Annotated in this window: 52 protein-coding genes (2 of these 52 only partly in view); 29 read left to right on the top strand and 23 right to left on the bottom strand. The window is 71.8% G+C overall.

The features are described from left to right. From NBW76_RS15935 to NBW76_RS15925, 3 genes are all read left to right on the top strand, one after another. A protein-coding gene (locus NBW76_RS15935; protein ID WP_235492868.1) for an ATP-binding protein crosses the window boundary here: on the top strand, positions 1 to 145 show its final stretch. It extends 1,193 nt beyond the left edge of the window; 145 of the gene's 1,338 nt are visible here — the last part of the coding sequence; the start codon falls outside the window, past its left edge; it ends in the stop codon at positions 143 to 145. After that, positions 142 to 828, top strand: coding sequence for a response regulator transcription factor (locus NBW76_RS15930; protein WP_055969405.1), 687 nt, complete (start codon positions 142 to 144; stop codon positions 826 to 828). Before NBW76_RS15935 ends, NBW76_RS15930 begins: the two co-directional genes overlap by 4 nt. A gap of 963 nt (positions 829 to 1,791) precedes the next feature. Then, on the top strand, positions 1,792 to 3,501 hold the full coding sequence (locus NBW76_RS15925) for a sodium:proton antiporter (protein WP_055969402.1): 1,710 nt from the start codon (positions 1,792 to 1,794) through the stop codon (positions 3,499 to 3,501). 6 nt (positions 3,502 to 3,507) lie between these two features. On the opposite strand, the gene NBW76_RS15920 is transcribed toward NBW76_RS15925, so the two are convergent. Continuing rightward, a complete protein-coding gene (locus NBW76_RS15920; protein WP_055969398.1) occupies positions 3,508 to 4,317 on the bottom strand; it encodes an ABC transporter permease in 810 nt (269 codons plus the stop codon). After that, positions 4,314 to 5,243, bottom strand: a complete 930-nt coding sequence (locus tag NBW76_RS15915; protein WP_200932645.1) for an ABC transporter ATP-binding protein — start codon at positions 5,241 to 5,243, stop codon at positions 4,314 to 4,316. Before NBW76_RS15915 ends, NBW76_RS15920 begins: the two co-directional genes overlap by 4 nt. A gap of 162 nt (positions 5,244 to 5,405) precedes the next feature. Here NBW76_RS15915 and zwf point away from each other — a divergent pair, with 162 nt between their 5' ends. Further along, positions 5,406 to 6,839 carry a glucose-6-phosphate dehydrogenase gene (gene zwf / locus NBW76_RS15910; protein ID WP_055969392.1) on the top strand — a complete coding sequence of 478 codons (1,434 nt, stop codon included), beginning with the start codon at positions 5,406 to 5,408 and terminating at the stop codon, positions 6,837 to 6,839. A 35-nt stretch (positions 6,840 to 6,874) separates the two neighbouring features. Here zwf and NBW76_RS15905 read toward each other — a convergent pair whose 3' ends face one another. The 3 genes from NBW76_RS15905 to NBW76_RS15895 are packed head-to-tail and all read right to left on the bottom strand — an operon-like array spanning position 6,875 to position 8,489. After that, positions 6,875 to 7,318, bottom strand: coding sequence for a GNAT family N-acetyltransferase (locus NBW76_RS15905; protein ID WP_056552647.1), 444 nt, complete (start codon positions 7,316 to 7,318; stop codon positions 6,875 to 6,877). Next, positions 7,315 to 7,671 carry a GntR family transcriptional regulator gene (locus NBW76_RS15900; RefSeq protein ID WP_082480526.1) on the bottom strand — a complete coding sequence of 119 codons (357 nt, stop codon included), beginning with the start codon at positions 7,669 to 7,671 and terminating at the stop codon, positions 7,315 to 7,317. The genes NBW76_RS15905 and NBW76_RS15900 overlap by 4 nt, the downstream gene beginning before the upstream one ends. Further along, positions 7,668 to 8,489 carry a hypothetical protein gene (locus NBW76_RS15895; RefSeq protein ID WP_056552644.1) on the bottom strand — a complete coding sequence of 274 codons (822 nt, stop codon included), beginning with the start codon at positions 8,487 to 8,489 and terminating at the stop codon, positions 7,668 to 7,670. Before NBW76_RS15895 ends, NBW76_RS15900 begins: the two co-directional genes overlap by 4 nt. 165 nt (positions 8,490 to 8,654) lie before the next feature. Between NBW76_RS15895 and pcrA the strand changes: the two genes are divergently transcribed. Further along, a complete protein-coding gene (gene pcrA / locus NBW76_RS15890) occupies positions 8,655 to 11,030 on the top strand; it encodes a DNA helicase PcrA (protein WP_082480525.1) in 2,376 nt (791 codons plus the stop codon). A gap of 381 nt (positions 11,031 to 11,411) precedes the next feature. Here pcrA and NBW76_RS15885 read toward each other — a convergent pair whose 3' ends face one another. After that, positions 11,412 to 12,194, bottom strand: a complete 783-nt coding sequence (locus NBW76_RS15885; protein WP_055969383.1) for a M23 family metallopeptidase — start codon at positions 12,192 to 12,194, stop codon at positions 11,412 to 11,414. Between the two features lie 142 nt (positions 12,195 to 12,336). On the opposite strand from NBW76_RS15885, the gene NBW76_RS15880 reads away from it, so the two are divergent. The 3 genes from NBW76_RS15880 (at position 12,337) to sucD (ending at position 14,872) form a co-directional block, all read left to right on the top strand. Next, positions 12,337 to 12,660, top strand: a complete 324-nt coding sequence (locus NBW76_RS15880; protein WP_056552641.1) for a hypothetical protein — start codon at positions 12,337 to 12,339, stop codon at positions 12,658 to 12,660. A gap of 141 nt (positions 12,661 to 12,801) precedes the next feature. Beyond that, positions 12,802 to 13,968, top strand: coding sequence for an ADP-forming succinate--CoA ligase subunit beta (gene sucC, locus NBW76_RS15875; RefSeq protein WP_055969377.1), 1,167 nt, complete (start codon positions 12,802 to 12,804; stop codon positions 13,966 to 13,968). A gap of 10 nt (positions 13,969 to 13,978) precedes the next feature. Beyond that, complete coding sequence (gene sucD / locus NBW76_RS15870; protein WP_055969374.1) at positions 13,979 to 14,872, top strand: succinate--CoA ligase subunit alpha; 894 nt, start codon at positions 13,979 to 13,981, stop codon at positions 14,870 to 14,872. 208 nt (positions 14,873 to 15,080) lie between these two features. On the opposite strand, the gene NBW76_RS15865 is transcribed toward sucD, so the two are convergent. Next, positions 15,081 to 16,901 carry a sigma-70 family RNA polymerase sigma factor gene (locus NBW76_RS15865; RefSeq protein WP_055969372.1) on the bottom strand — a complete coding sequence of 607 codons (1,821 nt, stop codon included), beginning with the start codon at positions 16,899 to 16,901 and terminating at the stop codon, positions 15,081 to 15,083. 70 nt (positions 16,902 to 16,971) lie between these two features. On the opposite strand from NBW76_RS15865, the gene NBW76_RS15860 reads away from it, so the two are divergent. From NBW76_RS15860 to purH, 3 genes are read left to right on the top strand one after another with little or no spacing between them, the layout of a single operon-like run. Further along, positions 16,972 to 18,198: a DUF6350 family protein gene (locus NBW76_RS15860; protein WP_055969369.1), complete on the top strand. Its 1,227-nt coding sequence runs from the start codon at positions 16,972 to 16,974 to the stop codon at positions 18,196 to 18,198. Further along, positions 18,104 to 18,739, top strand: coding sequence for a phosphoribosylglycinamide formyltransferase (gene purN, locus NBW76_RS15855; protein WP_056552638.1), 636 nt, complete (start codon positions 18,104 to 18,106; stop codon positions 18,737 to 18,739). The genes NBW76_RS15860 and purN overlap by 95 nt, the downstream gene beginning before the upstream one ends. Next, positions 18,736 to 20,307: a bifunctional phosphoribosylaminoimidazolecarboxamide formyltransferase/IMP cyclohydrolase gene (gene purH, locus NBW76_RS15850; protein ID WP_055969365.1), complete on the top strand. Its 1,572-nt coding sequence runs from the start codon at positions 18,736 to 18,738 to the stop codon at positions 20,305 to 20,307. Before purN ends, purH begins: the two co-directional genes overlap by 4 nt. Positions 20,308 to 20,325: 18 nt before the next feature. Here the strand turns inward: purH and NBW76_RS15845 are convergent, their stop codons facing one another. Both NBW76_RS15845 and NBW76_RS15840 read right to left on the bottom strand, forming a co-directional pair. Continuing rightward, on the bottom strand, positions 20,326 to 20,946 hold the full coding sequence (locus NBW76_RS15845) for a TetR/AcrR family transcriptional regulator (RefSeq protein WP_055969360.1): 621 nt from the start codon (positions 20,944 to 20,946) through the stop codon (positions 20,326 to 20,328). A 91-nt stretch (positions 20,947 to 21,037) separates the two neighbouring features. Next, positions 21,038 to 21,691, bottom strand: coding sequence for a TetR/AcrR family transcriptional regulator (locus NBW76_RS15840; RefSeq protein WP_055969358.1), 654 nt, complete (start codon positions 21,689 to 21,691; stop codon positions 21,038 to 21,040). Positions 21,692 to 21,850: 159 nt separating this feature from the next. On the opposite strand from NBW76_RS15840, the gene NBW76_RS15835 reads away from it, so the two are divergent. Together NBW76_RS15835 and NBW76_RS15830 are read left to right on the top strand one after the other, a co-directional pair. Continuing rightward, positions 21,851 to 22,714: a bifunctional methylenetetrahydrofolate dehydrogenase/methenyltetrahydrofolate cyclohydrolase gene (locus NBW76_RS15835; protein WP_055970272.1), complete on the top strand. Its 864-nt coding sequence runs from the start codon at positions 21,851 to 21,853 to the stop codon at positions 22,712 to 22,714. Positions 22,715 to 22,721: 7 nt separating this feature from the next. Then, positions 22,722 to 23,006, top strand: coding sequence for a DUF3017 domain-containing protein (locus NBW76_RS15830; protein WP_055969355.1), 285 nt, complete (start codon positions 22,722 to 22,724; stop codon positions 23,004 to 23,006). Between the two features lie 145 nt (positions 23,007 to 23,151). Here NBW76_RS15830 and NBW76_RS15825 read toward each other — a convergent pair whose 3' ends face one another. The 3 genes from NBW76_RS15825 to NBW76_RS15815 form a co-directional block, all read right to left on the bottom strand. After that, complete coding sequence (locus tag NBW76_RS15825) at positions 23,152 to 24,138, bottom strand: malate dehydrogenase (RefSeq protein WP_056552633.1); 987 nt, start codon at positions 24,136 to 24,138, stop codon at positions 23,152 to 23,154. 148 nt (positions 24,139 to 24,286) lie between these two features. Next, the gene (locus NBW76_RS15820; protein WP_055969350.1) at positions 24,287 to 25,885 is read right to left on the bottom strand and encodes a catalase; all 1,599 of its coding nucleotides are present in this window, start codon (positions 25,883 to 25,885) and stop codon (positions 24,287 to 24,289) included. 66 nt (positions 25,886 to 25,951) lie between these two features. Next, positions 25,952 to 27,598: a LuxR family transcriptional regulator gene (locus tag NBW76_RS15815; RefSeq protein WP_162239197.1), complete on the bottom strand. Its 1,647-nt coding sequence runs from the start codon at positions 27,596 to 27,598 to the stop codon at positions 25,952 to 25,954. Positions 27,599 to 27,721: 123 nt separating this feature from the next. Between NBW76_RS15815 and NBW76_RS15810 the strand changes: the two genes are divergently transcribed. The 3 genes from NBW76_RS15810 to NBW76_RS15800 all read left to right on the top strand — a co-directional run bounded on the left by NBW76_RS15810 (position 27,722) and on the right by NBW76_RS15800 (position 32,154). Continuing rightward, complete coding sequence (locus NBW76_RS15810; protein ID WP_056552625.1) at positions 27,722 to 28,279, top strand: hypothetical protein; 558 nt, start codon at positions 27,722 to 27,724, stop codon at positions 28,277 to 28,279. 114 nt (positions 28,280 to 28,393) lie between these two features. Then, positions 28,394 to 30,610, top strand: a complete 2,217-nt coding sequence (locus NBW76_RS15805) for an NADP-dependent isocitrate dehydrogenase (protein ID WP_055969343.1) — start codon at positions 28,394 to 28,396, stop codon at positions 30,608 to 30,610. Positions 30,611 to 30,912: 302 nt separating this feature from the next. Next, positions 30,913 to 32,154 (top strand): MFS transporter, encoded by a 1,242-nt coding sequence (locus NBW76_RS15800; protein WP_055969340.1) that lies wholly within the window; start codon positions 30,913 to 30,915, stop codon positions 32,152 to 32,154. On the opposite strand, the gene NBW76_RS15795 is transcribed toward NBW76_RS15800, so the two are convergent. Continuing rightward, a complete protein-coding gene (locus NBW76_RS15795) occupies positions 32,151 to 32,708 on the bottom strand; it encodes a TetR/AcrR family transcriptional regulator (RefSeq protein WP_056552622.1) in 558 nt (185 codons plus the stop codon). The two genes, NBW76_RS15800 and NBW76_RS15795, sit on opposite strands and share 4 nt — an antisense overlap. A gap of 77 nt (positions 32,709 to 32,785) precedes the next feature. Here NBW76_RS15795 and NBW76_RS15790 point away from each other — a divergent pair, with 77 nt between their 5' ends. Next, positions 32,786 to 33,913 carry an MFS transporter gene (locus NBW76_RS15790; RefSeq protein WP_055969333.1) on the top strand — a complete coding sequence of 376 codons (1,128 nt, stop codon included), beginning with the start codon at positions 32,786 to 32,788 and terminating at the stop codon, positions 33,911 to 33,913. Here the strand turns inward: NBW76_RS15790 and NBW76_RS15785 are convergent. Genes NBW76_RS15785 through NBW76_RS15770 form a run of 4 tightly spaced genes read right to left on the bottom strand, consistent with a single transcriptional unit; the run spans position 33,910 to position 37,660 of the window. Further along, positions 33,910 to 34,866, bottom strand: a complete 957-nt coding sequence (locus tag NBW76_RS15785; RefSeq protein WP_055969330.1) for a sulfate/molybdate ABC transporter ATP-binding protein — start codon at positions 34,864 to 34,866, stop codon at positions 33,910 to 33,912. The genes NBW76_RS15790 and NBW76_RS15785 overlap by 4 nt on opposite strands. 36 nt (positions 34,867 to 34,902) lie before the next feature. Further along, entirely contained in the window at positions 34,903 to 35,733 is an 831-nt protein-coding gene (locus NBW76_RS15780) for a sulfate ABC transporter permease (RefSeq protein WP_055969327.1), read from the bottom strand. Further along, a complete protein-coding gene (gene cysT, locus NBW76_RS15775) occupies positions 35,726 to 36,574 on the bottom strand; it encodes a sulfate ABC transporter permease subunit CysT (protein ID WP_055969324.1) in 849 nt (282 codons plus the stop codon). The genes NBW76_RS15780 and cysT overlap by 8 nt, the downstream gene beginning before the upstream one ends. Positions 36,575 to 36,577: 3 nt before the next feature. Then, complete coding sequence (locus NBW76_RS15770) at positions 36,578 to 37,660, bottom strand: sulfate ABC transporter substrate-binding protein (RefSeq protein ID WP_056552619.1); 1,083 nt, start codon at positions 37,658 to 37,660, stop codon at positions 36,578 to 36,580. A gap of 352 nt (positions 37,661 to 38,012) precedes the next feature. Between NBW76_RS15770 and NBW76_RS15765 the strand changes: the two genes are divergently transcribed. Beyond that, positions 38,013 to 38,900: a hypothetical protein gene (locus NBW76_RS15765; protein ID WP_056552615.1), complete on the top strand. Its 888-nt coding sequence runs from the start codon at positions 38,013 to 38,015 to the stop codon at positions 38,898 to 38,900. A gap of 16 nt (positions 38,901 to 38,916) precedes the next feature. On the opposite strand, the gene purU is transcribed toward NBW76_RS15765, so the two are convergent. Genes purU through galK form a run of 5 tightly spaced genes read right to left on the bottom strand, consistent with a single transcriptional unit; the run spans position 38,917 to position 44,555 of the window. Next, the gene (gene purU, locus NBW76_RS15760) at positions 38,917 to 39,783 is read right to left on the bottom strand and encodes a formyltetrahydrofolate deformylase (RefSeq protein WP_156364673.1); all 867 of its coding nucleotides are present in this window, start codon (positions 39,781 to 39,783) and stop codon (positions 38,917 to 38,919) included. A gap of 10 nt (positions 39,784 to 39,793) precedes the next feature. Next, positions 39,794 to 41,329, bottom strand: a complete 1,536-nt coding sequence (locus NBW76_RS15755) for a DHA2 family efflux MFS transporter permease subunit (RefSeq protein ID WP_056552611.1) — start codon at positions 41,327 to 41,329, stop codon at positions 39,794 to 39,796. 54 nt (positions 41,330 to 41,383) lie between these two features. Then, complete coding sequence (locus tag NBW76_RS15750; protein WP_056552608.1) at positions 41,384 to 42,526, bottom strand: GNAT family N-acetyltransferase; 1,143 nt, start codon at positions 42,524 to 42,526, stop codon at positions 41,384 to 41,386. A gap of 13 nt (positions 42,527 to 42,539) precedes the next feature. Continuing rightward, the gene (locus tag NBW76_RS15745; protein WP_055969308.1) at positions 42,540 to 43,385 is read right to left on the bottom strand and encodes a prephenate dehydratase; all 846 of its coding nucleotides are present in this window, start codon (positions 43,383 to 43,385) and stop codon (positions 42,540 to 42,542) included. 48 nt (positions 43,386 to 43,433) lie between these two features. Next, positions 43,434 to 44,555: a galactokinase gene (gene galK / locus NBW76_RS15740; RefSeq protein WP_056552605.1), complete on the bottom strand. Its 1,122-nt coding sequence runs from the start codon at positions 44,553 to 44,555 to the stop codon at positions 43,434 to 43,436. A gap of 43 nt (positions 44,556 to 44,598) precedes the next feature. On the opposite strand from galK, the gene trpS reads away from it, so the two are divergent. Beyond that, a complete protein-coding gene (gene trpS / locus NBW76_RS15735) occupies positions 44,599 to 45,621 on the top strand; it encodes a tryptophan--tRNA ligase (RefSeq protein WP_156364671.1) in 1,023 nt (340 codons plus the stop codon). Then, positions 45,614 to 46,162 carry a 2'-5' RNA ligase family protein gene (locus NBW76_RS15730; protein ID WP_055969301.1) on the top strand — a complete coding sequence of 183 codons (549 nt, stop codon included), beginning with the start codon at positions 45,614 to 45,616 and terminating at the stop codon, positions 46,160 to 46,162. The genes trpS and NBW76_RS15730 overlap by 8 nt, the downstream gene beginning before the upstream one ends. A 24-nt stretch (positions 46,163 to 46,186) precedes the next feature. On the opposite strand, the gene NBW76_RS15725 is transcribed toward NBW76_RS15730, so the two are convergent. Further along, positions 46,187 to 47,080, bottom strand: a complete 894-nt coding sequence (locus NBW76_RS15725; RefSeq protein WP_055969299.1) for a LysR family transcriptional regulator — start codon at positions 47,078 to 47,080, stop codon at positions 46,187 to 46,189. A gap of 92 nt (positions 47,081 to 47,172) precedes the next feature. Between NBW76_RS15725 and NBW76_RS15720 the strand changes: the two genes are divergently transcribed. From NBW76_RS15720 to NBW76_RS15680, 9 genes are all read left to right on the top strand, one after another. Continuing rightward, positions 47,173 to 47,889, top strand: coding sequence for a succinate dehydrogenase cytochrome b subunit (locus tag NBW76_RS15720; protein ID WP_055969297.1), 717 nt, complete (start codon positions 47,173 to 47,175; stop codon positions 47,887 to 47,889). Further along, on the top strand, positions 47,889 to 49,865 hold the full coding sequence (locus NBW76_RS15715) for a fumarate reductase/succinate dehydrogenase flavoprotein subunit (RefSeq protein ID WP_055969294.1): 1,977 nt from the start codon (positions 47,889 to 47,891) through the stop codon (positions 49,863 to 49,865). Before NBW76_RS15720 ends, NBW76_RS15715 begins: the two co-directional genes overlap by 1 nt. Before the next feature lie 13 nt (positions 49,866 to 49,878). Continuing rightward, on the top strand, positions 49,879 to 50,625 hold the full coding sequence (locus tag NBW76_RS15710) for a succinate dehydrogenase/fumarate reductase iron-sulfur subunit (protein ID WP_056552602.1): 747 nt from the start codon (positions 49,879 to 49,881) through the stop codon (positions 50,623 to 50,625). Positions 50,626 to 51,514: 889 nt separating this feature from the next. Beyond that, the gene (locus NBW76_RS15705) at positions 51,515 to 51,925 is read left to right on the top strand and encodes a MarR family winged helix-turn-helix transcriptional regulator (protein WP_055969289.1); all 411 of its coding nucleotides are present in this window, start codon (positions 51,515 to 51,517) and stop codon (positions 51,923 to 51,925) included. 16 nt (positions 51,926 to 51,941) lie between these two features. Continuing rightward, entirely contained in the window at positions 51,942 to 53,324 is a 1,383-nt protein-coding gene (locus NBW76_RS15700; protein WP_082481288.1) for an MFS transporter, read from the top strand. Next, positions 53,224 to 53,643 (top strand): SRPBCC family protein, encoded by a 420-nt coding sequence (locus NBW76_RS15695; RefSeq protein WP_235492890.1) that lies wholly within the window; start codon positions 53,224 to 53,226, stop codon positions 53,641 to 53,643. The genes NBW76_RS15700 and NBW76_RS15695 overlap by 101 nt, the downstream gene beginning before the upstream one ends. 68 nt (positions 53,644 to 53,711) lie before the next feature. After that, the gene (locus NBW76_RS15690) at positions 53,712 to 54,875 is read left to right on the top strand and encodes an amidohydrolase (RefSeq protein ID WP_055969282.1); all 1,164 of its coding nucleotides are present in this window, start codon (positions 53,712 to 53,714) and stop codon (positions 54,873 to 54,875) included. Between the two features lie 128 nt (positions 54,876 to 55,003). Next, positions 55,004 to 56,056, top strand: a complete 1,053-nt coding sequence (locus NBW76_RS15685; protein ID WP_055969280.1) for a BMP family protein — start codon at positions 55,004 to 55,006, stop codon at positions 56,054 to 56,056. A gap of 131 nt (positions 56,057 to 56,187) precedes the next feature. Further along, positions 56,188 to 56,444, top strand: partial view of an ABC transporter ATP-binding protein gene (locus NBW76_RS15680; RefSeq protein WP_055969276.1) — the start only. It continues 1,309 nt past the right edge of the window; the window shows 257 of its 1,566 coding nt (coding positions 1–257); the start codon lies at positions 56,188 to 56,190; its stop codon lies off the right edge, out of view.

The raw sequence follows: 56,444 nt of genomic DNA, 5'->3' as shown, positions 1-56,444 counted from the left end.
GGTGCGCAGCACGCCGGGGGAGGGCACGGAGGTGGCGCTCACCCTCGCCCGACGCGCGGCGCCCGCTGCGGGCGAGACCTCTTCGGTGCGACCCGATCCGGCACCCCGCGACCCTGCTCGACCCGAGGCCGAGGAGGCCCCATGACCGACGACCGTCCCCCGACCGGCCGGCCCGGAGGCAGCGCGCCCCTGCGCGTGCTCATCGTCGACGACCACGCCATGTTCCGCACCGGGGTGCGCGCCGAGCTCGAGAAGGACCCCCGGCTCCAGGTGGTGGGCGAGGCCGAGGACGTCGACACCGCCGTCCCCGCCGTCCTGGAGCTGCGTCCCGACGTGGTCCTGCTCGACGTGCACATGCCCGGGGGCGGGGGAGCCGAGGTGATCCGGCGGGTCGACCGCACCGCACCGGACGTGCGGTTCCTGGCGCTGTCGGTCAGCGACGCCGCCGAGGACGTCATCGGCGTGATCCGCGCCGGCGCGCGCGGCTACGTCACGAAGAACATCTCCGGCAGCGAGCTCGTCGACGCCCTCCACCGCGTCGCCTCGGGCGACGCCGTGTTCAGCCCTCGCCTCGCCGGCTTCGTGCTCGACGCCTTCGCGGGGACGATCGAGGTGGCGCAGGTCGACGAGGACCTCGACCGACTGACCGAGCGCGAGCGCGAGGTCATGCGGCTCATCGCCCGCGGCTACGCCTACAAGGAGGTCGCGAAGGAGCTGTTCATCTCCGTCAAGACCGTCGAGACGCACGTCTCGAGCGTGCTGCGCAAGCTGCAGCTCTCGAGCCGGCACGAGCTCACCAAGTGGGCGAGCGACCGGCGTCTGATCTGAGGTCCGACGGCTGAGGCATGAGGCCAGGCGGACCGGGCCGCCTGGGCCGCCTGGGCCGGCCGGGCCGCCTGGCCTCGGCCGTCCTCCTTCGAGTGGGGGTCGGTCGTCGGTGCGTCGCTTCGGCCGGGTCCCCGCTCGCTGCTGCGTCGCTGTGGCTGGGTCTTCGCTTGCTGCTGCGTCGCTGTGGCTGGGTCTTCGCTTGCTGCTGCGTCGCTGTGGCTGGGTCTTCGCTTGCTGCTGCGTCGCTGTGGCTGGGTCTTCGCTTGCTGCTGCGTCGCTGTGGCTGGGTCTTCGCTTGCTGCTGCGTCGCTGTGGCTGCGAGTGGACCTGCGCTCCGAAAGGGCCTCGACCGGCGGACGGGTCCGGGCTCGGGTGGGCTCTCGGAGCGTGGCTCGGGGTGGCGCAAGATTCTGCGTTCGTGCGTGAGGGGGCGAAGGATGCTGCATTCGTGGTCGGATCCCGTCGTGAACGCAGCATCGTTCGGGCTTCTGCACGCGAAGGCAGAATCTTGCGTCCGCGGGGGCCCCAGGTGCGTGAGGTGGGCAGGGATTCTTCCTTTGCGCGTGACGGTCCACGAGAAGGGAGAATCACTGCCCTCCGGGGCGTCATTTCGTCGCCACGGTTCTTCCTTCGCGAGGCACGGTCCACACGAAGGAAGAATCGTGCGTGAATCCCGCACAGATGAAGAATCGTGGCCGCGCCCCCGCAGACCCAGTCGACCCGAGACCCACCGCCCCGGTCGAGGCCCTTTCGGAGACCGACCCGACTCGGGGTCACAGCGACGCAGCAGCAGGGGAACCCAGCCGCGGCCCGCGCATCCAACCGAGCCGAGACCCACCGCCCCGGTCGAGGCCCTTTCGGGGAGCAGGTCGACTCGCAGTCACAGCGACGCAGCAGCAGGTGAAGCCCCATCGGCAGCGACGAGCGAACGCCGCCGGGGAACCGGCGTGGACACTGGTCCCCATGGATCTACTGCTCCTCACCGTGATCGGCGTGCTGGTCATCGTCGCTGCGACCTCGCTCGCCGGACGTCTGGGGGTCGCGGCGCCGCTGATCCTCGTCCTCGTGGGTGTCGCGATCTCCTACGTCCCGGGGGTGCCCCGGTTCGAGATCGCACCGGAGGTGATCCTGGCGGGGGTGTTGCCACCGCTGCTCTACGCGGCGTCGGTGAACATGCCGACGGTGGACTTCCGTCGCGACTTCAAGGCGATCAGCGGCCTGTCGGTGGTGCTCGTGCTCGCGTCCGCCACCACGCTCGGCTGGCTGCTGCCGCTCGTGGTGCCGGGGCTCGGCTTCGCCGAGGCATTCGCCCTCGGAGCCATCGTGAGCCCGACCGACGCCGTCGCGACGTCGATCGTGCGTCGCACCGGGGTGGCGCCCCGCCTCGTCACGGTGCTCGACGGCGAGAGCATGCTCAACGACGCCACCGCGCTCGTGCTGCTGCGGACTGCGGTCGCCGCCACGGGGGCCTCGGTGTCGATCTGGCAGGTCGGGCTCGACTTCGTGCAGGCGGTCGTCGTGGCCGTGCTCGTCGGCGCCCTGGTCGCGGCGGTCAGCCTGCTCGTGCGCTCGCTCGTGGAGGACGCGACCGTCGCCACGTCGATCTCGTTCGTCGTCCCCTTCCTGGCCTATGCGCCGGCCGAGCACCTGGGCGGGTCCGGTCTCGTGGCCGTGGTCGTGGCCGGGCTGGCGATCGGGGCCCGCGGCCTGGTGGAGCTGCGGGCGGAGGACCGGATCGCGGAGGAGGTCAACTGGCGGACCATCGCCTTCCTGCTGGAGGGTGCGGTGTTCCTCGTGATGGGCCTGGAGCTGCGGCCCCTCATCGCCGACTTCGAGGCCTCGGGCCAGCCGTGGAGCCGGCTCGCGACGGTGACGGCCATCGCGTTGGCCGTGCTGTGGGTGGGGCGCTCGCTCTACGTCGGGCTCCTGCTCCTCGGGCTGCGTCGTGACCGGAAGGCGTCGGCACGTCATGCCCCACGCCTGGCCACCTTTCGTGAGTACCTGGCGTCCGACGACGCCCAACGGCACTCCCAGCGACGTCGCGAGAGGGCGCTCCAGGCGATCGCCCGTCGCGAGGCCGACCTCACCTTCTACGAGGAGCAGCGGCTGGGCCGTCGCGACGGTGTGGTCCTCGTGTGGGCCGGCATGCGCGGGTGCATCACGCTCGCCGCCGCCCAGACACTCCCGCCCGACACGGTGCAGCGCAGCCTGCTCGTGCTCGCTGCGTTCTGCGTGGCCGGGCTCTCGCTGCTCGTGCAGGGTGGCACGTTGTCGTGGGTGGTCCGACGTCTCGGCGCCGAGTCCGACCGCACGGAGCAGCGCCGCGGGCAGCTCCGGGCGCTCCTCGACGCGCTGGGGGAGGTGGCCGACGCCCGCTGCACGGAGGTGCGGGAGACCGGCCTGGACGGCCGGTCGATCGATCCCGAGGCGGTGGAGCAGGTGCGCCGCCGCCGCACCCCCGCTGCGGAGTGGGAGTGGGCCGGCGACGACGGGCCCGAGCGCGACCGGCGTCTCGACGACTTCGCCCGGCTGAGGCGTGTGGTGCTGGACGACCAGCGCGAGGCGTTGCTCGACCTGCGTGCCGAGGGCCGGTACGACTCGCAGGTGCTCGACAGCGTCCTGTCCCGGCTCGACGTCGCCGAGATCGCCGCGGTCCGCCGGCCGCATCCCTGACGGACGTCAGGAGATCTCGGCACGCATCACGAGCCACAGTCCCGCGAGGGTCGGCAGGAGCAGCCACACCGTCCCGGTGACCCCCAGCTGGGCCCACTCGGTGGCCGAGAGCCCGCCCTCGTAGAGCGCGCCGTGCGCCCAGCCGAAGTCGACCCAGCCCACGACGTCGCGGTACCAGTCCTGCGTCGCGTAGAGCAGCTGGCTGAGGGTCGGCAGGAGACCCCAGAACACGAAGTACGCCACGAGCGCCACGGCCGAGCTGCGGGTGACGACGCCGAGCATGAACCCGACGAACATGCCGAGCACCTGCGCGAGCACCAGCGTGCCGACCTGGCCGACGGTCAGGTCGATCACCGGCTCGGTGCCACGCAGCGCGGGTCCGAGGTAGGCCCCGCCGAGCGCCACCACGAGCGCCAGTGCCATGGCGCCGACGCCGATGATCGTCGTGACGACGGCCTTCGCCGCGATGGTCCGGCCCCGACGTGGGACGAGGGTGAAGGTGGTGAGCCCGCTGCGCTGGGACCACTCACCGGTCACGAGCAGGATCGAGACCACGGGCAGCAGCACCGCCATGGGCGTGCCGACGGCCGAGCCGAACGTCTCGAAGGTCAGGGCGTCGTCGGGTGCCCACAGCATGACGGCGGCCGTGGCGAGCACCGCGACGATGCCGATGCTCGCCAGCAGCCACGTCCCGGCCCGGGTGTCGAACGTCTTGCGCATCTCGACCCCGACGACGCGACCGAACGGGATCGGCTCGGGCACGGCGCGCGAGCCAGGTCGAGCGGGAGCGGTGGCGGGGTGGGTGGCGGTGCTCATGCTGCGGCTCCTGCCGGTGTCGTGGTGCCGCGGCTGGGCGTGGCCTCGCGCTGCGTCCCGGCGGTCAGCTCGAGGAACATCTCCTCGAGGCCGGCGCCGTCGGCGGCGCGCAGCTCGGTCAGGTGGATCGACGCCGTGACGGCGACGTGGCCGACGGCTGCGGGGTCGGCGTCCACGCGCAGCCCGTCGCCGACGTCGGTGGTGCGGTGGCCCGCCGCGGCGAGTGCCCCACGCAGGGCGAGGAGGTCGGGGCTGCGCACGACGGTGCCGGCCGAGGCCAGCAGCTCGGCCTTCGTGCCCTGGGCCACGATGCGGCCCTGCCCGATGACGACGAGGTCGTCGGCGACCACCTCGATCTCGTGCAGGAGGTGCGACGACAGCAGCACGGTGGCGCCGTCGTCGGCGTAGCGACGCAGCACGTCGCGCATCCACCGGATGCCGGCGGGGTCCAGCCCGTTGGCCGGCTCGTCGAGCACGAGGACCTCGGGCCGACCGAGCAGGGCCGTCGCCAGGCCGAGGCGCTGGCGCATGCCGAGGGAGTAGTGACGCACGCGGCGCGCCGACTCGGCCTCCGACAGCGAGACGAGGTCGAGCATCTCGTCGACGCGTCGGGGCGACAGTCCCATGGTGCGGGCCGCGAGGGTGAGGATCTCGCGACCGGTGCGGCCGGCGTGCTGGGCTGAGGCGTCGAGCAGGACCCCGACCTCCAGGCCGGGGTTCGGCAGGTCGACGTAGCGACGTCCGCACACCTCGGTGCTGCCGGACGTCGCAGGGGTGAGCCCGGTCAGCACGCGCAACGTGGTCGACTTGCCGGCGCCGTTCGGGCCGAGGAAGCCGGTCACGCGCCCCGGGCGGGCGGTGAAGGTGACGTCGTCGACGGCGGTGAACCGCCCGTACGACTTGGTGAGGGAGTCGATCGTGATCATGGCGGCCAGCCTTGTCCTGCAGGACGTCCTGGGGCATCGGGGAGCACGCTGGTCGCGACCCTGGGGGCACCCCGGGTCGACCCTGGCGCTCCGTTGGGTCGCTCGGTGCGGCGATCGAGCGACGTTCACCCGTCCGCAACGAACCGGGTCTAGCCTCGGACCATGAGTGACCCGCACCTGATCGTGCTGTTCGGCGCGACCGGCGACCTGGCCCGACGCAAGCTCCTCCCCGGGCTGCTGCACCTGCTGCGCTCGAGGCTGGTCGCGGACTCGCGCATCATCGCGGTGTCCATGGACGACCTCGACGACGACGGCTTCCGGGCGTTCGCGCAGCAGGCCTGCCAGGAGTTCGGACGTCCCGTCCCGGACGCGGAGTGGGACGACTTCGCCCCCAAGCTGCACTACGTCAACGTGTCCGAGGGCCCCGAGCGGCTGGCCGAGATGGCGGCGTCCCTCGAGGCGGAGCTGGGTGGTGAGCCGCGGCGCCTGCACTACCTGAGCGTGCCGCCGAAGGCCGCGATCGACGTCGTGCAGACGCTGGCGCATGCACGCCTGGTGGACCGCTCGCGGATCATCATGGAGAAGCCGTTCGGCACCGACCTCGCCTCGGCCCGCTCGCTCAACGCGCGGATCCACGAGGTCTTCGACGAGCAGCAGATCTTCCGCATCGACCACTTCCTGGGCAAGGAGGCGGCCCTCAACATCCTCGCGTTCCGGTTCGCGAACGGCCTGTTCGAGCCGATCTGGAACCGCACGTTCATCGACCACGTCCAGATCGACGTTCCCGAGACGCTGTCGCTCAAGGGCCGCTCGGGCTTCTACGAGGGCACGGGCGCGTTCAAGGACATGGTCGTGACGCACCTGTTCCAGATCCTCGCGTTCATGGCGATGGAGCCGCCGACGTCGCTCGACTCCGACTCCATCAGCGAGGAGAAGAACAAGGTCTTCCGGTCGATGCTGCCGCTGCGGCCGTCCGACGTCGTGCGGGGCCAGTACCAGGGCTACCGCGAGGAGCCCGGGGTGCAGCACGACTCCGAGACGGAGACCTTCGTGGCGCTCCGCGCGCAGATCGACAACTGGCGCTGGGCCGGGGTGCCGTTCTACCTGCGGACCGGCAAGCAGATGGCCGAGGGGGCGCGCATCATCTCGATCGCCTTCCGGGAGCCGCCGAAGTCGATGTTCCCCGCCGGCTCGGGCGTGGGGCTGTCGGGTCCGGACCACCTGACCTTCGACCTCGCCGACTCCTCGCGCATGTCGTTGTCGTTCTACGGCAAGCGACCCGGGCCGGGCATGCGTCTGGACAAGCTGTCCATGCAGTTCGCCATGCAGGACACGGCCCGCGCCGACGAGGTGCTCGAGGCCTACGAGCGGCTCATCCTCGACGCGATGAAGGGGGAGCGGACCCTGTTCACCACCGCGGAGGGCATCGAGCGGCTGTGGGAGATCTCCCAGCCGCTGCTCGACGACCCGCCGCCGGTGCGCCCGTACCCGCCGGGAACCTGGGGTCCGAACTCGGTGCACCAGCTGATCGCCCCGCGTGCCTGGCGGCTGCCGTTCGAGCGGACGTGGCGCAACCCCAACGAGTTCGCCCAGTAGCCCAGCAGCTCGGGCGCCGGACCACCCGAGCGGGGTCAGGGCGCGTCGCGCACCAGGTGCACGACCGGGAACGGGCGGCCGAAGGCGTCGGTGGTGTGGGTGCGCAGACGCCTGAAGCCGTGTGCGGTGTAGAAGCCGAGGCCGTGGGTGTTGCCCGCATAGACCTCCACGCTGGTGGGGCGCACGTGGTCGAGCAGCAGGGTGCCGATGCCGGTGCCGTGCACGGCGGGCTCGACGTAGAGGAGCTCCAGGTGCGGCCCCCGCACGCCGGCGAGTCCGAGCGGGCGCCCGGTGTCGTCCTCGGCCACCCAGACGTCCATGGACGGCAGCAGGGCGTCGCGCAGGTACGGGTGGGCCTCGGCGAAGTCGTCGTCGGACATGAACCCGTGGCTGGTCCGAGCCGCCCGCTCCCAGAGGTCGGTCAGCTCGTCGAGGTCGCGCTCCCCGGCGAGCCGGACGGACACGGGGTCGGCGTTCATCGGCCCCACGCGTCCTCGACGAGCCGCAGCGCCTGGTCGCGGGAGAGTCCTGCCCGGCGGGCGTCGGCGGCGTAGCGGGTGGCCGAGGCGCGGGTGTCCTCGTCCACGGCGACCGCGGCGGCGACGAAGGTGCCGCGTCGGCCGTGGGTCTCGATCACGCCGTCGGCCTCGAGCTCGCGGTAGGCGCGGGCCACGGTGTTGACCGCGAGCCCCAGGTCGGCGGCCAGCTGGCGGACGGTCGGCAGCTTGTGCCCGGGCGGCAGGGAGCCGTCGGCCGCGCCCGCGGCCACCTGCCGACGCACCTGCTCGAACGGGGGCTCGGCCGTGGCCGGGTCCACCACGAGGGCGATCACGCGGCCACCGCCTGTCGGTTGGTCCGCCGGACGGCGACGAGCCCGCCGACGAGGACGACCACGAGTGCGCCGAGGACGAGGGCCGTCGTGCGCAGCGCCCCCGGACCGGCGGCGATCGCGGGGGCGAGCAGAGCCGTGAGCGTCAGGACGCCGCCGCTGGCGAGCAGGTTCTCGGTGAACCGGTCGATGCTCACGGCGCCGGCGACGGTCGCGACGGCCAGGGTCTGGTCGTCCTCCGCGACGAGCGCCTGCCGCACCATGCGGGCTCGGACGCCGATGCAGACGACCATCACGACGAGGGCCCCGCTCGCGGCGGCCACGGCGCCGTTCCCGCCGTCGACGCCGTCGACGAGGGTGGCCACGGCGAGCGCGAACCCGGCGACGGCCGCGACGACGAGGGCCAGCTCGCCGATCCGTTCAGCGGTGCTGCCGTGAGCCGTGCGCGGCACGAGCGACGCGGCTCGGCGGCCGCGGGGTGACGGGGTCCGGCGCACGACGTTGACGGCCTCGGAGGCGACGGCGCACACGACGGTCGAGGTCAGGACGATCGCGACGTCGGCGAGGCCGTCGGGCCCGGAGGTGTCGCCCGTCCCGGCCCCCGCCACGAGCGGCACGATGCCGAGGAGAGTCCCGATGCCGGCACCCACGGCCCCGACCTGGAGTCGGTGGGTCAGCTCGGCGACCAGGGCGTCGCAGTCGACGTCGACCCGGGTGCGCCGTGCCCAGACGGCGGCGTGGGCCACTGCCTGGCGCGGTGCCGTGCAGTACAGCACGACGGCGAGTGCGAGCAGGACGATGACGAGGGTGGTGGTGCTCATGGTCGGTCCCCGATCCGGTTCGACGACGGTTTGTCTCAACCTTTGTATCGCATTGTAGTGACACAATCAAGTCTGCGGGCGAGCCGGGGCGGGCCGCCTCGGTGGCAGGCGAGCCGGAGGTGGCGGGATCGGGGTGTCAGGCCTCCCGTCTAGGCTGGACCGGTCATGACGCTGCCGTTCCCCGTGCCCCAAGGTGCCCGCCCCCCGTCTCCCTCCGACGGCACCGGAGGTGGTGCCGGCAGCGGGCGGTCCGGGCGGCGCGCGGCGCGCTCGGAGACGCTGCTCGAGGGACTGAACGACGCCCAGCGGGCTGCCGTGTCCCACGCTCCCGGTCCGGTGCTCGTGGTGGCCGGTGCCGGGTCCGGCAAGACCCGCGTCCTCACCCGACGCATCGCCTGGCTGATCGCCGCACGCGGCGCCCATCCGGGCTCGATCCTGGCCATCACCTTCACCAACAAGGCCGCCGCCGAGATGCGCGAGCGCGTGGCCGAGCTGGTGGGCGGGCCGTCGCGAGCCATGTGGGTGAGCACGTTCCACTCCTCGTGCGTGCGCATCCTGCGGCGCGAGGCCAACCGCTTCGGCTACACGTCGACGTTCAGCATCTACGACGCAGCCGACTCCCGACGCCTCATGACCATGGTCTGCCGCGACATGGGCCTGGACCCCAAGCGGGTGAACCCGCGCGCGGTCCTGCACTGGGTCTCCAACCTCAAGAACGACCTGGTCGACCACGAGTCCGCGGGTGGTCACGCCACCAACGGCACCGAGGAGCTCTACGCCGAGGCCTACGGGCTCTACCAGCAGCGGCTGCGCGCGGCCAACGCCATGGACTTCGACGACCTGATCATGCAGACCGTCCACCTGTTCCAGGCGTTCCCCGACGTCCGCGAGACCTACCGCCGCCGCTTCCGGCACGTGCTCGTCGACGAGTACCAGGACACCAACCACGCGCAGTACGCCCTCGTGCGCGAGCTGTGCGACCCCGAGACCGACCCGGACCTCGACCTCATGGTCGTGGGCGACTCCGACCAGTCCATCTACGCCTTCCGCGGTGCCAACATCCGCAACATCCTGGAGTTCGAGGAGGACTACCCGAACGCCTCCACCGTGCTGCTGGAGCAGAACTACCGCTCGACCCAGACCATCCTCAACGCCGCCAACGCCGTCATCAGCCGCAACGAGGGACGCAAGGACAAGAACCTGTGGTCGGCGGCCGGCGAGGGCGAGCGCATCGTCGGCTACGTCGGCGACGACGAGCGCGACGAGGCCCAGTTCATCGCCGACGAGGTCGACCGGCTGACCGATGCCGGCGACGCCAAGGCCTCCGACGTCGCCGTCTTCTACCGCACCAACGCGCAGTCGCGCGTGTTCGAGGAGGTCTTCATCCGCGTGGGCCTGCCGTACCGCGTCGTCGGCGGGGTGCGGTTCTACGAGCGCAAGGAGATCAAGGACGCGCTCGCCTACGTGCGCGCGCTGATCAACCCCCGCGACACGGTCTCGCTGCGACGCATCGTCAACGAGCCCAAGCGCGGCATCGGCGACGGCGCGCAGGCCGCGGTCGAGCGGTTCGCCGCACGCGAGCAGATCTCGTTCTGGGACGGTCTGCAGCGCGCGAAGGAGGCCGGTGACCTGGCCTCGCGCTCGCTCAACGCCGTCACCACCTTCGCCGAGACCATGGCCGAGCTGCGCGAGCTGGCCCTGTCGGGCGAACCCGCCGACGTCGTGCTCGAGGCCGCGCTCACCCGCACCGGCTACCTGACCGCGCTCGAGTCGAGCAAGGACCCGCAGGACGAGACCCGCGTCGAGAACCTGGCCGAGCTGGTGGCCGTCGCGCGCGAGTTCGTCGTGAACGCCTCGACGGTCACCGACGAGGAGACCGGCCGCGAGGACGGCGACCTGACGCGCGGGTCGCTGGAGGCGTTCCTCGAGCAGGTCGCGCTCGTGGCCGACGCCGACGCCGTGCCCGACGAGGGTGACGGGGTGGTCACCCTGATGACCCTGCACACCGCCAAGGGCCTGGAGTTCCCCGTGGTGTTCCTGACCGGGCTCGAGGACGGCGTCTTCCCGCACCTTCGGGCCCTCGGCGACGCCTCCGAGCTGCAGGAGGAGCGACGTCTCGCCTACGTCGGCATCACACGGGCCCGCGAGCGGCTCTACGTCACGCGCGCCATGAGCCGGGCGGCGTGGGGCGCCCCCTCGTACAACCCGGCGTCACGCTTCCTCGACGAGCTGCCCGGCCACCTGCTCGACTGGCGTCGTGAGGCGCAGTCGCCCACGGCCTGGACCCGAGCCGCGTCGTCCAGCGGTCGGTCCACGTCCAGCGCCCCGGCCTTCACGGCCAAGGCCGCGGCGGCCCGGTCGCAGCGCAAGCGCGACATCCCCTCGCTCGACCCGGGGGACCGCGTCACCCACGACAGCTTCGGCCTCGGCACCGTCGTGGCCCTCGACGGCCAGGGCGACAACGCCGTCGCGAGCGTCGACTTCGGCTCCCAGGGCGTCAAGCGCCTGCTCCTGCGCTACGCCCCCGTCGAGAAGCTCTGACCGATCGGCCCCGCCGTCCTGGCCGGGTCCGCATCGTCAGAGGTAGGTGTGGCACCTGACCGGCGGGTCAGAGGTAGGTGACGCACCGGATCCGGGTCGTTTGAGGTGCGAGACCTACCTCTGACGGCGTCGTCGGGTGCGTCACCTACCTCTGACGGCGTCGTCGGGTGCGTCACCTACCTCTGACGGCGTGGTTCGGTGCGAGACCTACCTCTGGCGGCGGGCTCGGGCGCGGCGCGTGAACCGCTCCGTCGGGGCCGCTCGAAGGCCGACCTCGCTCCGACGCGCGGAAGCGCAGCCGCAGGTCCACGCTCGGCACAACAGACAGGCCGACCGATCAACGCAGCGCGGCTCGAGACCGGCCGTTCGGACCCGGCAGGATCAGGGGGTGACGCCGTGCTCGCGGAGCGCAGCGTCGGGGTCGACGGGTCCGCCGCCGCCCGGGTGCACCTCGAGGTGCAGGTGCGGGCCGGTGACGTTGCCCGTGGAGCCGGTGTAGCCGATCGTCTGGCCGGCGCCGACCTTGTCGCCGACGTTGACGGAGACCCGGCTCTGGTGGCAGTACCAGATCTCGGTGCCGTCGTCGAGCGTGACGATGGTGCGGTTGCCGTAGGCACCCTCGTAGCCGGCCGACGTCACGGTGCCCGCGGCGACCGAGACGATCGTCGAGCCGGACGGCCCGGCGAAGTCGAGGCCGGTGTGGGTGCTCGACCACAGCGAGCTGGCCTGGCCGAAGCGCGCCGTGAGGCGGTAGCCGGTGACGGGCAGGACCCACTGGTTGGACTTGTACTCGTCGGCGACGTTCTGCGCCTTGTCGCGCAGCTCCTCGTCGACCTTGAGCTTCTGCGAGGCCTGCTGCTCCGTCTGGCGCTGGAGCGTCGCCTTGTCGATCTCGGGGGTGACGTCGACGTCCTGCGTGCCGGTGTAGCTGGCCGAGATCGTCTGGTAGCCCGACTGCAGCGCACCGCGGTCGGCCTGCGACGAGAAGGCGCCGGCTCCGATGCCTGCGACGACGAGGGCGAAGGCACCCGCTGCGGCGGGCGTCAGCCGGAAGCTCCGACGACGGCGCTGCGGGCGGCTGACGGCCCGACGTCCGCCGGGGAGCGTGTCGCGAGGGGTCTGCTGCCGTACGTCGAGGCGACGTTTGGGGGCAGACGAAGACACGCAGGAACCTCCGGGCGGCAGGGCGGGACCCGACGAGTCTAGAGGACGCATGGGTCTGGTCAAGGAGCAAAGGTCACGATCGAGGGCCGAACGCCGGGTTCCCCGCGTGGAAGGCAGGCCCCGTGTGAGCAGGTTCACGCGCATGGGCGACGATCTCGACGTGCAGTCCTCCCGCGTCGTGGTCGCGATCCTCGATCTCGACACCGCCCTCGACACCGCCCTCGACACCGCCCCCGACACCGCCTCCGACACCGCTCTGCGGAGCGCGCGGACGGCGAGCGCGGAGGGGCACGAGGTCGTGTACCTGGGCCGCAGCGACCCGCAGGCCACGGCGTGGGCGGTCAGGGCCGAGGACGCGGCCACCGCGCTGGTCGTGGCCGACGACGCGTCCGCGCAGCAGCTCCGCGAGGCGCTGGACGCGATGGGGCTCCACGAGGTGCAGGTCTCCCGCGTCGCGTCACGGTGATGGCTCACGGCGGGTCGGGAGCCGTTCGTGGCCGTGGCCCTGTGACGCACCCCATCGCCCGGACCGGCCGCGCAGAGGCTAGAGTCCCGAGAGGCTCTGACCTACCTCAGAGGACCTGGACAACCAAGGACGGTCATCACCGTGGATCTGATGGAATACCAGGCGAAGGAGCTCTTCGCCAAGCATGGCGTCGCGACGACGCTCGGCACGGTCGTGCAGACCGCCGACGAAGCCAAGGCAGCAGCTGAGCAGATGGGCGGCGTGACCGTCGTCAAGGCTCAGGTGAAGGCCGGCGGTCGCGGCAAGGCAGGCGGCGTCAAGCTCGCCAAGACGGCCGACGAGGCCTACGAGCACGCCTCCAACATCCTGGGCATGGAGATCAAGGGCCTCACGGTCAACCGCGTGCTCGTCACGCCGGCCACGCCCCCGGTCGAGGAGTACTACTTCTCGTTCCTGCTCGACCGCTCCAACCGCAGCTACCTGTGCATCGCGAGCGTCGAGGGTGGTGTGGAGATCGAGGAGGTCGCCAAGACCAACCCCGAGGCCGTGCGCCAGATCCCGATCGACGCCGACGCCGGTGTCGACGAGGCCAAGGCCCGCGAGATCGTGGCCGACGCGAAGTTCCCCGCCGAGCTCGCCGACCAGGCCGTGGCCATGGTCCAGTCGCTCTGGAAGGTCTTCGTCGAGGAGGACGCCACCCTCGTCGAGGTCAACCCGCTCGCCCGTCTCGACGGCGACAAGCTCGAGGCGCTCGACGGCAAGGTGTCGCTCGACGACAACGCCTCCGAGGTGCGCCACCCCGAGCACGAGGACTTCGTGATCCACGAGGAGGCCGACCCGCTCGAGGCGAAGGCCAAGGAGAAGGGCCTCAACTACGTCAAGCTCGACGGCGAGGTCGGCATCATCGGCAACGGCGCGGGACTCGTCATGAGCACCCTCGACGTGGTCGCCTACGCCGGCGAGAAGCACGGCGACGTGAAGCCGGCGAACTTCCTCGACATCGGTGGCGGAGCGTCGGCGCAGGTCATGGCCGACGGTCTCGACGTCATCCTCGGTGACCCGCAGGTCAAGAGCGTCTTCGTGAACGTCTTCGGCGGCATCACGTCGTGCGACGCCGTCGCGAACGGCATCAAGGGCGCGCTCGAGCTGCTCGGCGACGGCGCCACCAAGCCGCTCGTGGTCCGTCTCGACGGCAACAACGTCGACGAGGGCCGCGCGATCCTGGACGAGCTGAACCACCCGCTCGTGACGCAGGTGGACACCATGGACGGTGCGGCCGACAAGGCCGCCGAGCTGGCGAACGGCTGAAGGGGCTGACATGTCGATCTTCCTGACCAAGGACTCCAAGGTCATCGTCCAGGGCATCACCGGCGGCGAGGGCTCCAAGCACACCGCCCGCATGCTGGCGGCCGGCACGAACATCGTGGGCGGCGTCAACGCCCGCAAGGCCGGCACGACCGTCACCCACACCGACGCCTCCGGCGCCGAGGTGGAGCTGCCGGTCTTCGGCACCGTGGCCGAGGCCATCGAGAAGACGGGCGCCGACGTCAGCGTCGCGTTCGTCCCGCCCGCGTTCACCAAGGACGCCGTGATCGAGGCCATCGACGCCGAGATCGGGCTGCTCGTCATCATCACCGAGGGCGTCCCCGTCCAGGACTCCGCGGAGTTCTGGGCCTACGCCCAGGGCAAGAAGACGCGCATCATCGGCCCGAACTGCCCCGGCATCATCACGCCGGGCGAGGCGCTCGCCGGGATCACGCCCGCCAACATCGCGGGCAAGGGCCCCATCGGCCTGGTGTCGAAGTCGGGCACGCTGACCTACCAGATGATGTTCGAGCTGCGCGACTTCGGCTTCTCGACCGCCATCGGCATCGGCGGCGACCCGATCATCGGCACCACCCACATCGACGCCCTCGAGGCGTTCGAGGCCGACCCCGAGACGAAGGCGATCGTGATGATCGGCGAGATCGGTGGCGACGCGGAGGAGAAGGCGGCGGCCTACATCAAGGCCAACGTCACCAAGCCCGTCGTCGGCTACGTGGCCGGCTTCACCGCTCCCGAGGGCAAGACGATGGGCCACGCCGGCGCCATCGTGTCCGACGGCGCGGGCACGGCGCAGGGCAAGAAGGAGGCCCTCGAGGCCGCCGGGGTCAAGGTCGGCAAGACGCCGTCCGAGACCGCCGAGCTCATGCGCGAGATCCTCAACGGCTGACCTCACGTCTGCTGCACGAACGGGCCCCGACCGACAGGTCGGGGCCCGTTCTGCGTGCCCGCGGTGCTCCGCACCGAGCGGCCGTCGGGACCGCACGGTCGGCCCCCGCATGGTCGGCGCAGGAAGCCCGCCCCGGGACAGGTGGGACGAGAGCGGACGGCCCGGCTCAGGAGGCCCGGCTCAGGGGGCCCGGCTCAGGAGGTCGGGCTCAGGAGGTCGGGGCGTAGGTGAGGCGCTCACCGGCCCGCTTGACGAGGGCCTCCCAGGTCTTGCGGTCCACGTCGTAGTCGCCCACGGGCGTCATGGTCACCTGGGCGACGGCCTTGCCCCGCCGCACGATGCCCGTGCGGATGACGACGCGGTCGCCCTCGGAGACCTCGAGGCTGATCTTCCAGGACCGGCCGCTGAAGCCGGAGCCCTCGATCTTCTTCTCCTGGGTCACCTCCGCGGAGAGGTTCGCGTCGGGGCAGTCGTCGATGTCGTCGCGCACCTTGTCGACGAGCTTCTTCGCCGCGTCGTCGCTGGAGTACCGCCCGACCGTCTCGGTGATGCCGAACTCGGCGGGGACGCCGACGGCGTCGGGGATGACGAAGACGCGCGAGGCGGTGGACTCCAAGCCCTTGCGGCGGAAGTCGGCCTCGTCGCACTGGGTGGCTGCGGGGTTGGTCTCCGGTCGCAGCGGTCGGGTGCCCGACCACACCTTGTCGATGTCGGCGATCGGCGGCAGGTCGACGGTGCCCAGGAAGGCCACCGAGCTCGACGTGCGCGGCGGGATGGTCCGGACGACCTCGAAGTCGTCGGTGCAGCGTCCGCCGCTGTCACGGCAGACCTTCTCGACGGACGCGTTGAGCGCCGTCGCGAACGCCTGGATGTCCGGGCCCGAGGCTCCGGTGCGCTCGTGGACCAGCGTGCTGGTGACGCGGCCGGAGTGCGCGAGGCCGACGGTGAAGACCTTCTGCGGCGACCGGTGGGACCGCAGGCGCAGGATCTGGAAGTCGCCGAACGGGCGCTTAACCACGTAGGAGCCGACCAGCTGGACGCGTGGGTGGCTGCAGTCGGCGTACCAGCCCAGCGTGGTGTCGTAGGCCTTCTCCGCGGCGGCGGTGTCGCGCGAGACCTCGATCGACTCGGCGACCCGGTCATCGGCGTCGCCGCTGCCGGCGAACGTGCGCACGAAGACCCGCAGGGGATCGGAGTCGGCGAAGCGCTGCGGCGGGCACGTGGCGTACGGGGTCTCGTTCTTCGGGTCCTCGTCGGTTCCCGACGACGACCACCGCTGGTCGGGGTCGAGCCGGGCCACCTGGGCCGGGGACAGCAGGTTCTCGGCGGTGATCTTGCGTGCCTCGAGCACCAGGTCGGGGCGCTCCGCGCCGAGCTTCTCGCGGTACGGCAGGTCGCTCTGCGTGGCCAGGGCGTCGCCGTCGGTGGCCACCAGCCCGCCGGCGAGCACGGCGACGACGCTCGCCGCGACGAGCGCGACGGTGTTGCGGCGTCGACCTCGACGCGCTGCCGTCCGCACCTCGTCGGCTCCGGGCATGCTGAGCTGCCCGGTGACGGCGCCGAGGCCCTTGAGCCGGTCCTCGAGGTCGGCGAGCGAGAGGTCGAGGCGCTTCTCGAGGCCGTCGAGCGCCGTGGTGACCGCCTCGATGCCCTCCTCGGCGCTCACCCCGACCTCGCGCGAGGCCTGGTCGAGGTCCGTGTCGCCCAGGGTCAGCAGGACGATGAGACGGCGGTCGTCGGCCGACAGGTCGTGCAGCGCCTCGAGGAGCGCGGTGTCGGCGTCCTCCTCGTGGCGGCGTCGCAGGGGATGGGTGCCACGGCTGAGCGCGGTGAGCTTCCACGCCTCGGTGCGGACGTAGGCGAGCGGGTCGCGCTGGCGGATCTTCGACCAGTCGCGCCAGGCCCGACGGTAGGCGTCGACGGTGGCCTCCTGGGCCACCTGGCGGTCGCCGCACATGGCGTACACCGCACGCAGACAGGTCGCCGAGGTCGCCTCGTAGAAGCTGGTGAACTCGTCGACGCGGGTCATCGAGCTCGCCTCCTCGGGGGTGTCGGCGTGGCTTGTCGGAACGCCACGACCTTACCGGGAGGATGGTGGGGTGAACCCGACCGTCGCGACCGCACCGCTGCGTCCGGGCTTCCTCACCGCGATCCTGACCGTGATCACGGCCTTGGTGCTGGGCTCGGGGGTGGCGCTGCTGAGCGGGGCCGACCTCGTCCCGGCGCTGCGCACGGGCGCCCGCGCCTGGCTCGTCCTCCAAGGCTCCGGCCTCGAGCTCCAGGGCGCCACGCTCGGTCTCGTGCCGCTCGGCGGGGTGCTGCTGTGCGTGGCGCTGACCGCTCGGGTGGCGCACGCCATGACGCCGGACCCGGTGGACTCGCCGGGCGCGTTCGCCGCCACCGTCGCGGGGACCTGTGGCGTGCTCGCCGCCGTCCTGGCCAGCGTGGCCAGCACTCCCTCGATCGTCGTGCACCCCGTGCGCGCGGCAGCGGCGGCCTTCGTGGTCTCCGGTGTCGGCGCCGCGCTCGGGGCCACGCTCCCGCACGGACGCGGCCGTGACCTCTGGCCCGACGCGTGGCGTCGGGCCGACGTCCGCCAGGCCGTGCGCGCCGGCGCCCTGGGCGCGCTCGTCCTGCTCGCCGCGGCCGCGGTCGTGGTGCTCGCGCTGCTGGTGCTGCACGTCGACCGGGCGTCGCAGCTGTGGGCCCTCCTCGATCCGGGTCTCGCGGGTGCTCCGGCCCTCGCGCTGCTCTGCCTGCTCGCCGTGCCGACCATGGTCGCCTGGGCGACGTCGGTCCTGCTCGGCCCCGGCTTCGTCCTCGGGTCCCAGACGTCGGTCGACCTCACGGGGTCCCAGCTCGGTGCCGTCCCGGGGCTGCCGGTGCTGGCGGCCCTGCCCGCGCCCGGCGCCTTCGGCGACGTCGTGGTCGCGCTCGGTCTGCTGCCCGTGCTCGCCGGGTTCGTGGCCGGGTGGCGGCTGCCGCGCTCGTCCGGTCCGCTGCTGGGCATCCACGACCGGCCCGTGCTCGCCCGGTGCGCCCAGGGCGCGGTGGCCGGCGGCGTCGCGGGCCTGCTCGTGGGGGTCGTGGTGGGCATCTCCGGGGGCGCCGTGGGTCCCGGACGCCTCGCGGAGGCGGGCCCGCCCGCACTCACGCCCCTGCTCGTCGCGGTGCCCGTCATGGCCCTGGGCGGTGCGCTCGGTGCGTTGGCGTCGCACTATCGTGGCGCCCGTGCCCCAGAGTCCGCGACGTCAGAGCGCTCGCCTCGTCGTCCTCGTCTCCGGCTCCGGCACCAACCTCCAGGCCCTGATCGACGCGACGACTGACCCGACCTACGGCGCCACGATCGTCGCGGTCGGCGCCGACCGCGACGGCATCGAGGGACTCGCCCGCGCGGAGCGTGCAGGCGTCCCCACGTTCGTCGAGCGGCTCGGCGACCACCCCGACCGCGACTCCTGGGACGCTGCCCTGACCGAGCAGGTCGCCGCCCACGAACCCGACCTCGTCGTCCTCGCCGGCTTCATGAAGCTCGCCGGACCCCACTTCCTGGCCCGCTTCGGCGGTCGCACGCTCAACACGCACCCGGCGCTCTCGCCGTCGTTCCCCGGCATGCACGGCCCCCGTGACGCGCTCGCGTACGGCGTCAAGATCACCGGGGCCACGCTGTTCGTCGTCGACGCCGGGGTCGACACCGGGCCGATCGTGGCCCAGGTGGCCGTGCCGGTGCTCCCCGAGGACGACGAGACCACGCTGCACGAACGCATCAAGACCAGCGAGCGTCGCATGCTCGTCGACTCCGTCGGCGAGCTGGCGCGCCGCGGCTTCACCCTCAACGACCGCACCATCGAGCTCGGAGACCCTGCATGAGCACACGACAGATCAAGCGCGCCCTCGTCTCGGTGTACGACAAGACCGGGCTCGAGCAGCTGGCCCAGGCGCTGCACGCCGCCGACGTCGCCATCGTCTCGACCGGGTCGACGGCCCGCACCATCGAGGCCGCGGGCGTCCCCGTGACACCGGTCGAGGAGCTGACCGGCTTCCCCGAGTGCCTCGACGGCCGGGTCAAGACCCTGCACCCGCGCGTGCACGCCGGCATCCTGGCCGACACCCGGCTGGAGTCCCACACGGCCCAGCTGGCCGAGCTGGGCGTGGAGCCGTTCGACCTCGTCGTCGTCAACCTCTATCCCTTCCGCGAGACGGTGGCCTCGGGCGCCACGCCGGACGAGTGCGTCGAGCAGATCGACATCGGCGGTCCCTCGATGGTGCGCGCGGCCGCCAAGAACCACCCGAGCGTCGCGATCGTGACCTCGCCCGACGCCTACGCCGACGTCTCGCAGGCGCTGGCCGGCGGCGGCTTCACGCTCGAGCAGCGCAAGCGGCTCGCGGCCCAGGCCTTCGCCCACACCGCCGCGTACGACGTGGCCGTCGCCGAGTGGTTCGCCGGCGAGTACACGCGTGACGAGTCGGTCGACGGGGGCTGGCCGGCCTTCGCAGGGTCCGCCGGCACGCTGACGTCGGTGCTGCGGTACGGCGAGAACCCGCACCAGCAGGCCGCTCTCTACGCCGACGGCACCGGTGGTCTCGCCTCCGCCGAGCAGCTGCACGGCAAGGAGATGAGCTACAACAACTACGTCGACACCGACGCGGCGCGACGCGCGGCGTTCGACCACGACGAGCCCGCCGTGGCGATCATCAAGCACGCCAACCCGTGCGGGATCGCCGTCGGCGCCGACGTGGCGCAGGCGCACGCCCGCGCCCACGCGTGCGACCCGGTGTCCGCCTTCGGTGGCGTCATCGCCGCCAACCGGCCGGTGAGCGTGGCGATGGCCGAGCAGGTGGCCGAGGTCTTCACCGAGGTGATCGTGGCCCCCGACTACGAGCCGGGCGCCGTGGAGGTGCTGCAGGGCAAGAAGAACATCAGGATCCTGCGGTCACCCGCGCCGGCGCAGACCGACGGCGCCGCGACCGACACGGAGGTGCGCCCGATCTCGGGTGGGCGACTGGTCCAGCAGGTCGACCACGTCGACGCCGCAGGTGACGACCCCGCCTCCTGGACGCTGGTGTCCGGCGATCCGGCCGACGACGCGCTCCTCGCCGACCTGGCCTTCGCCTGGACGGCGGTCCGAGCGGTCAAGTCGAACGCCATCCTCCTGGCCAAGGACGGCGGGTCGGTGGGCATCGGCATGGGACAGGTCAACCGGGTCGACTCGTGCCGTCTGGCCGTCGAGCGAGCGGGCGAGGACCGGGCCCGGGGTGCCGTGGCCGCGTCGGACGCGTTCTTCCCGTTCGCCGACGGTCCGCAGATCCTCATCGACGCGGGCGTGCGCGCCATCGTCCAGCCGGGCGGGTCGGTGCGTGACGACGAGACGATCGCCGCAGCGCAGGCTGCGGGCGTGACGATGTACGTGACCGGGACGCGTCACTTCTTCCACTGACGCGCGGTCGGCGCGGCGTCAGGAGCTCGTGCGCAGACCGTCCTCGAGGACGCGCACGACCTGGCGGCGCAGCAGCGCGGCCACGGAGGCGATGTCGTCCGACGGGTCGGTGATCGACACGAGGGCTCCGGTGTAGAGCACCGACAGCGCCCGGACGCACTCGACGCTGTCCTCCACGCCGGCGGCCTGGACGAGCGAGATCATCGACGCACCCACGTTGGCCCGCATGGCGTGCAGGTCGTCCATGAGGTGGGGCCTGGAGAACGTCGCCAGGTAGACCTGCATCTGCTGCGCAGCCGACGTCGAGGTGTGGTCGGAGAGCAGCCGCTCGAAGATGGCCCCGACCTCGTCGGGGGTGAGGACGGTGCCGGGCTCTGGCTGCAGCGCGTTCCAGGTCTCGTTCCAGGACGCGAGGGTCTGGCTGAACACCACGTCGACGAGCTGCTCGATCGAGGCGAAGTAGTAGGACACCGTGGCGAGCGGCACGTCGGCGGCCTCGCTCACGGACCGGTGGGTCACGGCCTTGGTGCCACCCTCGGCGAAGAGGGTGGCCGCGGCGGTGATGAGCTGGTCACGGCGGACCCGGCTGCGTTCCTGGCTGAGCCGGGCACGTCCCCCAGGAGGGGTGCTGTCGGTCATGAACGGCCGCGTCCGGGGCTGGGGACGTCCAAGGCACCAACGAGCATGATCGCGTCGTCCTTCGCTTCGTGTACCCCGAGACTGTTGATCGTCAGTCTAATGACGCACCGGTCGCTTTGGCGAGAGCCCCGTCGATCACGTCTCGTCCCAGGAGGTGGGCGCCGACCAGGTCGCGCAAGGTCTCGCTCATGCGCTCGGCCTCCTCGGTCTCGGAGTAGAGGCCCGACTGGCGGCGCAGAGCGGTGCCGGCCACCGCGGTCAGGAGGGCGCCGGCGAGTCGCTCGGGGGCGGGGACGCCGAGAGCCGTGAGCCAGCCGATGGTGAGCTGCTCGAAGCTGCGAAGCGCGCTGGCGGCCTCGTCGCGCAGGGCCTCGTCGCGGGTCGCGGCGAGGTAGATCGAGAGCTCGAGGGCGGCGACCTCGGGACCACGGGCCGAGAACACGCCCACGATGGTGGGGGTCACGTCGCAGACCCGCAGCGTCCGGGGCCCGGAGTCGAAGCCGGCCAGCGTGTCGAGCGAGGCCCGCCACCGTCCGATGTGGTCGCGCAGGGCCTCGCGGAGCAGCTCCTCGATCGAGGCGAAGTAGTAGGTGGTGGTGGCCGGGGGGAGCCCGGCTCGTCGTGCGACCGCGCGGTGCGTGACGGCGCGTGCGCCGCCTTCGGCGAACAGCTCGATGGCGGCGGCGACGAGCTCGTCGCGTCGCTGCCGACTGCGCTCCTGGGACAGCTGTGCCCGCGTCGTCATCCGTCACCCTCTCCCGTGCGGTGCCGTGCGGCACCGGGACCGTCCTGCCGGTCTGCAGCGTGACCACCGAGGCGGGTCACTCTCCCGGACCTGAGTGTAGGGGGAGTGTCCATCGGGTCATGTTCCTCGCGGGCGCCGAGCCGTGACAGACTCGTGCGCGTGACGGCGCAGATCCTCGACGGCAAGGCGGTGGCCGCGGCCATCAAGACGGAGCTCACCGGCAGGGTGGCAGCCCTGCGGGAGCGTGGGCTGGTGCCGGGTCTGGGCACCATCCTGGTCGGCGACGACCCGGGTAGCCGCTGGTACGTGGACGCCAAGCACCGCGACTGCGCCCAGATCGGGATCGAGTCGATCCGCGTCGACCTCCCGGCGTCGGCGACGCAGGCCGAGATCGAGGCGGCGGTCGACGGCCTGAACGCCGACCCCGACTGCACCCTCTACATCGTGCAGCTGCCGCTGCCGCGCGGGATCGACGAGAACGCCGTGATCGGCCGGATCGACCCGGCGAAGGACGCCGACGGGCTGCACCCCACCAACCTGGGCTGGCTGGTGCTCGGTGAGCCCGCCCCGCTGCCGTGCACGCCCCGCGGGATCGTGGAGCTGCTGCGCCGCCACGACGTGCCGATCGCGGGGGCGAACGTCGTGGTCGTCGGTCGCGGCATCACCGTCGGCCGTCCCATGGGACTGCTGCTCACGCGACGCTCGGAGAACGCCACCGTCACGCTGTGCCACACGGGCACGCGCGACCTCGCCGCCGAGGTGCGGCGCGCCGACATCGTCGTCGCCGCGGCCGGCGTGCCGGGCATCATCACGGCCGACATGGTCAAGCCCGGTGCCGCCCTGCTCGACGTCGGGGTCAGCCGCGACGAGGCCGGCAAGATCGTCGGCGACCTGCACCCCGGCGTGATGGACGTGGCCGGCTGGGTGGCCCCCAATCCCGGCGGCGTGGGTCCGATGACGCGGGCGATGCTGCTGAGCAACGTGGTCGACGAGGCCGAGAAGATCGTCGCGAGCCGGGGATGACGGCGCGGTGAAGGTGCCTCTGCCGCGCAGCCGCGGATCGCAGATCTACCTGCTCCTGCTCGTGGGGGTGGCGGTCGGGCTCGTCCTCGTGGCGTTCGGCGCCTGGCGGGCCGGCCTGATGGTGGTGGGCGTGACGTTCGTGCTGGGCGCGATCGCCCGTGTGGTGGTGCCACCGGACCACGTGGGGATGCTCCGGGTGCGCGGCCGGACGTTCGACATCGTCTGGATGACGGTGCTGGGCGCGAGCCTGAGCCTGCTGGCCCTGATCGTGCCGCCCGGCCCGCCGGCCTGAGGCAGGGAACAGCCCGCCGGCCTGAGGCAGGGAACAGCCCGCCGGCCTGAGGCAGGGAACAGCCCGCCGGCCTGAGGCAGGGCACGAACGACGCACGGTCCCCGTCCGGGTGGGAGGGGACCGTGCGTCGTGCTGAGGGTGGAGCTCAGATCAGGCCGAGCTCCTTGACCGCGTCGCGCTCCTCGACCAGCTCGGCCGCGGTGGCGTCCATGCGCGCCCGGCTGAAGTCGTCGATCTCCAGGCCCTGGACGATCTCCCAGTCACCGTTGCTCGTGGTGACGGGGTAGGAGTAGATCAGGCCCTCGGGGACGCCGTAGGAGCCGTCGGAGACGACGGCCATGGAGGCCCAGTCGCCCTTGGGCGTGCCGTGCAGCCAGTCGCGGGCGGCGTCGATGGTGGCCGACGCGGCGGAGGCGGCCGACGAGGCGCCGCGCGCCTCGATGATGGCCGCGCCGCGCTTGGCGACGGTCGGGATGAAGGTGTCCTCGATCCAGGCCTGGTCGTCGACGACCTCGGCGGCGGGACGGCCACCGATCTCGGCGTGGAAGACGTCCGGGTACTGCGTGGCGGAGTGGTTGCCCCAGATGGTCAGCTTCGTGATGTCGCCGATCTTCGAGCCGGTCTTGGCGGCCAGCTGGCTGAGTGCGCGGTTGTGGTCGAGCCGCGTCAGGGCGCTGAAGCGCTCGCGCGGGATGTCGGGCGCGTTGCTCATGGCGATGAGCGCGTTGGTGTTCGCCGGGTTGCCGGTGACGCCGATGCGCACGTCGTCGGCCGCGACCGCGTTGAGGGCCTTGCCCTGGGCGGTGAAGATCGCGCCGTTGGCCTCGAGCAGGTCGCCGCGCTCCATGCCCTTGGTGCGGGGGCGGGCGCCCACGAGCAGGGCCAGGTTGACGCCGTCGAAGATGTGCTCGGCGTCGTCACCGATCTCGACGGAGTCGAGCGTGGTGAAGGCGCAGTCGTCGAGCTCCATCACGACGCCCTCGAGCGCCTTGAGGGCCGGGGTGATCTCGAGCAGCCGCAGCTGGACCGGGGTGTCGGGTCCGAGCAGGGCGCCGGAGGCGATCCGGAAGAGGAGGCTGTAGCCGATCTGGCCGGCGGCGCCGGTGACGGCGACCTTGACGGGAGTGGTCACTCGATGCTCCTTGAGGTGGTGGGGCGACGGAGGTCTGTACGGATGAGCTGAGGTGCGGATGAGCCGAGGGGCGCCCGGACCAGGGCACTGTGACGAACGTAACGCAGGCCCCCCTGCGCGTGCAGGGGGGCCGTCACGTCACGGAGGGTCAGCCGGCGTGGGTGCGGGTCTCGACGAGGGCGTTGGCGGTCAGGTCCTTGGCCTGGTCGTCCTCACCGCCGGGGTTGTCGCCCCCGAGGCCGGCCCGCGTGAGCTCCTCGATCTGCTTGCCGGTGTCGGCATCGACGTTCTTCCAGTAGTCGAAGGCCCGCTCCAGGACGTCGCCCTTCACCCCGCCGAGCAGGTGGCCGGCCACGGTCTCGACGAACCGCTCGCGCTGGGCGTCGTCCCAGACGTCGCGCACGAGGGCGCCGGCCTGGCTGAAGTCGTCGTCGTCCGGGCGGAGGGTGTAGGCCTGGCGCACCATCGCTCCGTCGGCCTCCCAGCCGTCGTCGACGGGTCCGGTCTCGTCGCTGTAGCCGCGCCCCTCGCTGTTGGGCGCGTACTTCGCCTCGTCGCCGCTGTGGTCGTAGGCCATGGGACCGTCGAACGTGTAGGTGTTGTGGTGCGCCACGTTCTTCGGCCGGTTCACCGGCAGCTGGTGGTAGTTCGGCCCGATGCGGTAGCGCTGGGTGTCGGAGTAGGAGAACACTCGGCCCAGCAGCATCTTGTCGGGGCTGAATCCGATGCCCGGCACGATCGCCGACGGCTCGAAGGCCGCCTGCTCGATCTCGGCGAAGAAGTTCTCCGGGTTCCGGTTCAGGGTCATGGTCCCGACCTCGACCAGCGGGTAGTCCTCGTGCGGCCACACCTTGGTGAGGTCGAACGGGTTGAGCCGGTAGGTCTTCGCGTCCTCGTACGGCATGAGCTGCACCGACAGGCGCCACGACGGGAACTCTCCGGCGTCGATGGACTCGAACAGGTCGCGACGGTGGAAGTCGGCGTCGTGGCCGGCGATCGTGTCGGCGTCCTCGCCGGTGAGTCCCTGCACGCCCTGCTGGCTGTGGAAGTGGTACTTGACCCAGTGCTTGTCACCGGCCTCGTTGATCCACAGGAAGGTGTGCGAGCCGTAGCCGTTCATGTGCCGCCAGGAGCGCGGGATGCCGCGATCACCCATCAGGTAGGTCACCTGGTGCGCGGACTCGGGGTTGAGCGACCAGAAGTCCCACTGCATGTGGTTGTCGCGCAGCCCGCTGGCGCCGCGTCGCTTCTGGCTGCGGATGAAGTGCTGGAACTTCATCGTGTCGCGGACGAAGAAGACCGGGGTGTTGTTGCCGACGAGGTTGTAGTTGCCCTCGGTCGTGTAGAACTTCAGCGCGAAGCCGCGCGGGTCGCGCCAGGTGTCGGGGGAGCCCTGCTCGCCCGCGACGGTGGAGAACCGCGCCAGCATCTCGGTCTCGACGCCGGGCTGGAAGAGCGCGGCCTTGGTGTACGCGCTCACGTCCTCGGTCGTCGTGAAGGTGCCGAAGGCGCCGGAGCCCTTGGCGTGCACGTTGCGCTCGGGCACGCGCTCACGGTTGAAGTGGGCCATCTGCTCCAGCAGGTGCCGGTCGTGGAGCAGGATCGGGCCGTCGGCGCCGAGGGTCAGGCTGTTGCGGTCCGAGCCGGCGGGTGCGCCGGTCTCGGTGGTCGAGCCCTTCTGGGCCTCGGGGGTGGGTGCGGTCGCGACGGCCGTGCCGTCGTCGGGCTGGGGGACGTGGTGCGTCATGGTCCGCTCCTTCGAAGTCTGTGTCCCTCCACCGTCACCCGGGAACCCGGAAGTCGCGAGTCGAGGTCACGCGCCGGCGGGCGAGGGCTCCGTCGCCGCGGGCGGGGCCGGTACTGCCGCCTCGGCCCTCAACCACTGCCGGGCAAGCTCGAATCGGCTGGCGGCGTCCCACCGGACCAGGGCGTCGCTGACGTGCTTCTCGACCGCCTTGACGCTGATCTCCAGCGCGGCGGCGACCTCGACGTTGCTGCGCCCCTGCGCGAGCAGCCCGACCACGTCGCGCTGACGGGGCGTGAGGTCGTCGGGGTCGCGACCGGGGTCGTCACCGCGTGGGCCGACCGCGGACAACAGACCGACGCGGGTGCCGACGCCGAAGGCGCAGAGGATGCGGGAGACGTGGGAACGCACGGTGCCGGGGGAGAGGAACAGCGACTGCGCGATGGCGTGCTGGTCCAGGCCACGCAGCACGAGGTCGGCCACGTCGCGCTCACGGGGCGAGAGCACGGACCAGCCGCCGGCGCTGACCGGGGGCAGGCGCCGACCTGCCGTGCTCAGGACCTGGGACGCCGAGCGACGCACCGCGGCGTGGCCGCCGGGGTCGGCGACGGAGACGGCCTCACGCAGCGTGCGGGTGGCCTCCTTGACCTGCCGGGCGAGCAGGTGGGACCGGGCCAGCACCACGCGACCCTCGGCTGCCTCGACGGCCCGACCTGCTGCCTCGGCTGACTCGACGGCCTGCTCGGCGAGCAGGACCGCCGCACCGGCGTCTCCGAGCAGCGCAGCCTCGCGAGCGCGGATCCTGAGCACCGTGGACGCCGCCGCCGGATGTGCTGCGAGCGGGGCGGCGAGGCTGGCCCAGGCGCGGACGGCCTCCTGGTCGCCGTCGAGCTCGCCGACGGCCACGAGCAGCTCGAGCCCGAGGGCCTGGTCCACCACGGTGAGCGCCGAGAGGCTGGCGTCGCCGCCTGCACGGAGCACCAGGGTGGCTGCGCTGCGCACGTCGCCGGTGGCGACCGCCCCGAACGCGGCCAGCAGGAGCGACCCCCGACCGACGTGGTCGTCGCGGACCGGGCTGGCGGCGACGTCGGCCACGAGGGCGTGGGTGGCGTCGGCGCCGGCGGGCTCGGCGTTCCCCAGCACGAGCGCGCGCAGTCCGGCTGCGAGACGTGCGAGGTCGTGGGTCGTGGCGACGGACGCGAGCGCATCGACCTCGTGCCGCGCGTGGTCGATCCTGCCGCCGAAGGCGAGCGCACGGACCCGCAGCTGACGCTGGAGGACCTCGACCGCCGTGCCCTCCCACGGTGACGGGACCTGTGAGTCGGGGAGCAGGGCGAGGGCGCGGTCGACCTGCGCGCAGGTGAGGGCGGCCTCCGCGGCGAGGGTCCGGGCGAACCACCAGGCGGGATCGCGCTGGTCGCGACCGCGCAGCACCTGCTCGAGCTCGTCGAACGGGTCGGTCAGCACCGGGTCGCGATTCCGCGCCCGAGCCAGCCCGACGGTCGCGAGGGCGAGGGCCCGACCGAGCGGGTCCTCGGCCGCCGCGAGGGCACGGCCGGCGTGCTGGAGCGTCTCGTCGGTGCCACCGAACCAGAATGCGACGAGCGCGCGCCAGGCGTCGCGGTCCTGGGCCTCGTCCGCCTCGCTGCCGGCCTCGGCCTGGCCGCCGCACAGGAGGGCTGCCACCACTTGGGAGACGTCGTCGACTCGACCCACCGTCAGACGGTACCGCCGTCGGGCCGGTGGATGAGGCCGTTTCCCCATCGCCGTCGACAGCCCGGGGGGCCGAGCCTGGGGCCACGGCTCCCGGCCGCCGCCCACGACCCTGGAGGAACCCCCATGCGCACGTGCCTCGTCGGCCTCGCCACGCTCGCCCTGCTCGGCCTCGCAGTCTGCGGAGGAGGCGAGGCTCCTGCCGGCGACGACCCCGCGGCCGGCACCTCGTCCGGGGCCACCGCCGGGGCGGCGCCCGAGAAAGGCGCCGACGTGCCGGACGACCTGTGCTCGCTCGTCTCGGCCGAGGAGCTCGGCGACGCGCTCGGCGTCACCGTGACGACGGAACCGGGCCCGGTCGACACCTGCGACTTCGGCGAGGAGGACCCGCGCGGTGTCAGCGGCTCCTACGGGGTCGTCCCCGCCGAGGACAACGGCGGGTACGCGGCCTACCGCTCGGGCATGACGTCGGTGATGGAGGATCCCGAGGTCACCGCTGTCGACGGACTCGGGGCGGCGGAGATCGCGTTCGGCAGCCTCGCCGGTGGGTACGGCACGCAGGCGGCCGGTGCCGCCGACCTCGGCAGCGTGGTCGTCACGACGAACGTGCTCGGCGGCGACCAGGACCGGCTCACCGAGCGGGCCGAGGCCGTGCTGCGCCTGGCGGTGGCCGCCGTCGAGTGAGGGACCGGACGGAGCGGTCCTGGGGCCGGGCGGGGGACGGGGCGGCGCGCGCCGACGCCGAAGGGATATCTTGAGGTCGAGAGACTTTCGGCCGACCCCGAGGAGTGGCCCGCGATGGCCAAGATCATCTACACGCACACCGACGAGGCCCCGCTGCTGGCGACCTACTCGTTCCTGCCCGTCATCGAGGCCTACGCCTCGACGGCCGGCGTCGACGTGGAGACGCGCGACATCTCCCTGTCCGGGCGCATCCTGGCGGTCTTCGCGGACCTGCTGCCCGCCGACCAGCAGGTCGACGACGCGCTCGCCGAGCTCGGAGCACTTGCCAAGACGCCCGAGGCGAACATCATCAAGCTGCCCAACATCAGCGCCTCGATCCCGCAGCTCAAGGCCGCGATCAAGGAGCTGCAGGAGCAGGGCTTCGACCTGCCGGCCTACCCCGACAACCCGTCGAGCGACGCCGAGAAGGACGCCAAGGCCCGCTACGACAAGGTCAAGGGCAGTGCGGTCAACCCGGTCCTGCGTGAGGGCAACTCCGACCGCCGCGCCCCCGCGTCGGTCAAGGCCTACGCCCGCAAGAACCCGCACTCGATGGGCGCCTGGAGCAGCGACTCCAAGACCGAGGTGGCCACGATGGGCGCCGACGACTTCCGCTCGAACGAGAAGTCCGTGGTCCTCGGGTCCGACGACACCCTGACGATCCAGCACGTCGCCACCGACGGCACCGTGACCGTGCTCAAGGACTCCCTGCCCGTGCTGGCCGGTGAGGTCGTCGACGCCACCGTCATGCGGGCCGCGGCGCTCGACGCGTTCCTGGCCGAGCAGGTCCAGCGCGCCCAGGACCTCGACGTGCTGTTCTCGGTGCACCTGAAGGCCACGATGATGAAGGTCTCCGACCCGATCATCTTCGGCCACGTGGTGCGGGCCTACTTCGCCGACGTGTTCGCGCGCTACGGCGACGACCTCGCCGCGGCGGGACTCAGTGCCAACGACGGCCTCGGCGGCATCCTCTCCGGGCTGGACGCCGTGTCGAACGGCGCCGAGATCAAGGCGGCCTTCGAGCAGCGCCTGGCCGAGGGGCCGCGCCTGGCCTACGTCGACTCCGACAAGGGCATCACCAACCTGCACGTGCCGAGCGACGTCATCGTCGATGCGTCGATGCCGGCCATGATCCGGACGTCGGGCCACATGTGGGGCGCCGACGGCCAGGAGCACGACACCCTCGCGGTCATCCCCGACTCCAGCTACGCCGGCATCTACCAGGCCGTCGTCGAGGACTGCAAGGCCAACGGCGCGTACGACCCGACCACGATGGGCTCGGTGCCGAACGTCGGCCTCATGGCCCAGGCGGCCGAGGAGTACGGCAGCCACGACAAGACGTTCGAGATCGAGACCGCGGGCACCGTCCAGGTCGTCGACGCCGCGGGCACCGTGCTCATCGAGCACGACGTGGAGCCGCACGACATCTGGCGCGCCTGCCAGACGAAGGACGTGCCGATCCGCAACTGGATCGAGCTCGCCGTCACCCGCGCCCGCGCCACGGGCGCCCCGGCGGTGTTCTGGCTCGACGAGACCCGCGCCCACGACGCCAACCTCATCGCCAAGGTCAACGACTACCTGCCGTCGCTCGACACCGACGGCCTGACGATCGAGATCATGGCGCCGACGGAGGCGACCACCTACTCGGTGGAGCGCATCCGTCGCGGCGAGGACACGATCAGCGTCACCGGCAACGTGCTGCGCGACTACAACACCGACCTGTTCCCGATCCTGGAGCTCGGCACGAGCGCCAAGATGCTGTCGGTCGTGCCGCTCATCAATGGCGGCGGACTGTTCGAGACCGGCGCGGGCGGCTCGGCACCCAAGCACGTGCAGCAGCTCGTCAAGGAGAACTACCTGCGCTGGGACAGCCTCGGTGAGTTCTTCGCGCTGGCGGCCAGCTTCGAGCACCTGGCCACCACGGCCGGCAACGCCCGCGCCCAGATCCTGGCCGACACGCTCGACCGCGCCACGGGGACGTTCCTCGACGAGAACCGCTCGCCCGGCCGCAAGCTCGGCACGATCGACAACCGCGGCAGCCACTTCTACCTCGCGCTCTACTGGGCCGAGGAGCTGGCGAAGCAGACCGAGGACGCCGAGCTGGCGTCCGCCTTCGCCGACGTCGCCGGTGCGCTGCGCAGCAACGAGCAGACGATCGTCGACGAGCTGCTCGCGGTGCAGGGCTCCCCGGCCGACATCGGTGGCTACTTCCGGCCGTCCGACGAGAAGGCCACGGCCGTGATGCGTCCGTCCACCACCTTCACCGAGGTGCTGGGCTCGCTGTCGCTCTGACCGCAGACGCTCCTCGACGCCCCACGGCCACCGGTCGTGGGGCGTCGTGCGTTCGCGCGGTGCAGCCCTCCGCCCTCGCCCCCATCGGTGGATCCGCAACGTCAGAACCGCTCCTGCGGTTGCTGAAGCACCGATCGTGGTCGAGTGAGCGGTTCATCGGTGGATCTGCAACGTCAGGAGGGCCTCTGCGGTTGCTGAGGCACCGATGGGTGGGACGCTCGCCCCTGGCCTCGGCCCGCCGGCGGGCATGATGTCGCGCACACCGGGAACAACACGCCGACGGCAGGTGCTTGGCTCTTCACGTGACCTCCTCCGTCGACCTCGCAGCCGAGACCGCCACCCCGTCGCCCCGTGCCACGCACGTCGGGGCGGCGATCGTCGCGCTCGCGCTCGGCGGGTTCGCGATCGGCACGACGGAGTTCGTGACGATGGGCCTGCTCAAGGAGATCGCCGTCGGCATCGACGAGTCGATCCCGACCACGGGGCACGTGATCACGGCCTACGCCTTCGGCGTGGTCGTCGGGGCTCCGATCATCGTGGCGCTCGGTGCGCGGCTCCCGCGCCGCGAGCTCGCCGTGGGGCTCATCCTGGCGCTCGGCGTGGGCAACGCCGTCACGGCGCTCGCGAGCGGCTACGTGCCCGTGCTCGCGGCCCGGTTCCTCGCGGGGCTCCCGCACGGTGCCTACTTCGGCGTGGCCTCGCTGCTCGCCGCCTCGCTCGTGCCGGCGCACCGACGCGGTCGTGCGGTCAGCCGGGTCATGCTCGGCCTCTCCGTCGCGACGGTCGCGGGCGTCCCCGCGGCCACCTGGCTCGGGCAGGCGTTCGGGTGGCGGGCCGCCTACTGGGCGGTCGTCGTCCTCGCCGTCCTCGCGGCCGCGATGATGCTGCTGTTCGTGCCGCACCAGCCGGGTGACCGCACGGCCAGCATGAGGGGCGAGCTGTCGGCCCTCAAGCGGCCCCAGGTGCTGTTCGCCGTCACGGCCGGCATGGTCGGCTTCGGCGGCCTGTTCGCCATGTACAGCTACGTCGCCCCGATCGTCACCGACGTCACGGGGCTCGCCGACGCGACGATCCCGTGGTTCCTGCTGGCGTTCGGCGTCGGCTCGGTGCTCGGCTCCTGGCTCGCCGGGCCGCTCGCCGACTGGGACGTGCCCCGGCTCGTGATCGGCGGCTTCATCGCGACGGTCGTCGTGCTCGTGCTCTTCCACCAGACCGCCGGCATGGCCGTCTGGGCGGCGCTCGGTGTCTTCGCGATCGGTGCCCTCGGCAGCCTCGTGGCGATCGGTCTGCAGATCCGGCTCATGGACGCCGCGGGCGACGCGCAGATGCTGGGTGCCGCCCTGAACCACTCGGCCCTGAACATCGCCAACGGCCTGGGTGCGTGGCTCGGTGGCGTCGTGATCGCCGCCGGGTACGGCTACCGGGCCCCGAGCCTGGTCGGGGCCGGCCTGGCGATCGCCGGGCTCGTGATCTTCGTGGTGGGTCTGGGCGCCCAGCGCCGCAGCCGTGGTGCAGCGTCCGAGGCGTCGCCCGCCGCGGGCTAGCTCCGGACCAGCGTCGTGGCGGTGGTGCGAGCCACGTCCGTGGTCCACCCGGGTGACCGGAGCCGCATCGCGAGGTCTCCGGTCACGACCAGCAGCAGCTGCTCGCCCAGCTGGTCGCCGCGCCGGGGATCGACGTCGCGCGCCAGCTCGACGAGGCGGCCGCGCAGGTCGTCGGACTCGCGGCGCAGTGCCTCCGCGAGCTCCGGGGGCGGGTCGGCGTGCTCGGCGGCCGAGCCGAGGAAGGCGCACCAGCGCGAGCCGAGGGAGCCGGCCCGGAAGGCGTCGAGCGCGTCGAACACGGCCAGGAGCCTGCCCTCGGGTGTCTCCTGCGCCGCGATCGCGTCGTCCCACGTCTCCAGCCAGGCGCGGTGCCGACGCTCGAGCGCCGCGGCGAGCAGCGCCTCCTTGCTGGCGAAGCCCCGGTAGAGGGTGGCGGCCGAGACGCCGGCGCGCTCGATGACGGCATCGATCGGGGTGGCTGCGACGCCGTGCCGGAAGAACAGCTCGTCGGCGGCGTCGAGCAGCCGGGTCTCCGTGGAGGTGCGCAGGGGCATGGGGTCAGCCTAGACTCGGCGAAGTGAAACGTACGTTTTCGCTATCCCTCCTCCTCGTCCCCTCCGGTCTCGGCCTCGTGGCGGCCACCTACGGTCTGGTCCGCCTGGCGTCGGGGCTGTACCTGCCCGACGTGCAGGCCGACCTCGGCCTCGGGGTCGCCACCGCCGGTCTCGTCTCCAGCGGGGCCTCGGTCGTCTACTGCCTCGGGGCGCTCGCCGGGCTGCTCCTCGCCGCGAGGCACGCTCGAGCGCTCGTCGTCGGGGCTGCGGCCACGGCCGGCGGCGGCGCGTTCGGCATGGCACTGGCGCCCGACGTGCCGACGTTCGCGCTCCTCGCCGTCGTGGCGTCGGCGGGTGCGGGGCTCACCTCGCCGGCCATGGTCGCCCTCCTCCAGCAGGACCCGTCCACGCGCGAGCGTCCTGCCGCCCAGGCCGCGGTGAACTCCGGCACGGGCCCCGGACTCGTCGCGGCCGGGGCGCTGGCCCTGCTGCTCCTGCCGGACTGGCGTGCCGCATGGGCGTGGTCCGGACTGTTCACGGTGCTCGTGGCCGGCCTCGTGCTGGCCTCGTCCAGGAACGGCGTCGGGTCCACAGGGGGCTCGGCGCGCGGTGTGCTGCCGGCGACGTGGTGGGTCGCCCACGCCCGGGTCGTCGCGGCGGCCCTGCTGCTGGGAGCCGGCTCGGCGGCCGTCTGGAGCTACGGGCGGGCCATGCTCGTCGATGCGGGGACGGGTCGGACGGCGTCCGTGGTCGCCTGGATCGCCGTGGGTGTCGGGGGGACGCTCGTGGCGGCCTCGAGCCGGAGGATGGAGCGGATCGGACCGCGGGCGTCGTGGGTCCTCACGGCGGGAGTCGTCGCGCTCGCCACGGCCACGCTCGCACTGCTGCCCGCCGTCACGCCGGTCGCGCTGGCGGCCTGTGCCGCCTTCGGGTGGGGCTTCGTCGCCGCGTCGGGAGCGCTCATCGTCTGGACGATCGAGATCGACGAGGCCCGCGGAGCGTCGGGGACGGCCCTGCTGTTCGTGGTGCTCGTCCTGGGGCAGGCCGTCGGCTCCTCGGTGATCGGGGTGCTCGTCCCGGCCGCCGGGTACCCCGCCGCGTTCCTCGCCGCCGCGGGGGTCAGCGCGGTGGGCGGCCTGGTGGCGGTCCACGTCCGTCGGTCCCGGCGCGGACAGCGGTCCAGGACCGTAGCCTCGGCCCGCTAGGAGGAACCGGGCCGGGGGCGCAGCCACACGCGGTCGCCCTGGTGCAGACCCAGGGCGTTCGCGTCGGACCGGGTGAGGGTGACCAGGATCGGCGCTGGGTGGCGCGCGTCCTCCGGCGTGACCTCGAGGCGCACCTCGAAGCCGATGCGCGTCCACCGGGTGATCGTGCCCACCGCGGTCGCGGCCTGCTCGTACCGCGAGATCTCGATGTCGTGCGGACGCACGAGGTGGTCGCCCAGGGTGGTGACCGGACCGAGGAACGACAGCACGAAGTCACTGGCGGGCTTGTCGTAGAGGTCGTCGGGCGTGCCGATCTGCTCGATGCGACCCTCGTTGATGACGACGATGGAGTCGGCGACCTCGAGCGCCTCCTCCTGGTCGTGGGTCACGAAGACCGTGGTCACGTGCATCTCGTCGTGCAGACGTCGGAGCCAGTCGCGCAGCTCCTTGCGCACCTTGGCGTCGAGCGCGCCGAACGGCTCGTCGAGCAGCAGCACCGACGGCTGGATGGCCAGGGCGCGGGCCAGCGCCATGCGCTGGCGCTGGCCTCCCGACAGCTGGGCCGGGCGTCGGTCGGCGAACTGCTCCAGGTGCACGAGCTGCAGCAGCTCGTCGACCTTCGCCTCGATCTCGTCCTTCGGCCGCTTGCGGATCTCGAGGCCGAACGCCACGTTGCGACGGACGCTGAGGTGCTTGAAGGCCGCGTAGTGCTGGAACACGAAGCCGACGTTGCGCTTCTGCACCGGCAGCGCCGTGGCGTTCACGCCCTCGATCTCGACCGACCCGGTGTCGGCCGACTCCAGGCCGGCGATGATGCGCAGCAGCGTGGTCTTGCCCCCGCCGCTCGGACCGAGCAGCGCGGTCAGCTGTCCCGTGGGGATGGCGAGGTCGACGTCGTCGAGCGCGACGAAGTCGCCGAACCTCTTGCTGACGCCTGCGACGTCGATGCTCATAGGTGCTTCTCCCGGGTCTGGGGACTGTACGGAGGACTAGTGGCGCTCGGCACGCGAGCGCAGGATCTGGACGACGACGATGCACACGACGGACACGCTGGCGAGCAGGAACGCGATCGCGTAGGCGCCCTCGGCGTCGAAGTTGAGGTACTTCTCCTCGACCGCGAGCGTCGCCGTGCGCGTCTCGCCGAGGATGTTGCCGGAGACGACCTTGACGGCCCCGAACTCGCCGAGCGAGCGGGCGAGCGTGAGGACGACGCCGTAGACGACCGCCCAACGGATGCCCGGCAGGGTGATCCGCCAGAACGTCTGCCAGCCGTTCGCCCCGAGGCTGCGGGCGGCCTGCTCCTGCTCCGTGCCGATCTCGCGGAGCACCGGCACGACCTCGCGGATCACGAGCGGCAGCGCGACGAACGCGGTGGCCATGACGATGCCGGGCGTCGAGAAGATGATCTGGATTCCCCAGCTCTCGAGCGACGGTCCGAACCACCCCCCGCGCCCGCCGTAGACGAGCACGAGCGCGAGGCCGACGACGATCGGCGAGACCGAGAGCGGCAGGTCGAGCGCGGCGCTCAGCAGCCGCTTGCCCGGGAACTCCGAGCGCACGAGCAGCAGGGAGATGCCGACGCCGAACACGAGGTTGATCGCGGTGGCGCAGAGCGCCGCGACGGCGGTGAGCTGCAGGGCGGCCACCATGTCGGGGTCCTCGAACAGGCTGCGCAGCGAGTCCAGCCCGTTCTCGAAGGTGTTCGTCACCACGAGCGCGACGGGCCACACCACGAGGAGGCCGAGGTACACGACGGCGACGACGCGCAGCAGGTAGGTGACCGGCCCCTTCGGGTGCCGGGTGAGGCGTGCGTCAGCCACGGTCGCTGATCCTCCTCTGCAGGAGGTCGAGCACGATGATCGTCAGCAGCGAGACGAGCAGCAACAGGGTGGCGATCGACGCGGCCGCGGCCGGGTTGTCGTTCTCGATGGCCCCGAGGATGCGCACCGACGCGACCTCGGAGGTGAAGGGCAGGTTGCCCGACAGCAGCACGAGCGAGCCGTACTCGCCCACGCCGCGGGCGAACGAGAGGGCGGCGCCGGCCGCGATCGCCGGGGCCAGTCCCGGCAGGATCACGCGACGGAAGGTCGTGAACCGGCTCGCCCCGAGGGAGGCGGCGGCCTCCTCGACCTCCGGGTCGAGCTCCTCGAGCACCGGCTGGACCATGCGCACGACGAACGGCAGCGTGACGAAGAGGAACGCCAGGTACACCGACGCACCGCTGTTGGCCACGTTGATGCCCAGGGGGCTCTCGTCGTTGCCGTACAGGGAGAGCAGGACGAGGCCGGCCACGATCGTGGGCAACGCGAACGGGATGTCGATGACGACCTCCAGGGCGGCCTTGCCCCAGAAGCGGTCACGGACGAGCACCCACGCGATCATCGTCCCGACGACGACGTTCACCAGCGTCACGGCGGCGGCGGCCTGCAGCGTGACGGCGATGGCCGCTCGGGTCTGCTCGTTGGAGATGGCGCGCCAGAAGTTCGCCCAGCCACCCTCGGACGCGGTCACGACCACGGCGCACAGCGGGATCAGCACGAGCAGGCTGAACCACAGCATCGCGATGCCGAGGCCGAGGCCCGAGGTGCGGGTGAGGGTGCTCGGCAGGGCCGGCCGGAGTCGTCGCTCCGGCCGGCCCGTCGGGGTGAGGGTGCTGGTCATGGACTACTGGGAGGCCTTGCCGGACTTCGAGATGGCGTCGGTGACGATGCCGACGGGAGCGCCGTCCTTGCCGTCGCCGAACAGCTCGTCCTTCACACCGCCCCAGCCCGGGCCGCCGAAGTTGTCGGTGAGGGTGAGCAGGTTCTTCACGGCGGGGAACGGGTCGGCCGGGTCGGGGGCGCCCTTGATGTCGGACGCCTCGAGGCCGACCGACTCGAGGTCGGCGGTGCCCGGCTCCTCGAGGTTCAGCGGGCGGAAGCCCTTGAGGGCGAACTCGCGCTGACCGGTCTCGCCGAGCACGAAGTCGAGCCAGGACTCGGCAGCGGGGGTGTGCTTCGTCAGGAGCGCGCCAGGGTTCTCGATGAGCAGCGTGGTCTCGGGGATGACGTAGTCGAAGCCCTGGCCCTGCTGCGCGGCGAGGATGGCTTCGTTCTCGTACGCGAGCAGGACGTCGCCGGTGCCCCCGAGGAAGCTCTGGGTCGCGTCACGGCCGCTGTTGGTCAGCGACACCACGTTCTTGAACAGCCGGTCGATGTACTCGGTGGCCTCGGCCTTGCTGCCGCCGTTCTCGGTGACGCTGCCCCAGGCGGCGAGGGCGTTCCAGCGGGCCGCGCCGGAGGAGGCGGGGTTGGCGGTGACGATCTCGACGCCGGGCTTCACGAGGTCGTCCCAGCCCTGGATGTTCTTCGGGTTCCCCTCGCGGACGCCGAGCACCACGATCGAGGTCGACACGATGCCCTTGTTCTCGCCGTCGTCCCAGGTGTCCTCGACGAGGCCCGCGTCGACGAGCCGGTCGACGTCGGTCGCCACGGACAGGTGCACGTAGTCGGCCTTCAGGCCGTCGACGACGGCGCGGCTCTGGTCGCCCGAAGCACCGTAGGACGTCTTGAACCGCACGCCCTCGCCCTCGGGTGTCTCGTTGAACTTCTCCGCGATCGCCTTGTTGGCGGCCTCGGGCACGGCGAAGCCGACGATGCTGATGGTCTCGTCACTCTCACCTCCGCCGGAGCCGCACGCCGCCAGCACCAGGGCGGCAGCGGCGGCGAGCGCGGTGGCGGTGAGTCGTCGGCGGGGGGTGGTCGTCATGGTCGTCCTCGGGTCGGGGCACGTCTGCGTGTGGCGTGCGTCGGGACGACCGTAGGGACATTTCCAGGCCAGGATCGCTGGTCTCAACATCCGGACTTCTCGGCCGAGGAGTGAGACGTCGTGCCAGGGCGAGCGTCGTGCGGGACCCGGGACACGCACACGGACGAGAACCGCGGCCCGTCACCCCCTGGATGCAACGGAACCGCGGCTCTTGGAATCAACCCTAGGACTCCGCGCTTCACACAGCGCTCCCAACGGTGTGAAGATTGCATGTGAATCACGCCTCACCCGCGAGCCCGCGCCATCGGACCGTCCGTCGGACACCCGGCGCTGCGCATGCCACGATCCCTGCATGACCGAGAGCCGGCGGTTCGCCGACGCCTTCTCCGACGCGCTGGACGCGCGCGGGGTCGGCCTGTCGTGGCTCCGGTCGCGCCTGGCAGACCGCGGGCACGCGGTGTCGCTGGCCGCCCTGTCCTACTGGCGCTCCGGTCAGCGGGAGCCCCAACGGAGGATCTCCCTGGAGGCGCTCGTGGCGATCGAGGAGCTGCTCGGCCTCCACCCGGGTGCGTTGTCATCGCACCTGCGTCGTCGTGGGCGGACCGGACCGGCACCGTTCGACGACCTGGTGGGCCTGGCGCGTCAGGTCGGCAGGGACCGTGGCCTCGTCGGCGAGGACGAGGTGGACCGCATCGCGTTCGACCTCGTCGTGGACGTCGACGCCAACCGTCGGATCAGCCAGGTGCGGGTGACGCAGGTCTTCGTGGCGGCCGTCGAGGGCGCTGCTGGCGTCACGATGTTCGTGGCGCCGGGCGTCGGCACGGGCACGACGGAGTTCGAGGGCCTGACGAACTTCGCCACCGACACGGTCATGCGAGCCGTCTCGGGCTGCTCGGTCGACGGCGTGGTCGACATCATCGACGGGATCAGTGCCGCACGCCTGAGGTTCGACCGACCCCTCTCGCTGGGGGAGTCGGTGGTGACCGAGATCGTCCTGTGCCCGGTCACGGACGACTCGGCTCTCGACTCCGAGTGGGGCGCGGTGGCCGAGCAGCGTCTCGAGCAGTGCATGGTGTGGGTCCGCTTCCACCCCGACCAGCTGCCCAGCAGGTGCTGGGTCGGCTTCCAGGAGGCGGGGCTCGGCCACGAGTGGCCCGTGGCCCTCGACGGGGCCACCGGGCTCCTGCACCGGCAGACGGACTTCGGTCCCGGGCTGTGCACCGCTCGCTGGGAGTGGTGACCCGACCTACCGTGCGTCAGGCGAAGACGACGGTGCGCGGACCGTTCATGAGCACCCGCGACTCGGCGTGCAGGCGCACCGCCCGCGAGAGCGTCTGGGCCTCGACGTCGCGCCCCACGCGGGCGAGGTCGGCCGGACTCATCCGGTGGTCCACCCGCTGCACGCCCTGCTCGATGATCGGCCCCTCGTCGAGGTCGGCCGTCACGTAGTGCGCGGTGGCGCCGATGAGCTTGACCCCGCGGTCGTGGGCCTGGTGGTACGGCCGGGCGCCCTTGAAGCTCGGCAGGAAGCTGTGGTGGATGTTGATCGCCCGGCCGGCGAGCGCGCGGCAGAGGTCGTCGCTCAGGATCTGCATGTAGCGCGCGAGCACCACGAGGTCGATGTCGAGCTCGTCGACCAGGTCCAGCACGCGGGCCTCGACGTCGGGCTTGGTCTCGCGGGTGACGGGCAGGTGGTGGAACGGCACGTCGTAGGACGAGGCGAGCCGCTCGAGGTCGCGGTGGTTGGACACCACGGCCGGCACCTCGATGTTCAGGCCGCCCGAGCTCTGCCGGTAGAGCAGGTCGTTGAGGCAGTGCCCCTCCTTGGACACGAGCACCAGGGTGCGGGCGGGGCGCTCGGCCTCGACCAGGCGGAAGTCCATCGCCAGCTCGGCCGCGACGGGGGCGAAGCCCTGCGTGAGCTCGCCGGCGTCGCGACCGGGGCCGAAGTCGACGTGGAGGCGCAGGAAGAACTCCCCGCTCGCGTCCACGTCATCACTGGGGTCGGTGTACTGCTGGGAGTCCAGGATGTTGCCGCCGGTCTCGTGGATCCACCGGGTGACGGCGAAGACGAGTCCGGGGCGGTCCGGGCACGACAGCGTCAGGACGTGGGTGCTGGTCACCTGCCGAAGTCTAGGCAGCGGGCGGAGTCGCCGGCTCCGCGGTCGCCCGAGCGCTCGCAGCCGTCGTCGGTGGGGCCCCCTGGTGCCGCGGCCGCTCGAAGAAGAGCACGACGACGAGCCCGACGACGAACGCGGTGGTGGGCAGCCAGAACGCCTCGGACATGGCGCGCGAGAACGCATCGGCCACCTGCGCCGGCATCGCCGCGCCGCCCGCCGACTGGAAGGCCGCCGCGTCGCCGTCGAGACCGTTGGCCGAGAGCCGCGCACCGATCAGGGCGGCCACGGCCGCGCTGCCGAGCGCGGCGGCCACCTGTCGGGTCGTGTTGTAGACGCCCGCGCCCGCGCCGGCGGACGCCAGGGGGAGGTTCCGGGTCGCGGTGGCGCTGAGCGGAGCCCAGAGGAAGGCGTTGGAGACGCCGAACAGGGCCATCGGCAGCAACAGCTGCCACCCGGGTGTGCTCGGGTCGACGAGCGAGCCGAGCCAGCGCATGGCGACGGCGGCCGTGCCGAACCCCACGAGGGTGAGGATGCGCGGGTGGACGCGGTCGGACAGCTTGCCCACGACGGGCGAGAGCGCGAGCAGCACCACGGCCATGGGCGCCATGAACAGCGCGGCCTCCGTGGGGCTCCAGCCCCGCGCGCCCTGGGCGTAGAACATGAACGGCAGGCTCATCGCGGTGATGGCGAGCGAGACCATGGCGATGCCCAGGTTGCCCACCGAGAAGTTCCGGTCGCGGAACAGGCCCAGCGGCACGAGCGGCTCGGTGCGCACCCGGCTCTGCCAGACCACGAAGAGCCCGAGCACGAGGACCCCGACGCCGATGAGCAGCGGCACGCTGACCGGACCGGCGATCGTGCCCCAGTCGTACCGCTCGCCCTCCTGGATCCCGAACACGAGCAGGAACATGCCGGCCGCGCTCAGGGCCACGCCCAGCCAGTCGAAGCTGTGCGCGTGCGTCTCGAGGGTGGGCACGAGCCGCATCGCGAGCACGAACCCCACGATCCCGACCGGCACGTTGACGAAGAAGATCCACTCCCAGCCGGCCGCGTCGACGAGCACGCCACCCAGGATGGGGCCGACCAGCGTCGCGACGCCCGCTGTCGCTCCCCACAGCGCCATGGCGCTGCCGCGCTTGGCGGCAGGGAAGGTGCGGGTGATGACCGACATGGTCTGCGGCGTGATGAGCGACGCGCCGACGCCCTGCACGACGCGCGCGGCGATGAGCCCGCCGATGGAGTCGGTGAGGCCGCACCAGAGCGAGGCGAGGGTGAAGATCGCGAGTCCGACGAGGTAGACCCGCTTGGGCCCGAACCGGTCGCCGAGCCGTCCCGTGACGAGCAGGGGCACGGCGTAGGCCAGCAGGTAGGCGCTCGTGACCCAGATGCCGCTGTTGTAGTCGGTCTGCAGGTCCTCGATGATCGCCGGCGTCGCGACCGAGACGATCGTGTTGTCGACGAGGATCATGAAGAACCCGATGACCATGGCCCACAGCGCCGGCCAGGGGGAGGTCGCGGCGTCGACGGGGGCACGTGTCGGTTGGGTCACGCAACCAAGTGTGCAGGTCGACGCCGACGAAACCGCCGCCTCGTGGCGAAGGTCTCAGACCTCGTCGCGCAGCAGGTCGTAGGAGACCAGGTCGTCGACCGAGCCGTCGCCGAGCAGCTCGGCCTCGCGCTCGACCCCGATGCGCCGGAAGCCCGCCCGTTTGGCCACCCGGTTGCTGGCCGCGTTGCCGGCCGCTGCCCGCAGGCTGAGGCGGTGCAGGCCGAGCGGCTCGTGGTCGGGCCCGTCAGCGGCGAGCGCGTGGCGCACGGCCGCGCGGACCGCCTCGGTCATGAACCCTCGACCCCGCGCGTCGGGGTGGGCCCAGTAGCCGACCTCGGCCGTCCCGGGGTTGGGGCCGTCGAGGTGCATGAGGGCGAGGTTCGCGACGAGCGCGTCGGTCTCGCGGTCGGCCACGGCCCAGGTGAGCTTGGACCCGATGGCCGCCTGCCAGGTGCAGTCGGCCAGGTAGGCGCGCGCGACGTCGAGCGTGTACGGGCGCGGCAGGGTGTTCAACCAGTGCCCCGCGGTCTCGTCGCCGCACGCCTCGGCCACCCGGGCGGCGTCGGACTCCGCGAAGGGTCGCAGCCGCAAGCGGTCCGTCTCGATCACGGGAGCGTCGAGCCAGCGCCCCCTGGGCACGGGGGCGTCGCCGAAGCGCAGCACCGCCGTCCAGGCGTCGAGGGTGCGACCCCGCTCGTGCAGCAGGGCGGGCGAGGAGCCCACGAGCTGGAAGCCGCAGGCGTGCGCCACCCGCAGGGAGGCCTCGTTGCCGACGTGCGCCCGCCAGTGGACCGACTCCACCGCGCACTCGGTGAACACGTGGTCGACGGCGAGGCGCACGGCCCGGGTCATCAGTCCGCGACCGCGCGCCCACGGGTGCAGGGAGAAGCCGAGGTCGGCGACCGGCCCGCCCCGGACGTCGACGTTGCCGGCGAACCGGGCCCGTCCGGAGTCGTCGGCGGCCTCGACCACCCACATCCGCGCCGTGCCCTGGTCCCACGCCTCGGCGCCGATCTGCAGGGCGAACGCCTCGCTCATCTCGGGCGTGTTGGGCACCGGGACCGCGGTCCACCGCTGCATGTCGGGGTCCTGCGTCATCTCGTGCATCGACGCGACGTCGGCCGGCGTGGCGGCGCGCAGGGTCACCACGCCGTCGGAGAGGACGGGCACGGACAGCGGCCAGCTCAGGGAGTCCATCGGTCGGCTCGGCTCAGGCGGACTCGGCCCGGAACGGGTCGGCCGGGTAGACGCCGAGCACGCGGGTCTCGGTGGTGAAGAACGTGAGCTCCTCGAGGGCGCGCGCCACGTGCGGGTCGTCCGGGTGCCCGTCGACCTCGGCGAGGAACTGGGTGGCGGTGAACTCGCCCCCCACCATGTAGCTCTCGAGCTTGGTCATGTTGACGCCGTTCGTGGCGAAGCCGCCCAGGGCCTTGTAGAGGGCCGCCGGCAGGTTGCGCACGTTGAAGATGAAGGTCGTCACGACTGGTCCCGCGCCGGCGGCCGGGACGGCGGGCTCGCGCGAGAGCTCCACGAAGCGGGTCGTGTTGTGGTCCTCGTCCTCGACGTCGCGCGCCAGGATCTCGAGTCCGTAGATCTGCGCGGCGAGCGGCGGGGCGATCGCCGCCTGGCTGACGTCGCGGGCCTCGGCGATCTCGCGTGCGGCACCGGCGGTGTCGCCGGAGACGAGAGGCGTCCAGCCGTGCTGCTGGATGATCTTGCGGCACTGCCCGAGGGCGTGCACGTGGCTGTGGACCGTGCGCACGGTGTCGAGGGTGGTGCCCGGGACGCCCATGACCATGAACTGGATCCGCAGGAAGTGCTCGCCGACGATGTGCAGGCCCGACGTGGGCAGGAAGTGGTGGATGTCGGCCACCCGGCCTGCGATCGAGTTGTCGATCGGGATCATCGCGAGGTCGGCGTCACCACCGGTGACGGCCGCGAACACGTCCTCGAACGACGCGCAGGCCACGGCCTCGGCGTCGGGGTGGTGCTGCTGGCAGACGATGTGGGAGTTCGCGCCGGGTTCCCCCTGGTACGCGATGCGGCGGACGGTCACCCCGACAGTCTTCCACCCCGTGTGGGCGCGAGGCGGCCAGGAGGGACCTCAGGCGGTGCGGTGGACCCCGTCGGCGGCACGGACCGCGAACACCTCGGGCGTCTTCCAGCCCAGGGCGTCGTAGCGCTGCTCCACGAGCTCGCGCACCGGTCCCGCCTTGGCCTGCGGGACCAGGGCGATGGCCGAGCCGCCGAACCCGCCGCCGGTCATGCGGGCGCCGAGGGCGCCGGCCTCGAGGGCGGACTCGACCGCGACGTCGAGCTCGGCGCAGCTGACCTCGAAGTCGTCGCGCAGAGAGGTGTGCGAGGCGGTGAGGACCGTCCCGAGCTGCTCCCAGTCCTGCTCGCGCAGCGTGCGCAGGGCGGCCTTGACGCGAGCCGTCTCGGTGAAGACGTGCTGCGTGCGACGACGCAGCACGGGGTCGTCGAGCCGGACGAGCGCGTCGAGCCCGGCCTTCGCGAGGTGGTGGAGCCCCAGGGCCGACGCGGCCTCCTCGCACTGGGCGCGCCGCTCGGCGTACCCCCCGCCTCCGGAGGCGGCCACGTGCGAGTGGTCCACGCCCGTGGAGATGACCAGCAGCGAGAGGTCGGCCGCGGCCACGTCGAACGGGACGCGCTCGGGCTCGGCGTCGCCGAGCGGGTCGGTCACGACGGCCTGTCCCTCACGGCCGAACGTGACGGCCAGCTGGTCCATGAGGCCGGTCGGCGCCCCCACGAAGTCGTTCTCGGCGCGCTGGGCGAGGCGGGCCGCCGTGAGCGGGTCCAGGTCGAGACCGGCCAGGTCGGCGAGGGCGGACACGACCCCCACGGTGAGCGCGGCCGACGACGAGAGACCGGCACCGAGGGGCAGCGACGACTCGAGCACCAGGTCGCAGCCGGGCAGCGAGCCCTGGGAGCGCAGCGCCCACACCGCGCCCGCGGGGTAGGCGGCCCACCCGTCCGCCGCGACGGCGCCGTCGCCCGGTGCGACGTCGACCGTGAACGCCGCGCGCTCACGGCGACCGTCGGGCAGGGTGCTCCACACGTTGACCGCGTCGTCGTCACGGCGGCGCACCTTCAGGGTGAGGAAGCGGTCGATCGCGAAGGGGACCGACGGGCCCCCGTTGTAGTCGAGGTGCTCCCCGATGAGGTTGACCCGACCCGGAACCTGCCACGTGCGTACGTCGTCCACCCGCCCGAGCCTAGGACCTGACCGGCAGAACCTCACTGGCAGAATGCACAGCATGTCCAGCAGCACCCGTCCCCGCTCGCTGTCCGGCATCCAGCCGACGGCCGAGTCGTTCCACTTCGGGAACTACCTCGGGGCGATCCGCCAGTGGGTGGGCCTGCAGGACGACCACGACGCGTTCTACTTCATCGCCGACCTGCACGCGCTCACGGTGCAGCCGGACCCGGCAGCCCTGAGGGCGCGGACCCACGCGTCGGCGGCGCAGCTCCTCGCAGCCGGCGTCGACCCCGAGCGGTCGGCGCTGTTCTGCCAGAGCCACGTGCCCGAGCACACGCAGCTGGCGTGGATCTTCAACTGCCTCACCGGCTTCGGCGAGGCGGGTCGCATGACGCAGTTCAAGGACAAGAGCGCCAAGGGTGGCACCGACAAGTCCAGCGTCGGGCTGTTCACGTACCCCATCCTGCAGGCGGCCGACATCCTGCTCTACAACCCCCACCACGTGCCCGTGGGTGAGGACCAGCGCCAGCACCTCGAGCTCTCCCGCAACCTCGCGCAGCGGTTCAACCATCACTACGGCGAGACGTTCCGCCAGCCCGAGCCGTACATCCTCAAGGACGCCGCCAAGATCGGCGACCTGCAGGACCCGACCGCGAAGATGAGCAAGTCCGGCTCCTCGCCCAACGGGATCGTCGACCTGCTCGACGACCCGAAGAAGGCGGCGAAGAAGATCCGCTCGGCCGTCACCGACTCCGGCGACGAGATCCGGTTCGACCCCGAGGGCAAGCCCGGCGTGTCCAACCTGCTCACCCTGTACTCGGCCGTGACCGGCACGTCGGTCGACGACGTCGTCGCCGAGTTCGAGGGTCGCCAGTACGGACACCTCAAGGTGGCCCTCGCGGACGTGGTGGCCGACTTCGTGGCCGGCTTCGGCGAGCGCACGCGGGCGTACCTGGACGACCCGGCCGAGCTGGACCGGGTGCTGGCCCGGGGCGCGGCGCGGGCGCGTGAGGTGGCGGCGCCCGTGGTGGCCGACGTGTACGACAAGGTCGGGCTCGTCCGCGGTGCCTGAGCGGGGCGGGGCGGGCGCGTCGCGCACGTTCGGGGTCGCGATCTCGGTCCCGGAGCCGCACGGCGAGGAGCTGCGCGCGCACCGGGCCGCGTTCGGCGATCCGCTCGCGGAGCAGATCCCGAGCCACATCACGCTGCTGCCGCCCGACGTCGTGGCCGGTGACGAGCTGGACCGACTCGCCGGTCGGCTCTCCGCGGTGGCCGCCCGGACGGCTCCGTTCGAGGTCGACCTCAAGGGCACGGGCACCTTCCGGCCGGTCTCGCCCGTGGTCTTCGTGGCGGTGAGCCGAGGCATCTCCGAGGCGGAGCTGCTGGTCGCGGAGCTGCGCGAGGCCCTCGCGGCGCCGGAGCCGGAGTTCCCGTACCACCCGCACGTCACCGTCGCCCACCACCTCGACGACGCGGCGCTCGACCGCGCCTACGCCACGCTCGAGCACTTCGCGTGCACCTTCACGGTGGGCGAGATCGCGCTGTACCTCCACGAGCCGGACGCGGGCTGGTCGACGTACCTGTCCTTCCCGCTCACCGGTTCGCAGGACTGACCGCCGCCCGTGGGCGGGCGAGCGTCAGCCGGGTTGCTGCAGCGACAGCAGCAGCTCGTCGTGGAAGGCCAGCGCGGCAAGCTGGAGGGTGTCGCGGCGGTGGGCCAGGGCGATCTGGCGCGACAGGGACGGGTTGCGCAGCGCCACGGGCCGCAGGCCCGGTCGGTTGGCCAGCACCATCTCGGGGACGACCGCGTAGCCGAGACCGGACTCCACGAACCGCAGGACCGACAGCATCTCGCCACCCTCGACGGAGATGTGCGGGGAGAAGCCCGCCTGCGCGCACGCCGTCAGCGTCGTCTCGCGCAGGTCGTAGCCGGTCCGGAACATGACGAGGGGCAGGTCCCGCAGGGCCGCGACGTCGACCGCGGACGGGAGCGCGTCGTCGGCGGTTTCGTCGGAGGGTGCGGCGAGCACCAGCCGGTCGCGCCGCAGGGGCACCGTCTCGATGTCGGGGCGGGTCTCGGACAGCGGCGTGATGAGCAGGGCAAGGTCGAGCCGCCCCTGCGCCAGCTCGTGCGTCAGGACCCGTGAACCCCCTTCGTGGACCTCGAGCTCGATGAGGGGGTGGGTCTCGTGGAACCGTGTGAGCACCTCCGGCAGGAGCCCGTCGCAGATCGACGGGGTGGCGCCGAGCCGCACCCGTCCGCGCCGCAGACCGGCGACCTCGTGCACCGCACGCTGCGCCGACTCGACGTCGATGAGGATGCGCTCGGCATGGGGCAGGAGCGCCTCGCCGGCGCTCGTGAGCTCGATGCCGCCGGGCTGGCGGACGAACAGCGGCGTGCCCAGGGAGTTCTCCAGGACGCGGACCTGCTTGGAGAGGCTGGGCTGTGCCACCCCGACCAGCTCGGCAGCGCGCGTGAAGTTGCGCGTGCGCGCCACCGCCACGAAGTAGGAGAGCTGCTGGAACTGCACGGGCCGAGCCTACAACGTGATAGCCGGAGGCTATGAAGGTTGCCCTCATCATGACTTAGCGCTCAGGTGTGCTTCAGGGTTACGGTGCGTGCGTGGCCACTACTCTGACTCGCGCGTCGGCGCGCAGGTCGACCGTCGTGCTCAAGTACACGATGGCCGTGTCCGGGCTGATCATGCTCGGCTACCTGCTCGTCCACATGTACGGCAACCTCAAGTTCTTCCAGGGCAAGGAGTACTTCGACTCCTACCTCGAGGGCCTGGAGAACATCTTCTATCCCTACCTGCCGCACGGCGGGGCGCTGTGGATCCTGCGGGTCGTGCTGCTCGTCGCGCTCGTCGCGCACGTGTACTGCGCGATCACGCTGTGGCGGCGCAACAAGGTCGCGGCCGGCTACACCGGCACCACGCGCTACCACTCCAAGCAGAACCGCACGGGCATCCAGCGCTCCTACGCCTCGTTCACGATGCGCTGGGGCGGCGTGATCCTGCTGCTGTTCATCATCGGCCACCTCGCGCAGATGCTGCCGAACTGGCTGTCCCCGGGCGGCGCGTCCGACAGCAAGTACGAGCGCGTGGTCAACGGCTTCGAGATCTGGTGGGTCGTGCTGCTGTACACGATCGGCCTGGTCGCGGTCGGCTTCCACCTGTGGCACGGCTTCTGGAGCGCCCTCACCACGCTCGGCCAGAACCGCAGCAGCACCCGCAAGGACTCGACGATCACCATCGCGTCCTGGGTGCTGTCGGTGGTCATCGCCGGCGGCTTCCTCGTCGTCCCGTTCGCGATCTTCTTCTTCGGAGCTGGTTCCTGATGACCGACACCTTCACCCCCACCGGGGCGGCCGAGCAGTTCATCGAGCACGGCGACCCCATCGCCGACGCCAAGGCGCCGAGCGGCCCCATCGAGCGTCGCTGGGAGCAGCGTCAGTTCGACGCCAAGCTGGTCAACGCCGCGAACCGACGCAAGATCAAGGTCATCGTCGTGGGCACCGGTCTGGCCGGTGCGTCCGCCGCCGCCACCCTCGGCGAGGCCGGCTACCACGTCACGAGCTTCTGCTACCAGGACAGCCCGCGCCGTGCCCACTCGATCGCCGCCCAGGGCGGCATCAACGCCGCCAAGAACTACCGCAACGACGGCGACTCGGTGTACCGGCTGTTCTACGACACGGTCAAGGGCGGCGACTTCCGCTCGCGCGAGTCCAACTCCTACCGCCTCGCCCAGGTGTCGGTGAACATCATCGACCAGTGCGTGGCGCAGGGCGTGCCGTTCGCGCGTGAGTACGGCGGCCTGCTCGACAACCGTTCCTTCGGTGGCGTGCAGGTCTCCCGCACGTTCTACGCCCGCGGCCAGACCGGCCAGCAGCTGCTGATCGGTGCCTACCAGGCGCTCGAGCGGCAGGTCGCCGCCGGCACGGTCGACGTGCACACCCGCCACGAGATGCTCGACCTCGTCATGGTCGACGGCAAGGCGCGCGGCGTCATCGTCCGCGACATGGTGACCGGCGAGATCGAGTCGCACACCGCCGACGCCGTCGTGCTGGCGAGCGGCGGCTACGGCAACGTCTACTTCCTGTCGACGAACGCCATGGGCTGCAACGTGACCGCCACCTGGCGCGCGCACCGTCGCGGCGCCTACTTCGGCAACCCCTGCTACACGCAGATCCACCCGACCTGCATCCCCGTCTCGGGCGACTACCAGTCCAAGCTGACGCTGATGAGCGAGTCGCTGCGCAACGACGGCCGCATCTGGGTGCCCAAGAAGGCCGGCGACGACCGCCACCCGCGCGACATCCCCGAGGACGAGCGCGACTACTACCTGGAGCGCATCTACCCGGCGTTCGGCAACCTGGTCCCGCGCGACATCGCCTCGCGGGCGGCCAAGTACCAGTGCGACGACGGCAAGGGAGTCGGTCCGGGTGGGCTCGGGGTCTACCTCGACTTCGCCGACGCGATCGAGCGCATGGGCCGCCCGGCGGTCGAGGCCAAGTACGGGAACCTGTTCGACATGTACGCCCGGATCACCGGCGAGGACCCGTACAACGAGCCGATGCGCATCTACCCGGCCGTGCACTACGTCATGGGCGGGCTGTGGGTCGACTACGACCTGCAGAGCAACCTCGAGGGCCTCTTCGTCACCGGCGAGGCCAACTTCTCCGACCAGGGCGCCAACCGACTCGGTGCCTCCGCGCTGATGCAGGGCCTGGCCGACGGCTACTTCGTGCTGCCGACCACCATCGCGAACTACCTCGCGGACGGCCCCTTCGAGCCCGTGGGCGACGACCACCCGGCCGTCACCGAGGCGCGCGAGGCCGTCGAGGAGCGCATCTCCGCACTGCTGGCCGTCGACGGCAACCGCACCGTGGACAGCTACCACAAGGAGCTGGGCCACATCATGTGGGAGTACTGCGGCATGGAGCGCAGCGAGGAGGGCCTGATCAAGGCGATCGGCCTCATCCGCGAGCTGCGCGACGACTTCTGGAAGAACGTGAAGGTCACCGGCGAGGCCGAGGAGCTCAACCAGACGCTCGAGCGTGCCGGCCGGGTCGTGGACTTCTTCGAGCTCGGCGAGCTGATGTGCATCGACGCGCTGAACCGCGAGGAGTCGTGCGGCGGCCACTTCCGCGCCGAGAGCCAGACCGAGGACGGCGAGGCCCTGCGCCACGACGACCAGTTCGCCTACGTGGCGGCGTGGGAGTTCAACGGCGCCGAGGGCGGCCAGAAGCCGATCCTGCACAAGGAACCCCTCGAGTACGAGTACGTCGAGATGAAGGCTCGGTCCTACAAGTGAACGGGAGCTGCAAGTGAAGATCACCGTCAACGTCTGGCGCCAGAAGAATGCCGAGACGAAGGGCCAGATGGTCGGCTACGGGCTCGACGACGTCTCCGAGGACATGTCGTTCCTCGAGATGCTCGACGTGCTCAACGAGCAGCTGACGCTCGCCGGCGAGGAGCCGGTCGCCTTCGACCACGACTGCCGCGAGGGCATCTGTGGATCGTGCGGCGTGGTCATCAACGGCATCGCGCACGGCCCCGAGGTCACGACCACGTGCCAGCTGCACATGCGCTCGTTCAAGGACGGCGACGTCATCGACATCGAGCCGTGGCGGGCGGGCGCGTTCCCGATCGTCAAGGACCTCGTCGTCGACCGCGGCGCCTTCGACCGGATCATCCAGGCCGGCGGCTACATCAGCGTCAACACCGGCTCGGCGCCGGAGGCCAACAACCTGCCCGTGCCGAAGGAGGACGCCGACCACGCGTTCGCGGCGGCCACCTGCATCGGCTGCGGCGCCTGCGTGGCGGCCTGCCCGAACGGTTCGGCCATGCTGTTCACCGCGGCGAAGGTGACCCACCTGGGCCTGCTCCCGCAGGGCCAGCCCGAGCGCGAGTCCCGCGTGCTCGACATGGTCGCCCAGCACGACGCCGAGGGCTTCGGCTCCTGCACCAACATCGGTGAGTGCACGGCAGCCTGCCCCAAGGGCATCCCGCTCGACGTCATCTCGCGGCTCAACCGCGACCTGCTCGGCGCCCTCGCCGCCGGCAACGCCTGAGCACGCACGCTCCAGCACCACCCTGACCGCCCGTCACCGCTCCGGTGGCGGGCGGTCGTGCGTCGTGGGGGCGGGCTGCGGGGTGGTCGTCGTGGGGTGGGGCAGCGTCGCCGCGTGCGATGGATCTCGCGTCCGGCCAGCGTCGGTGGCGGGGGTGCTCGGGTAGGGGCTGCGTCCGCTCGGCCGGTCTCGGGGTCGGGCTCCGAAAGGGCCTCGACCGGGCGACTCCCAGCGCCTCGGCCGATCCTGCGGGCCGTCTTCTGCGCTGTTCCCCCTCGAGCGGTGACTTCTCCACCGAATGGACCAACCGGCAGGGCTGCGCGGTGCAGATTCCACCGTCTCGGCGCCGAGACGGTGGAGAACTCACCGCCCGGACGGGGAATCGGGGGAGAACTCACCGCTCGGGCGGGGAACCGGTGGAGAACGCACCGCTCGGGCGGGGAATCGGTGGAGAACGCACCGCGCGGGCCGTCATCGGTGGATTCTCAACCGCAGCACGCTTCCTGATGTTGAGGATCCACCACCCGAGCCGGTCCGGACTCGTCATCGGTGGATCGTCAACCGCAGGACGCTTTCTGCGGTTGAGGATCCACCGATGGGGGTGACCCGCCGGTCATGGGTGGATCTTCAACCGCAGGACCGTCCCTGAGGTTGAGGATCCACCGATGGGGGGGCGAAGGACGGCGAGCTCGACCGCGCGGAGAGCCTCTGTTCCGTCGAGGCCTTTCGGGGGCCGCACCCACGACGACCCGCAGCAGCGCAGCCGCAGGTCGAGCCCGACTGCAGCAGCGCAGCCGCAGGTCGAGGCCGACCCGCTGCAGCCGCAGCCGCAGGACGCCGAGATCGTTGCAGATTTGAATTAGCATAGTTAATGACCTAGGCTAAGGACATGCCTACCGACTCCCAGAACCTCGCGCTGGCGGTGGCCCGACTCAACCGCAGGCTCCGGCAGGAGCGGCACTCCGACCTGACCCCGACGCAGATGTCCGTGCTGGGCACGCTGCGCCAGATGGGCCCGACGTCGCCGTCGTCGATCGCCGCCCGTGAGCGCGTGAGCGCCCCCAGCGTGACCCGCACCCTGAACTGCCTCGCCGAGGACGGACTCGTCGAGCGCGCACCCCACCCCCAGGACGGTCGACAGGTCGTCGTCAGCCTCTCCGACCTCGGCGAGAAGACCCTGGCGGAGGAGCGGAAGCGACGCGACGCGTGGCTGCACCAGCGGCTCACGAGCCTCGATGCCCGCGAGCGCGCCGTCCTGCGCGAGGCGGCGGCGATCCTCACGCGGATCACCGACTCATGAGGGCGGAGGTGGACTCGTGAGTCCCACCTTCCGCGCCCTGCACGTCCGCAACTTCCGCGTCTACGCCGCCGGTGCCATCGTCTCGAACATCGGCACGTGGATGCAGCGCGTCGCCCAGGACTGGCTGGTCCTCCAGCTGACGTCGAGCGGCACCGCGCTCGGCATCACCACCGGGCTGCAGTTCCTCCCGGCGCTGCTGCTGTCGCCCGTGGCCGGGGTGGTGGCCGACCGGTTCCCCAAGCGGACGGTGCTGCGCTGCACCCAGGTGGCCATGGCGATCCCCGCCGCCGTCCTGGGCGTGCTGGCGATCACGGGTGCCGTCGAGGTCTGGCACGTCTACCTGCTGGCGTTCGTCTTCGGCGTCGGCACCGCGTTCGACGCCCCCGCACGCCAGTCGTTCGTGGTCGAGATGGTCGGACCGGAGGACCTGTCGAACGCGGTGGGCCTCAACTCCGCCTCGTTCAACTCCGCCCGCATGGTCGGCCCGGCGCTCGCCGGCCTGCTCATCGCGGCCGGCGGTTCCGGGGTCGAGGCGACCGGCTGGGTCATCCTCGCCAACGCCGTCAGCTACCTCGCCGTCATCGCGTCGCTGCAGAAGCTCGACCCGGCACGCCTCGCCCCGGCGCCCGTCATGGGCTCGCGCAAGGGGGCGGTCCGCGACGGGGTGCGTTACGTCCGGTCCCGACCCGACCTCGTCCTCGTGCTGACGATCGTGTTCGCCGTCGGCACCTTCGGCCTGAACTTCCAGATGACCAGTGCCCTGATGGCCACCGACGTCTTCGAGAAGGGGGCGGGGGAGTACGGGATCCTCGGCTCGATCATGGCGATCGGCTCCCTGGCCGGGGCCCTGCTCGCCGCCCGACGTGAGCGCCCACGCCTGCGCTTCGTGGTGGGCGCCGCCATCGCCTTCGGCGTCGTCGAGATCGTCGCCGGTCTCATGCCCGGCTACCTCTCGTACGCGCTGGTGCTGCCGGTGCTCGGGCTCTGCGCCCTCACGATGATCACCGCGGCCAACGCCACCATCCAGATCACCACCGAGCCGGTCATGCGTGGCCGGGTGGCGGCGCTCTACCTGATGATCTTCATGGGTGGCACGCCGCTCGGGTCGCCGTTCATCGGCTGGGTCGGTGAGACCTTCGGGGCCCGGTGGACGCTCGTCGGCGGCGGCGCGCTCTCGCTGGTCGGGGTCGCCCTGGCGCTGCTCTGGTACGCGCACCGTCGCCAGATCGACCGGCAGGAGCTCCACGCCATCGCGACTCGCCTACGCTCGCAGCATGGACGTCGAGCGCACCTTCCACCTGTCGCGGCCGGTCGAGGAGGTCTTCGCCTACCTCAGCGACTTCGAGAACACCGAGCACTGGGACCCCGGCACGATCGAGACGACGCGCCTGTCGGGTGACGGCGGCATGGGCACCCGGTACGCGAACCGCTCCCGCTTCATGGGGCGCACGGTGGCGCTCGAGTACGAGACCGTCGGCTACGACCCGCCCACGTTCTTCGCCTGCCGTGGGGTCAACGGGCGCACGACGGCCACCGACGTCATGACGTTCACGCCCGACGACAGCGTGGAGGGCGGGGGCACGCAGGTCCACTACCGGGCCCAGTTCGAGTTCCCGTTCCTGCTGCACGCCCTCGCGCCCCTCGTGCTCAAGCGGCCGATCGAGAGGCTCGCCGACGAGACGATCGAGCAGATCCAGCGCGCCCTCGGCCGACCGTAGGACGATGACGGCGTCGGCGGTCCTGGACGGCGTCCGCGCCGATCGCCGGCCGGGGATACCCTGGAGGAATGTCCATCGACGCCGTCTCCCGCTCGATCGAGGTCGTGACGCCCGATCTCATCGAGCTGCGGCGTGACCTGCACGCGAGCCCCGAGCTGTCCTGGCACGAGGAGCGCACCACCGACGTGGTCGCCGCGTGGATGGACAAGCTGGGCGTCTCCTACGAGCGCTTCGAGGGCACCGGGCTCGTGGCCGAGATCGGACCCGAGGAGGGGCCGATCGTGGCCCTGCGGGCCGACCTCGACGCCCTCCCGATCGACGACACCACCTCCGACCCGTGGCGCTCGACGTCGCCCGGCGTCGCCCACGCCTGCGGCCACGACGTCCACGTGTCGGCGCTCGTGGGGGCCGCCGTGGCGCTGCAGGAGCTGCACGTGGCCGGCGGCCTGCCGCGCCGGGTCCGCCTGGTCTTCCAGCCCGCGGAGGAGGTCATGCCCGGCGGTGCGCTGCGCCTGCTCTCGGCCGGTGTCCTGCGCGGGGTCTCGCGCATCGTGGCACTGCACTGCGACCCGTCGCTCGACGTCGGCCAGGTGGGCCTGCGCGAGGGACCGATCACGGGAGCGTCGGACCGCATCCAGGTCACGCTCTCCGGTCGCGGCGGGCACACGTCGCGACCGCACCTCACCGAGGACCTCACCTACGCGCTCGCGAGCCTCGTGACGCAGCTGCCGGCCGTGCTGTCGCGCCGCTTCGACCCTCGCTCGGGCGCCAGCCTGGTGTGGGGGTCGGTGCGAGCCGGCAACGCCGCCAACGTAATCCCCTCCACCGGCGAGCTCAGCGGCACGCTGCGCATGCTCGACTCCGCGGCCTGGCACCAGGCCGAGCACCTGGTGCGTGGGCTCATCGCCGACATCATCGAGCCGTTCGGCGTCAGCGCCGACGTCACCTACGTGCGCGGCGTCCCGCCCGTGGTCAACGACTTCGGGGTCACCGAGCTGCTCCGCCGCGCGGTCTCCGACGCCATCGGGCCCGCCGCGGTGGCCACCACCACGCAGAGCCTCGGCGGCGAGGACTTCGCGTGGTACGTCGAGGCGGTCCCCGGAGCGATGGGTCGACTCGGCACACGCACGCCCGACGGGCCCACCTACGACCTGCACCAGGGGAACTTTCGGCCCGACGAGCGCGCCATCGCCGTGGGCGCCAAGGTGCTCGCCTGCTCCGCCCTGCTCTAGCGGCGCCCCCGAAGGTGACGAATCGGTTACGGCCCGTCGCAATCGGGCGCAGGACCTCCCGAAGGACCCCCGGGCGCGGCTAGGGTGCAGGCGTGCCGGGCTCTCCGGCGATGTCTCAAGGAGGAACTTTGCGTCGACTCACCAAGGTCACCGCCGTCGCCGGCGTGGCCGCACTCGTGCTCGCCGGTGCGGGCTGCGCGAACAACAGCTCGAGCAACGACGACGACACCGCTTCCGGTGACGACTGCGTCGAGAAGGTCGACACGAAGGTCGGCATGGCCTTCGACGTCGGTGGACGTGGCGACCAGTCGTTCAACGACTCCGCCGCCAAGGGCCTCGACAAGGCCGAGTGCGAGCTGGGCTTCGAGGTCCAGACCGCCGAGGCGCAGGACGGCGAGCCCGAGTCCGCCCGTGAGGGTCGCCTCCAGCAGCTCGTCGACGCCGACTACAACCCGGTCATCGCCGTGGGCTTCGCCTACTCGCAGGCCGTCGGCAAGGTCGCCAAGGCCAACCCCGACGTCGACTTCGCGATCATCGACGACGGTGTCGAGGGCGAGAACGTCGCCAACCTCCTCTTCGCCGAGGAGCAGGGCTCCTTCCTCGTGGGCGCCGCTGCCGCGCTCAAGTCCGAGTCCGGCAACATCGGCTTCGTCGGTGGTGTCGAGACGCCGCTGATCAAGAAGTTCGAGGTCGGCTACGAGGCCGGCGCGAAGGCCGTGAACCCCGACATCGAGATCCAGGCCCGCTACCTCACGCAGCCGCCGGACTTCAGCGGCTTCGGTGACCCGGCCAAGGGCAAGACGGCCGCCGAGGGCATGTACGACAAGGGCGCCGACGTGGTCTACCACGCTGCCGGCGGTTCCGGTGGCGGTGTGTTCGAGGCCGCCTCGGCCGCCGACGCCAAGGCCATCGGCGTCGACTCCGACCAGGCGCTGACGGCCGACGAGTCCGTCCGCGACGTGATCCTGACGTCGATGCTGAAGAACATCGACGTCGCCGTGTTCGCGTACCTGAAGGGTGTCGCCGACGGCGCCGCTCCCACGGGCCCGACGGTCTACGACCTCAAGGTCGACGGTGTGGGCTACTCCACCACCGGCGGTCAGGTCGACGACATCGCCGACAAGCTCGACGAGTACAAGCAGCAGATCGTGGACGGCGAGATCACCGTCCCGAGCGAGTGAACGGACGTCCAGGGACCTCGCATCCTTGACGCGGTCCGGCCCTGCGCGCGAGCGTGGGGCCGGGCCGTTGCCTGTGTGACCTGCTCCATCCCTCCGGCCCCGCGGCCGGACCCGCCTCTGAGGAGTGCTGCGTGACCACGTCCGTCCCCGACGAGACCACCGACCTCGATCCCGGGGCGGGCGACGTCGTCGTCCGGCTGCGCGGCATCGGCAAGACGTTCCCCGGTGTCATCGCCAACCACGACATCGACATCGACGTGCGACGGGGGACCGTGCACGCGATCGTCGGCGAGAACGGTGCCGGCAAGTCGACGCTCATGAAGATCCTCTACGGCGTCCAGAAGCCGGACTCCGGGACGATCGAGGTGCACGGCAAGCCGGTCGAGCT

The sequence above is a fragment of the Aeromicrobium sp. Leaf245 genome, from assembly GCF_942548115.1.
Classification (GTDB): domain Bacteria; phylum Actinomycetota; class Actinomycetes; order Propionibacteriales; family Nocardioidaceae; genus Aeromicrobium.
The sequence above is the reverse complement of the archived record's forward strand: the minus strand, read 5'-3'. Positions and strand labels throughout refer to the sequence as shown.

What these genes read in the sequence shown, in the direction of transcription:
- NBW76_RS15865 (WP_055969372.1), bottom strand. Translation starts at nt 16,901, where the DNA reads ATGACCCGCGTCGACGAGTTCACCAGCTTCTACGAGGCGACCTCGGCG.
- NBW76_RS15905 (WP_056552647.1), bottom strand. Translation starts at nt 7,318, where the DNA reads ATGAACGCCGACCCCGTGTCCGTCCGGCTCGCCGGGGAGCGCGACCTC.
- sucD (WP_055969374.1), top strand. Translation starts at nt 13,979, where the DNA reads ATGTCGATCTTCCTGACCAAGGACTCCAAGGTCATCGTCCAGGGCATC.
- NBW76_RS15840 (WP_055969358.1), bottom strand. Translation starts at nt 21,691, where the DNA reads ATGACGACGCGGGCACAGCTGTCCCAGGAGCGCAGTCGGCAGCGACGC.
- NBW76_RS15765 (WP_056552615.1), top strand. Translation starts at nt 38,013, where the DNA reads ATGACCGAGAGCCGGCGGTTCGCCGACGCCTTCTCCGACGCGCTGGAC.
- NBW76_RS15750 (WP_056552608.1), bottom strand. Translation starts at nt 42,526, where the DNA reads ATGGACTCCCTGAGCTGGCCGCTGTCCGTGCCCGTCCTCTCCGACGGC.
- NBW76_RS15785 (WP_055969330.1), bottom strand. Translation starts at nt 34,866, where the DNA reads ATGAGCATCGACGTCGCAGGCGTCAGCAAGAGGTTCGGCGACTTCGTC.
- NBW76_RS15880 (WP_056552641.1), top strand. Translation starts at nt 12,337, where the DNA reads ATGGGCGACGATCTCGACGTGCAGTCCTCCCGCGTCGTGGTCGCGATC.
- NBW76_RS15845 (WP_055969360.1), bottom strand. Translation starts at nt 20,946, where the DNA reads ATGACCGACAGCACCCCTCCTGGGGGACGTGCCCGGCTCAGCCAGGAA.
- NBW76_RS15715 (WP_055969294.1), top strand. Translation starts at nt 47,889, where the DNA reads ATGACCGACACCTTCACCCCCACCGGGGCGGCCGAGCAGTTCATCGAG.
- pcrA (WP_082480525.1), top strand. Translation starts at nt 8,655, where the DNA reads ATGACGCTGCCGTTCCCCGTGCCCCAAGGTGCCCGCCCCCCGTCTCCC.
- NBW76_RS15805 (WP_055969343.1), top strand. Translation starts at nt 28,394, where the DNA reads ATGGCCAAGATCATCTACACGCACACCGACGAGGCCCCGCTGCTGGCG.
- NBW76_RS15920 (WP_055969398.1), bottom strand. Translation starts at nt 4,317, where the DNA reads ATGAGCACCGCCACCCACCCCGCCACCGCTCCCGCTCGACCTGGCTCG.
- zwf (WP_055969392.1), top strand. Translation starts at nt 5,406, where the DNA reads ATGAGTGACCCGCACCTGATCGTGCTGTTCGGCGCGACCGGCGACCTG.
- NBW76_RS15895 (WP_056552644.1), bottom strand. Translation starts at nt 8,489, where the DNA reads ATGAGCACCACCACCCTCGTCATCGTCCTGCTCGCACTCGCCGTCGTG.
- NBW76_RS15820 (WP_055969350.1), bottom strand. Translation starts at nt 25,885, where the DNA reads ATGACGCACCACGTCCCCCAGCCCGACGACGGCACGGCCGTCGCGACC.
- NBW76_RS15930 (WP_055969405.1), top strand. Translation starts at nt 142, where the DNA reads ATGACCGACGACCGTCCCCCGACCGGCCGGCCCGGAGGCAGCGCGCCC.
- cysT (WP_055969324.1), bottom strand. Translation starts at nt 36,574, where the DNA reads ATGACCAGCACCCTCACCCCGACGGGCCGGCCGGAGCGACGACTCCGG.
- NBW76_RS15915 (WP_200932645.1), bottom strand. Translation starts at nt 5,243, where the DNA reads ATGATCACGATCGACTCCCTCACCAAGTCGTACGGGCGGTTCACCGCC.
- trpS (WP_156364671.1), top strand. Translation starts at nt 44,599, where the DNA reads ATGCACAGCATGTCCAGCAGCACCCGTCCCCGCTCGCTGTCCGGCATC.
- purH (WP_055969365.1), top strand. Translation starts at nt 18,736, where the DNA reads ATGAGCACACGACAGATCAAGCGCGCCCTCGTCTCGGTGTACGACAAG.
- NBW76_RS15705 (WP_055969289.1), top strand. Translation starts at nt 51,515, where the DNA reads ATGCCTACCGACTCCCAGAACCTCGCGCTGGCGGTGGCCCGACTCAAC.
- NBW76_RS15795 (WP_056552622.1), bottom strand. Translation starts at nt 32,708, where the DNA reads ATGCCCCTGCGCACCTCCACGGAGACCCGGCTGCTCGACGCCGCCGAC.
- NBW76_RS15810 (WP_056552625.1), top strand. Translation starts at nt 27,722, where the DNA reads ATGCGCACGTGCCTCGTCGGCCTCGCCACGCTCGCCCTGCTCGGCCTC.
- NBW76_RS15925 (WP_055969402.1), top strand. Translation starts at nt 1,792, where the DNA reads ATGGATCTACTGCTCCTCACCGTGATCGGCGTGCTGGTCATCGTCGCT.
- NBW76_RS15690 (WP_055969282.1), top strand. Translation starts at nt 53,712, where the DNA reads ATGTCCATCGACGCCGTCTCCCGCTCGATCGAGGTCGTGACGCCCGAT.
- NBW76_RS15770 (WP_056552619.1), bottom strand. Translation starts at nt 37,660, where the DNA reads ATGACGACCACCCCCCGCCGACGACTCACCGCCACCGCGCTCGCCGCC.